57 protein-coding genes and 1 tRNA gene (1 of these 58 running past the window's edge) are annotated in these 57,395 nt (G+C 65.1%); 45 read left to right on the top strand and 13 right to left on the bottom strand.

Translation table 11 applies throughout. The annotated features are described in order from the left end of the window. The 3 genes in view from ACSBQT_RS14675 to rsmD are tightly spaced (at most 10 nt apart) and all read left to right on the top strand, a layout consistent with a single transcriptional unit that may run on beyond the window. A protein-coding gene (locus ACSBQT_RS14675) for a DAK2 domain-containing protein (RefSeq protein ID WP_410711195.1) crosses the window boundary here: on the top strand, positions 1-418 show its final stretch. It extends 1,214 nt beyond the left edge of the window; 418 of the gene's 1,632 nt are visible here — the last part of the coding sequence; its start codon lies off the left edge, out of view; its stop codon occupies positions 416-418. Next, positions 415-2,562, top strand: coding sequence for an ATP-dependent DNA helicase RecG (locus ACSBQT_RS14670; protein WP_410711196.1), 2,148 nt, complete (start codon positions 415-417; stop codon positions 2,560-2,562). Before ACSBQT_RS14675 ends, ACSBQT_RS14670 begins: the two co-directional genes overlap by 4 nt. A 10-nt stretch (positions 2,563-2,572) precedes the next feature. Further along, complete coding sequence (gene rsmD / locus ACSBQT_RS14665) at positions 2,573-3,172, top strand: 16S rRNA (guanine(966)-N(2))-methyltransferase RsmD (RefSeq protein ID WP_370034620.1); 600 nt, start codon at positions 2,573-2,575, stop codon at positions 3,170-3,172. On the opposite strand, the gene ehuA is transcribed toward rsmD, so the two are convergent. From ehuA to ACSBQT_RS14645, 4 genes are read right to left on the bottom strand one after another with little or no spacing between them, the layout of a single operon-like run. Then, the gene (gene ehuA / locus ACSBQT_RS14660) at positions 3,169-3,981 is read right to left on the bottom strand and encodes an ectoine/hydroxyectoine ABC transporter ATP-binding protein EhuA (protein WP_435001948.1); all 813 of its coding nucleotides are present in this window, start codon (positions 3,979-3,981) and stop codon (positions 3,169-3,171) included. The two genes, rsmD and ehuA, sit on opposite strands and share 4 nt — an antisense overlap. Next, positions 3,968-4,624: an ectoine/hydroxyectoine ABC transporter permease subunit EhuD gene (ehuD, locus tag ACSBQT_RS14655; protein ID WP_173155948.1), complete on the bottom strand. Its 657-nt coding sequence runs from the start codon at positions 4,622-4,624 to the stop codon at positions 3,968-3,970. The genes ehuA and ehuD overlap by 14 nt, the downstream gene beginning before the upstream one ends. Continuing rightward, on the bottom strand, positions 4,624-5,436 hold the full coding sequence (gene ehuC, locus ACSBQT_RS14650) for an ectoine/hydroxyectoine ABC transporter permease subunit EhuC (RefSeq protein ID WP_410711199.1): 813 nt from the start codon (positions 5,434-5,436) through the stop codon (positions 4,624-4,626). Before ehuC ends, ehuD begins: the two co-directional genes overlap by 1 nt. Before the next feature lie 20 nt (positions 5,437-5,456). Then, positions 5,457-6,335 carry a transporter substrate-binding domain-containing protein gene (locus ACSBQT_RS14645; protein WP_410711200.1) on the bottom strand — a complete coding sequence of 293 codons (879 nt, stop codon included), beginning with the start codon at positions 6,333-6,335 and terminating at the stop codon, positions 5,457-5,459. A 119-nt stretch (positions 6,336-6,454) separates the two neighbouring features. Here ACSBQT_RS14645 and ACSBQT_RS14640 point away from each other — a divergent pair, with 119 nt between their 5' ends. The 8 genes from ACSBQT_RS14640 (at position 6,455) to ACSBQT_RS14605 (ending at position 12,242) form a co-directional block, all read left to right on the top strand. Next, positions 6,455-7,216, top strand: coding sequence for a GntR family transcriptional regulator (locus tag ACSBQT_RS14640; RefSeq protein WP_410711201.1), 762 nt, complete (start codon positions 6,455-6,457; stop codon positions 7,214-7,216). 71 nt (positions 7,217-7,287) lie between these two features. Then, on the top strand, positions 7,288-7,806 hold the full coding sequence (gene coaD, locus ACSBQT_RS14635; protein ID WP_410711202.1) for a pantetheine-phosphate adenylyltransferase: 519 nt from the start codon (positions 7,288-7,290) through the stop codon (positions 7,804-7,806). 3 nt (positions 7,807-7,809) lie between these two features. Beyond that, positions 7,810-9,000 (top strand): MFS transporter, encoded by a 1,191-nt coding sequence (locus ACSBQT_RS14630; RefSeq protein ID WP_435001947.1) that lies wholly within the window; start codon positions 7,810-7,812, stop codon positions 8,998-9,000. Between the two features lie 74 nt (positions 9,001-9,074). Beyond that, positions 9,075-9,638: a YceD family protein gene (locus tag ACSBQT_RS14625; RefSeq protein WP_435001946.1), complete on the top strand. Its 564-nt coding sequence runs from the start codon at positions 9,075-9,077 to the stop codon at positions 9,636-9,638. A gap of 2 nt (positions 9,639-9,640) precedes the next feature. Beyond that, positions 9,641-9,844, top strand: coding sequence for a 50S ribosomal protein L32 (gene rpmF / locus ACSBQT_RS14620; protein WP_025777330.1), 204 nt, complete (start codon positions 9,641-9,643; stop codon positions 9,842-9,844). Positions 9,845-9,848: 4 nt separating this feature from the next. Continuing rightward, complete coding sequence (gene rnc, locus ACSBQT_RS14615; RefSeq protein ID WP_025777329.1) at positions 9,849-10,553, top strand: ribonuclease III; 705 nt, start codon at positions 9,849-9,851, stop codon at positions 10,551-10,553. A gap of 61 nt (positions 10,554-10,614) precedes the next feature. Beyond that, positions 10,615-11,538, top strand: a complete 924-nt coding sequence (mutM, locus tag ACSBQT_RS14610) for a bifunctional DNA-formamidopyrimidine glycosylase/DNA-(apurinic or apyrimidinic site) lyase (protein WP_435001945.1) — start codon at positions 10,615-10,617, stop codon at positions 11,536-11,538. 308 nt (positions 11,539-11,846) lie between these two features. Further along, on the top strand, positions 11,847-12,242 hold the full coding sequence (locus tag ACSBQT_RS14605; protein WP_410711205.1) for a DoxX family protein: 396 nt from the start codon (positions 11,847-11,849) through the stop codon (positions 12,240-12,242). 21 nt (positions 12,243-12,263) lie between these two features. On the opposite strand, the gene ACSBQT_RS14600 is transcribed toward ACSBQT_RS14605, so the two are convergent. The 4 genes from ACSBQT_RS14600 to ACSBQT_RS14585 form a co-directional block, all read right to left on the bottom strand. Next, positions 12,264-13,124 (bottom strand): CorA family divalent cation transporter, encoded by an 861-nt coding sequence (locus ACSBQT_RS14600; protein WP_410711206.1) that lies wholly within the window; start codon positions 13,122-13,124, stop codon positions 12,264-12,266. 66 nt (positions 13,125-13,190) lie between these two features. Next, positions 13,191-13,670 (bottom strand): DUF3784 domain-containing protein, encoded by a 480-nt coding sequence (locus tag ACSBQT_RS14595; protein WP_435001944.1) that lies wholly within the window; start codon positions 13,668-13,670, stop codon positions 13,191-13,193. An 89-nt stretch (positions 13,671-13,759) separates the two neighbouring features. Then, positions 13,760-15,571, bottom strand: coding sequence for a BCCT family transporter (locus tag ACSBQT_RS14590; RefSeq protein WP_410711208.1), 1,812 nt, complete (start codon positions 15,569-15,571; stop codon positions 13,760-13,762). 139 nt (positions 15,572-15,710) lie between these two features. Then, positions 15,711-15,783: transfer RNA gene (locus tag ACSBQT_RS14585), tRNA-Asn, on the bottom strand. A gap of 87 nt (positions 15,784-15,870) precedes the next feature. On the opposite strand from ACSBQT_RS14585, the gene smc reads away from it, so the two are divergent. From smc to ACSBQT_RS14495, 18 genes are all read left to right on the top strand, one after another. Then, positions 15,871-19,419 (top strand): chromosome segregation protein SMC, encoded by a 3,549-nt coding sequence (smc, locus tag ACSBQT_RS14580; protein WP_410711209.1) that lies wholly within the window; start codon positions 15,871-15,873, stop codon positions 19,417-19,419. Positions 19,420-19,657: 238 nt separating this feature from the next. Further along, positions 19,658-20,059, top strand: a complete 402-nt coding sequence (locus ACSBQT_RS14575; protein ID WP_039210980.1) for a hypothetical protein — start codon at positions 19,658-19,660, stop codon at positions 20,057-20,059. Positions 20,060-20,219: 160 nt separating this feature from the next. Continuing rightward, a complete protein-coding gene (ftsY, locus tag ACSBQT_RS14570) occupies positions 20,220-21,362 on the top strand; it encodes a signal recognition particle-docking protein FtsY (protein ID WP_101544616.1) in 1,143 nt (380 codons plus the stop codon). A gap of 209 nt (positions 21,363-21,571) precedes the next feature. Then, positions 21,572-22,792 carry an ammonium transporter gene (locus ACSBQT_RS14565; protein WP_025777323.1) on the top strand — a complete coding sequence of 407 codons (1,221 nt, stop codon included), beginning with the start codon at positions 21,572-21,574 and terminating at the stop codon, positions 22,790-22,792. 308 nt (positions 22,793-23,100) lie between these two features. Next, a complete protein-coding gene (ffh, locus tag ACSBQT_RS14560) occupies positions 23,101-24,711 on the top strand; it encodes a signal recognition particle protein (RefSeq protein WP_410711210.1) in 1,611 nt (536 codons plus the stop codon). A 157-nt stretch (positions 24,712-24,868) separates the two neighbouring features. After that, positions 24,869-25,312: a 30S ribosomal protein S16 gene (rpsP, locus tag ACSBQT_RS14555; RefSeq protein ID WP_410711211.1), complete on the top strand. Its 444-nt coding sequence runs from the start codon at positions 24,869-24,871 to the stop codon at positions 25,310-25,312. 1 nt (position 25,313) lies between these two features. After that, positions 25,314-25,544 carry an RNA-binding protein gene (locus tag ACSBQT_RS14550; RefSeq protein WP_039210974.1) on the top strand — a complete coding sequence of 77 codons (231 nt, stop codon included), beginning with the start codon at positions 25,314-25,316 and terminating at the stop codon, positions 25,542-25,544. A 180-nt stretch (positions 25,545-25,724) separates the two neighbouring features. After that, entirely contained in the window at positions 25,725-26,225 is a 501-nt protein-coding gene (gene rimM, locus ACSBQT_RS14545; protein WP_181272020.1) for a ribosome maturation factor RimM, read from the top strand. 101 nt (positions 26,226-26,326) lie between these two features. Then, positions 26,327-27,145 carry a tRNA (guanosine(37)-N1)-methyltransferase TrmD gene (trmD, locus tag ACSBQT_RS14540; protein ID WP_410711352.1) on the top strand — a complete coding sequence of 273 codons (819 nt, stop codon included), beginning with the start codon at positions 26,327-26,329 and terminating at the stop codon, positions 27,143-27,145. Positions 27,146-27,318: 173 nt separating this feature from the next. Beyond that, a complete protein-coding gene (rplS, locus tag ACSBQT_RS14535; RefSeq protein ID WP_025777317.1) occupies positions 27,319-27,660 on the top strand; it encodes a 50S ribosomal protein L19 in 342 nt (113 codons plus the stop codon). A 31-nt stretch (positions 27,661-27,691) separates the two neighbouring features. Further along, a complete protein-coding gene (gene lepB / locus ACSBQT_RS14530) occupies positions 27,692-28,315 on the top strand; it encodes a signal peptidase I (protein WP_410711212.1) in 624 nt (207 codons plus the stop codon). 105 nt (positions 28,316-28,420) lie between these two features. Further along, entirely contained in the window at positions 28,421-29,128 is a 708-nt protein-coding gene (lepB, locus tag ACSBQT_RS14525; RefSeq protein ID WP_410711213.1) for a signal peptidase I, read from the top strand. Continuing rightward, complete coding sequence (locus tag ACSBQT_RS14520; RefSeq protein ID WP_410711214.1) at positions 29,128-29,940, top strand: ribonuclease HII; 813 nt, start codon at positions 29,128-29,130, stop codon at positions 29,938-29,940. Before lepB (ACSBQT_RS14525) ends, ACSBQT_RS14520 begins: the two co-directional genes overlap by 1 nt. Next, positions 29,937-30,254 carry a DUF2469 domain-containing protein gene (locus ACSBQT_RS14515; RefSeq protein WP_025777313.1) on the top strand — a complete coding sequence of 106 codons (318 nt, stop codon included), beginning with the start codon at positions 29,937-29,939 and terminating at the stop codon, positions 30,252-30,254. The genes ACSBQT_RS14520 and ACSBQT_RS14515 overlap by 4 nt, the downstream gene beginning before the upstream one ends. A 169-nt stretch (positions 30,255-30,423) precedes the next feature. Continuing rightward, positions 30,424-30,843 carry a YraN family protein gene (locus tag ACSBQT_RS14510; protein ID WP_410711215.1) on the top strand — a complete coding sequence of 140 codons (420 nt, stop codon included), beginning with the start codon at positions 30,424-30,426 and terminating at the stop codon, positions 30,841-30,843. Beyond that, complete coding sequence (locus ACSBQT_RS14505; RefSeq protein WP_410711216.1) at positions 30,840-32,486, top strand: YifB family Mg chelatase-like AAA ATPase; 1,647 nt, start codon at positions 30,840-30,842, stop codon at positions 32,484-32,486. Before ACSBQT_RS14510 ends, ACSBQT_RS14505 begins: the two co-directional genes overlap by 4 nt. 2 nt (positions 32,487-32,488) lie before the next feature. After that, on the top strand, positions 32,489-33,712 hold the full coding sequence (gene dprA / locus ACSBQT_RS14500; protein ID WP_410711217.1) for a DNA-processing protein DprA: 1,224 nt from the start codon (positions 32,489-32,491) through the stop codon (positions 33,710-33,712). A gap of 93 nt (positions 33,713-33,805) precedes the next feature. Continuing rightward, a complete protein-coding gene (locus ACSBQT_RS14495) occupies positions 33,806-34,876 on the top strand; it encodes a tyrosine recombinase XerC (RefSeq protein WP_435001943.1) in 1,071 nt (356 codons plus the stop codon). Positions 34,877-34,911: 35 nt separating this feature from the next. On the opposite strand, the gene ACSBQT_RS14490 is transcribed toward ACSBQT_RS14495, so the two are convergent. Next, the gene (locus ACSBQT_RS14490; RefSeq protein ID WP_410711219.1) at positions 34,912-35,982 is read right to left on the bottom strand and encodes a D-alanyl-D-alanine carboxypeptidase family protein; all 1,071 of its coding nucleotides are present in this window, start codon (positions 35,980-35,982) and stop codon (positions 34,912-34,914) included. A 551-nt stretch (positions 35,983-36,533) separates the two neighbouring features. Here ACSBQT_RS14490 and rpsB point away from each other — a divergent pair. The 9 genes from rpsB to ACSBQT_RS14445 all read left to right on the top strand — a co-directional run bounded on the left by rpsB (position 36,534) and on the right by ACSBQT_RS14445 (position 44,736). Beyond that, positions 36,534-37,451, top strand: coding sequence for a 30S ribosomal protein S2 (gene rpsB, locus ACSBQT_RS14485; protein WP_410711220.1), 918 nt, complete (start codon positions 36,534-36,536; stop codon positions 37,449-37,451). 33 nt (positions 37,452-37,484) lie between these two features. Next, positions 37,485-38,312: a translation elongation factor Ts gene (tsf, locus tag ACSBQT_RS14480; protein ID WP_101544635.1), complete on the top strand. Its 828-nt coding sequence runs from the start codon at positions 37,485-37,487 to the stop codon at positions 38,310-38,312. A 184-nt stretch (positions 38,313-38,496) separates the two neighbouring features. Continuing rightward, positions 38,497-39,249, top strand: a complete 753-nt coding sequence (pyrH, locus tag ACSBQT_RS14475; RefSeq protein WP_410711221.1) for a UMP kinase — start codon at positions 38,497-38,499, stop codon at positions 39,247-39,249. A 193-nt stretch (positions 39,250-39,442) separates the two neighbouring features. Next, the gene (frr, locus tag ACSBQT_RS14470; RefSeq protein ID WP_101544639.1) at positions 39,443-40,000 is read left to right on the top strand and encodes a ribosome recycling factor; all 558 of its coding nucleotides are present in this window, start codon (positions 39,443-39,445) and stop codon (positions 39,998-40,000) included. Beyond that, positions 40,000-41,022: a phosphatidate cytidylyltransferase gene (locus ACSBQT_RS14465; protein ID WP_410711222.1), complete on the top strand. Its 1,023-nt coding sequence runs from the start codon at positions 40,000-40,002 to the stop codon at positions 41,020-41,022. Before frr ends, ACSBQT_RS14465 begins: the two co-directional genes overlap by 1 nt. A gap of 186 nt (positions 41,023-41,208) precedes the next feature. After that, positions 41,209-42,438, top strand: a complete 1,230-nt coding sequence (rlmN, locus tag ACSBQT_RS14460; protein WP_410711353.1) for a 23S rRNA (adenine(2503)-C(2))-methyltransferase RlmN — start codon at positions 41,209-41,211, stop codon at positions 42,436-42,438. Positions 42,439-42,538: 100 nt separating this feature from the next. Continuing rightward, complete coding sequence (locus ACSBQT_RS14455) at positions 42,539-43,099, top strand: DivIVA domain-containing protein (protein WP_025777300.1); 561 nt, start codon at positions 42,539-42,541, stop codon at positions 43,097-43,099. Next, positions 43,092-43,766 (top strand): hypothetical protein, encoded by a 675-nt coding sequence (locus tag ACSBQT_RS14450; RefSeq protein WP_139908439.1) that lies wholly within the window; start codon positions 43,092-43,094, stop codon positions 43,764-43,766. The genes ACSBQT_RS14455 and ACSBQT_RS14450 overlap by 8 nt, the downstream gene beginning before the upstream one ends. 94 nt (positions 43,767-43,860) lie before the next feature. Then, positions 43,861-44,736 carry a N5-glutamine methyltransferase family protein gene (locus ACSBQT_RS14445; protein WP_435001942.1) on the top strand — a complete coding sequence of 292 codons (876 nt, stop codon included), beginning with the start codon at positions 43,861-43,863 and terminating at the stop codon, positions 44,734-44,736. Between the two features lie 200 nt (positions 44,737-44,936). On the opposite strand, the gene ACSBQT_RS14440 is transcribed toward ACSBQT_RS14445, so the two are convergent. Continuing rightward, positions 44,937-46,136, bottom strand: coding sequence for an acyl-CoA dehydrogenase family protein (locus tag ACSBQT_RS14440; RefSeq protein ID WP_062244374.1), 1,200 nt, complete (start codon positions 46,134-46,136; stop codon positions 44,937-44,939). Positions 46,137-46,294: 158 nt separating this feature from the next. On the opposite strand from ACSBQT_RS14440, the gene dxr reads away from it, so the two are divergent. From dxr to ACSBQT_RS14425, 3 genes are all read left to right on the top strand, one after another. Continuing rightward, positions 46,295-47,515, top strand: coding sequence for a 1-deoxy-D-xylulose-5-phosphate reductoisomerase (gene dxr, locus ACSBQT_RS14435; RefSeq protein WP_410711224.1), 1,221 nt, complete (start codon positions 46,295-46,297; stop codon positions 47,513-47,515). After that, the gene (locus tag ACSBQT_RS14430) at positions 47,512-49,062 is read left to right on the top strand and encodes a M50 family metallopeptidase (RefSeq protein WP_410711225.1); all 1,551 of its coding nucleotides are present in this window, start codon (positions 47,512-47,514) and stop codon (positions 49,060-49,062) included. Before dxr ends, ACSBQT_RS14430 begins: the two co-directional genes overlap by 4 nt. An 88-nt stretch (positions 49,063-49,150) precedes the next feature. Next, the gene (locus ACSBQT_RS14425; protein WP_139468796.1) at positions 49,151-49,417 is read left to right on the top strand and encodes a hypothetical protein; all 267 of its coding nucleotides are present in this window, start codon (positions 49,151-49,153) and stop codon (positions 49,415-49,417) included. Positions 49,418-49,471: 54 nt separating this feature from the next. Here the strand turns inward: ACSBQT_RS14425 and ACSBQT_RS14420 are convergent, their stop codons facing one another. After that, positions 49,472-50,872, bottom strand: coding sequence for a serine hydrolase domain-containing protein (locus tag ACSBQT_RS14420; protein WP_410711226.1), 1,401 nt, complete (start codon positions 50,870-50,872; stop codon positions 49,472-49,474). 199 nt (positions 50,873-51,071) lie between these two features. Between ACSBQT_RS14420 and ispG the strand changes: the two genes are divergently transcribed. Together ispG and ACSBQT_RS14410 are read left to right on the top strand one after the other, a co-directional pair. Then, a complete protein-coding gene (ispG, locus tag ACSBQT_RS14415) occupies positions 51,072-52,235 on the top strand; it encodes a flavodoxin-dependent (E)-4-hydroxy-3-methylbut-2-enyl-diphosphate synthase (RefSeq protein WP_435001941.1) in 1,164 nt (387 codons plus the stop codon). A gap of 81 nt (positions 52,236-52,316) precedes the next feature. Next, a complete protein-coding gene (locus ACSBQT_RS14410; RefSeq protein WP_172171337.1) occupies positions 52,317-53,198 on the top strand; it encodes a GNAT family N-acetyltransferase in 882 nt (293 codons plus the stop codon). Positions 53,199-53,210: 12 nt separating this feature from the next. On the opposite strand, the gene ACSBQT_RS14405 is transcribed toward ACSBQT_RS14410, so the two are convergent. Together ACSBQT_RS14405 and ACSBQT_RS14400 are read right to left on the bottom strand one after the other, a co-directional pair. Further along, a complete protein-coding gene (locus ACSBQT_RS14405) occupies positions 53,211-53,627 on the bottom strand; it encodes an RNA-binding S4 domain-containing protein (RefSeq protein WP_410711228.1) in 417 nt (138 codons plus the stop codon). Continuing rightward, positions 53,627-54,487, bottom strand: a complete 861-nt coding sequence (locus ACSBQT_RS14400) for an NUDIX hydrolase (RefSeq protein WP_410711229.1) — start codon at positions 54,485-54,487, stop codon at positions 53,627-53,629. Before ACSBQT_RS14400 ends, ACSBQT_RS14405 begins: the two co-directional genes overlap by 1 nt. Before the next feature lie 216 nt (positions 54,488-54,703). Between ACSBQT_RS14400 and ACSBQT_RS14395 the strand changes: the two genes are divergently transcribed. Next, a complete protein-coding gene (locus ACSBQT_RS14395; protein WP_410711230.1) occupies positions 54,704-56,551 on the top strand; it encodes a proline--tRNA ligase in 1,848 nt (615 codons plus the stop codon). A 51-nt stretch (positions 56,552-56,602) separates the two neighbouring features. Then, positions 56,603-57,370, top strand: coding sequence for a TSUP family transporter (locus ACSBQT_RS14390; protein ID WP_435001949.1), 768 nt, complete (start codon positions 56,603-56,605; stop codon positions 57,368-57,370). Positions 57,371-57,395: the final 25 nt, after the last annotated feature.

Here is a 57,395-nt window from a genome sequence, read left to right as displayed (position 1 = left end):
GACAAGGGTGGGCACGATCTATTCGGCCGATCAGCTCGCCACCGACCCGCCGACGGGGATGCTGCCGGTGATCAGCGAGGACGAAGGATCGACTGCGGGCGGCGTTGCGGGTGCGGCCACGGATCATCGTCCGAGTGGGGGCACGGCAGTGGCGGCTCATCCCGCGCAGTTCTACCGGGTCTTCATCGAAGGCCGCGCGAAGACCCAGAGCACGGAGCTGCGGACGTTGGTCGAGAAGCTCGCCGATCGGCTGCTCGGGGCCGGGGGAGAGCTGCTCACCGTCGTCCACGGACCCGACTGCGCACCGGAGGTGCTCGACCACCTGCGGGACTGGATCCAGAAGTCGCATGAGACCGTCCACTTCCAGGACATCGATGCCAGAGACTCCGGAGTGCTCGTGATCATGGGGGTCGAATGACGACCCGGCTCGAAGACAACTTCCGGCCGGCCGATCGGAAGAACCTCGCCAAGCGCGGGGTGCATTCGGTCACTGACCTGCTCCGCTTCTTCCCGCGCCGCTACCTCGTGCCCGGGGAGCGCACGGAACTCGGCGGCCTGCCGCTGGGGGAGACCGCGATCATCCAGGCCGAAGTCATCAAGGTGGAGACGCGGCGGATGAAGCAGCGGAAAGGCACGATCACCGAGGTCATCGTCCACGACGGGAAGCAGTCGATGAAGATCGCGTTCTTCAACCAGCACTGGTTGGAGAAGGCGCTGAAGCCGGGACTGACCGTCGTCTTCGGCGGCAAGGTGGAATCGTTCCGCGGGCAGCTGACCCTGGCGTCTCCGGTGTGGCTCAACCGCACCGAGGATGACCACGAGTGGACGCCCGAGGACCTCAACTCGCCGTTCCCCATCTACCCGGCCGTGAAGAAGATCGCGCAGTCCCGGCTGTGGAGTTCGATCAAGACCCTGCTCACCGTCGCAGGTGACGAGGAGTTCGAGGATCCGCTGCCGAAAGGGCTGCGCGACGCTCATGAACTGCCGGATCTGCGCACGGCGCTGGAGGACATGCACCGGCCGCGGAAGATCGAGGACGTCGAACGGGCCCGGCTGAGGTGGAAGTGGGAAGAGGCGCTCGCCCTGCAGACCGAGTTCGCTGCCCGCAAAGCGACTCTGGCCGCGGAGAAGGCGACGCCGCTGCTCACACAGGGGACGAAGAGCCGCCGCTTCGATGAGGAGCTGCCCTTCACCCTCACCGCATCCCAGGTCAGGGTCGGTGAGGAGATCGCCGAGGACATGGCCGCAGACCGGCCGATGCACCGGCTCCTGCACGGTGACGTCGGTTCCGGTAAGACACTTGTGGCCCTGCGAGCCATGCTCACCGCGGTCGACTCCGGTGCCCAGGCCGCCATGCTCGCCCCCACCGAGGTGCTCGCCACTCAGCATTTCCATTCGATCCAGACATTCCTCGACGAGCAGATGGCGTTGTCGCCGCTGCTGGCCGACGACGACCAGGTGACAGTGGCGCTGATGACCGGGTCGATGCCGGCGAAGGAGCGTCGCGAACTCGCGCTCGATCTCGTCGCCGGCAACATCGACATCGTCGTCGGCACGCATGCGCTGCTGTCGGCGTCGACGATGTTCTCCGATCTCGGTCTCATCGTCGTCGACGAACAGCACCGCTTCGGTGTCGAACAGCGGGAAGCGCTGCGCGCGAAGGGCGGGGACACGACCCCGCATACTCTCGTGATGTCGGCGACCCCGATCCCGCGCACCGTGGCGATGACGGTCTTCGCCGACCTCGATATCTCGACCTTGAAGGAGATGCCGGCCGGGCCGAAGGACGTCGCCACCCATGTGGTGCCGATCGTCGACCAACCTGCCTGGTACGTCCGGGTTCGGGAGCTCATGCGGCAGACCGTCGAGGCTGAGAAGGGGGTCTTCGTCGTCTTCCCGCGAATCGAACCGACGGATATCGAAGATCCGGAGTCCGGGGACGTAGTCGGACAGAAGCAGGGCATCGAAGACATCACACGGAAGCTGTCTGAGACCCCGGAACTGGCTGGTCTGAAGTTCGGTCTGCTGCATGGGCGGATGTCGACGGCGGAGAAGGACCGGGTGCTCGCGGACTTCGTCAAAGGCGACATCGAGATCCTCGTCTCGACGACGGTCATCGAGGTCGGCGTCGACGTGGCGAGGGCGACGATGATGGTCATCATCGAAGCCGAGAACTTCGGTGTCGCACAGCTGCACCAGCTGCGCGGACGCGTCGGACGTGACGGCAGCTCGGCCCTGTGCTTCCTGCTCACCGAGATGAGTGCCGAGGAAGAGAGCTATGGACGACTGCAGGCCGTCGCCGAGACGCTCGACGGTTTCGCCCTGGCCGAGTACGATCTCGACGCCCGAGGCGAAGGCGATGTGCTCAGCGGCTCCCAGTGGGGCGGATCCTCGCTGAGGCATCTGTCCATCCTCCGCGACTCCGAGATGGTCGCCGAAGCGAAGACGGTCGCAGAGCAGATCGTCGCCATCGACCCCACCCTCGAGGCGGTGCCCGCGCTCAAGGCCTTCATCAGGCGCGTCCTGCCCGAGGACGACGCCCACTTCATCGAGGCAGGCTGAGGGAGCAGATATGAGAATCATCGCCGGCGCGCACAAAGGTGCCAAACTGACGTCCCCATCGGGGGCGAACACCCGGCCGACGTCCGACCGCGTCAAGGAATCCCTGTTCTCCATGCTCGACGGCTACGGGGTGCTGCCTGCAGCGAACGTCCTCGACCTCTTCGCCGGTTCCGGTGGGCTCGGCTTCGAGGCGATGTCGCGGGGTGCAGCACAAGTCGACTTCGTCGACTCATCCCTGGCGGCGACCCGTGCTCTGGAATCCAATGCGGACAAGCTCGGTCTCGACCATTCGGCCGAAGTCCACACCGGGGACGTGCTCCACTTTCTCGGCGGACTGCCGGGACCGGAGAACCCGGAGTCACGAGTCTTCGACCTCGTGTTCATGGACCCGCCGTACCCGCTGGGGGAGGACGCGGTCACGCAGATCCTCAGACGGCTGAGCACACACCTGGACATGGAGTCCATCGTCGTGGTCGAACGTGCCGCGCGTTCGCCGGAGCCGACGATGCCCGACGGGCTCGAAGTGTTTCGGGCGAAGACCTTCGGCGAGACCGCGATCCACTTCGTCCAGCTCGCTGGCGAGGACGAAGCGAGCGCCGCAGAGGACTAGAGCACGCTGGAGAGGAACTTGCGCGTGCGCTCGTGCTGCGGGTTGTTGAAGATCTGGTCCGGAGGACCCTCTTCGAGCACCTGACCGCCGTCGAACATCATCACGCGGTGAGAGACGTCGCGGGCGAACTGCATCTCGTGTGTGACCAGCAGCATCGTGATGTCCGTGGTCTCGGCGATATCGCGCAGCACTCCGAGCACGTCCCCGACGAGTTCGGGGTCAAGGGCGGAGGTGACCTCGTCGAGGAGGAGGATCTCCGGGTTCATCGCCAGTGCCCGGGCGATCGCCACGCGCTGCTGCTGGCCGCCGGAGAGACGGGTCGGGTGAGCGTCGGCCTTGTCGGCCAAGCCCACGCGTTCGAGCAGTTCCTTGGCTTCCTTGGTCGCGTCTGCCTTGGACTTGCCGAGCACATGGACGGGAGCTTCGATGATGTTCTCGAGCACGGTCATGTTCGGGAACAGGTTGAACTGCTGGAAGACCATGCCGATGCGCGTGGTCATCTCACGCGTGCGCTTCTTCGGCAGTTCCACGCGTTTGCCGCCGCGGTCCTCGTGAGTCAGCGGCTGACCGTCGACGAAGATATATCCGCCGGTGAGCTCCTCGAGCGTCATCACAAGGCGCAGGATCGTCGTCTTGCCCGAACCGCTGGGCCCGATGAGTGTGACGCGCTCGCCTGGAGCCACTGTGAAGTTGAGGTCCTTGAGCACGGTGGTCGGGCCGAAGCTCTTCTCCACGTCCTTGAACTCGATCGCCGGTGTGCCTGCGCCGGGAGTGGAGGAATTGGCTGGGGTGTTCTCAGTAGGTAGCAAGGCGTCGGTCCAATCTCTGAATGAGCAGTGAGGTCGGGTAACTGGCGGCGAGGAAGATGATGCCCGCCAGAGTGAAGGCTTCCGTGTAGGCGAAGGTCGAACCGCCGAATTCCTTAGCAGCCGTGACGAGCTCGACGACGGAGATTGCGAACAGGAACGGGGTGTCCTTGAACATGGCGACTGCGTAGTTGCCCAGCGACGGGATGGTCGCCCGCAGCGCCTGTGGCAACACGATCGCGGTGAAGGTGCGGACCGGCGGCAGCGAGAGGGCAGTGGCGGCCTCGAACTGGCCCGGCGGGACGGCATCGATGCCTGCACGGTAGCTTTCGGACATATACGTTGAATAGTGGATGCCGATGACGATGAAGCCGATGACCAGAGCGGGCACATCGACGAGTCCTGGAATATCGGAGAACGCATAGTAGACGAACAGCAGCTGGACGACCAGAGGGGTGTTGCGGATGAACGCGACGATGAGTCGGACCAGCCAGTTGATCCAGCGCGGCAGACCGCGGATGGCCACGGCAAGGATGAGCCCGAGGACGACGGCGATGGCGGTGCCGACGACGGTGGCGATCAAGGTGTTGACGAAACCGCGGAGCAGAATCGGCAGGGCTTCGGCGGCGAATTCCCAGTTCCACATCAGAGGCCACCTCCCTGTCCTGGGAACGGACCTTTGGAGCGGTCAGCACCTTCACCAGCGGCAACGTGTGACTTGAGACGGTCTTGGCGCGCGGCATCGGCACGGGCTGCACGCCTGGCCTCACGACGATCGGTGCGAGAGTTCGGGCGACGACGGCCGAGGGCCTTCGTCGCTCTGCGTTCGAGGAAGTTCATGAATTCCTGGAGCAGCCATGCCAGTGCGAAGTAGATGAGGAGGCTGATCGAGTAGGCGAACATCGTGTCGCCGGTCGACTGGCGCAGCTGTTCGGTCTTGTCGGTGAGGTCGGAGAGCGTGATGAAGGAGACGACCGCCGTGCCCTTGAGCAGCTGGATGAGCAGGGTCGCCAGCGATGGGATCATGAGCGCCCAGGCCTGAGGGAAGATCACGCGGATCATCCGGCGGGTGGGGGAGAGGCTCAGCGCGATGGCTGCTTCCCACTGACCGGGGGCCACGGTCTTGATCGAGGACCGGACCACCTCGGCGGAATAGGCTCCGTAGTTGAGTGCCAGAGCGGCGACTCCGCAGGCCATAGGGTCGAAATCGACGCCGAGGAGCGGGAGCACGTAGAACAGCCAGAACAGCTGCACGAGCAGAGAAGTGCCGCGGAAGAACTCGACGACGATGCGGGCCGGGATGCGCAGCCAGGCGCTCGGCGAGGTCATCGTCAGACCGAGGACGAGTGCGATGAGGACGGCGCCGATGCTGCCGGCCACCGTGAGGATGATGGTTGTCTGAACTCCCTCCCACAGCTGTGGGAGGAAGTTCAGCAACGTGGAGACATTGTCATTCATGGTGCGTGAGAGGAACCGACTCAGGAGTCAGCGGTGGGAAGTTCGCCCTTGCACAGCTGATCGGTCGTGATCGAACCGTCGGGGCGCTCTTCGGCCGTGAAGCCGTAGTCGCCGACGGCGTCGAGGTAGGACTTCTCATCGGAGACGATCTTCTCCAGGCCCTTGTTCCATTCGTCGCGCAGTTCCTTGTCATCGCTGCGGAAGACCGTGGCACCGGCACCGACCTGTGGGACGCCGTCGATCTCCTGGACGAAGGAATCGCTGACTTCGACACCGGAATCTTCGGTGTTCTTCTCCATCCAGTTGAGCGAGATGGCGGTGAGCGCGAAGACATCGGCGCGGCCGGTGGTCACGGCGTCCATGCCGTCCTGCGGGGTACCGACCTGCTGAGTCTTGATACCGAGGTCCTTGGCGTAGTCGGATTCAATGGCACCGGTCATGGTGGCGAGCTTGACGCCCTTCTTCTTCACGTCATCGAGGTTCTTCATCCCGTCGAGCTTGCCCTCCTTAGTCATCAGGGCAGTGGTGTACATGAACTCGGGATCACCGAAGGACGCCTGTTCGCAGCGGTCGGGCAGGATCGACATGCCTGCCGAGATCGCATCGAAGCGATCGGCATTAAGACCAGGGATGAGCGAACCGAATTCGGTGTTGACGCCCTCGACGTCGTCGACGCCGAGCTCTTTGAACACGGCCTTGGCCAGTGCCACCGACGCTCCCTGGAGTTCGCCGCCCTCTTCGAAGCTGTATGGTGCCTCACCAGCGAAGCCGACAGTGATCTTTCCTTCGTCGACGGCCTTCTGCAGTGCGGACTCGTCGGAGTCGCTTCCGCCGCAGGCACCGAGAGTGAGCGTCAGCGCGAGAATCGATGTCGCGGCGGCCAGTCCTTTGAGTTTCATTTGCTGTTCCTTCCTTGAACGTCGACACATCAACGTGACGTGCGTCTCTGGAACAGTATTCAATACTTATGTTGTCCGAATGTCACACTGTCTGACAACGTTATATGATCGTGACCGTGATGAATCCTCCGACTTCCGAGCTGCCGGTGCTGCGCAAAGTGGTCCGCTCTTCGACGATCGACCTCATCGTCGACCAGATCCGCAACGCCATCTATTCCGGCTCGCTCGAGCCCGGTCAGTCGATCAACGAAGTGCGCACGGCCGAGCTGCTCGAGGTGTCGCGGCCGTCTCTGCGGGAGGCTCTGCAGCGCCTCATCAGCGAAGGTGTGATGACGCATGCTCCAGGACGAGGTGTGCATGTGAGACGGATGCGCACGGCCGATATCGACGACGTCTATGCCGTGCGGGAGGCGATCGAATCGCAGGCGGTCAAGCTCGTTGTCCGGGGCGGAAATTCGACGGCGCGGATCAGCCGCGCGCTGAGGGAGCTCGAGCGTGCGATCGAGGAGAATGTCGCGCGTACGATCGGCGACGCCGACCTCAACTTCCATCACTCGATCGTCGCGTGCTCCGGATCAGCGCGGCTGACCGACCTCATGAAGGTCTCGATGGTTCACACCCGCCTGCTGTCGCTGTCGGACAAGCGCGGATATGAGGTCCGGTGCGATGTCCTGGACAGTCACAGGAATCTCGCCGAGGCGGTCGCCGCCGGTGACGAACCCCGTTCCCTTGCCATCGTCGCCCGGGTGATGGCCGAGGCGGCCTCCCGCCTGCACGGAACGGTGGATGATTTCGACGGTCAAGTGGTCAAAGGCACCGACGCTGAGACACCCGCCGACGATCAGTGGCTGCGGCTGCGGCTGCGGGAACAGGCACACTGACGGTTGCGACCTCACGTGTCCGTGACACGGATCTGCCCGCCTCTGATCGGGGCAGACGATACGATGAGGGCATGAAGGTCGTCTGTCCCGGTTCCTATGACCCGATCACCATGGGTCATCTCGATATCATCGCCCGCAGCTCTCGGATGTTCGAAGAGGTCGTCGTGGCAGTGGTCCACAATCCTTCGAAGTCCGGTCGCTTCGACCCGGAGATCCGTGCCGACCTCATTCGCCAGTCCCTGGCCGAGGATCAACGCACTCAGAATGCGCAGAACATCACGATCGACCTCGTCTCCGGGGGCCTCCTCGTCGACTACTGCACGAGAATCGGCGCTCCCGCCGTCGTCAAGGGACTGCGGTCGGGCACCGACTTCGCCTACGAACTGCCGATGGCGCTGATGAACAAACACCTGTCCGAGCTCGAGACGATCTTCGTCCCCGGTGATCCGAAGTTCGAACACGTCTCCTCCTCACTCATCAAGGAAGTCCACGCGGGCGGCGGAAACATCGAAGGCCTCGTCCCCACCTCGGTGCTGGAGGCATTGGGCGGCCGCGGACCCGCGGCCGCGAACGACGACAGCGTCGTCTGAGGGATGAGCGCAGCCGCCGATCCTGCCAATAGGGCCTGGTTCACGGGCCTCGTCGTCCACACCGTCATCGCGCACGCGACGTACAACGGCGTCCGCGTCCTCATCTCCTACCGCACCCTGGAACTCGGCGGATCAGGAGTCGTCCTCGGTCTGATGACCGCGGTGTACTCACTCGTCCCGCTGCTCACCGCGCTCTTCGTCGGCCGCCTCGTCGACCGCGGATACGCCACAGCGGTGCTGTGGGTCGGCACCGCTCTGTCGATCCTGCCCGTCGCGCTCGCGGCCACCGCCCCCAACCTCGGCGTGCTGCTGGTCGCCACGATGAGCCTGGGCTTCGGGCAGCTGCTCACCACGGTCGCCTCCCAAGCGCTCATCCCGCAGAGCTTCCCCGCTTCGAAGCTCACCGCGAAGTTCGGCCACCTCACCCTCGGGGTCTCGATCGGACAGACCATCGGCCTGCCCCTGGCCGGCATGGTCGCCGACGCCACCTCGGGTGATACCGCGATCACGAACGCGCTGTGGTTCATGACCGCACTGTCGGCGCTCACCCTCATCGCCGCCGTCATCGTCATGCTCCGCGGTCGGACCCCTCACGTCTCCCGCGCCGAGGCGGCCGAAGGTGCCATCGCCCCGATGGCTCTGCTGTCGGTGCGGGGGATGAAGCCCGCGATCTTCGCGTCCATGGCCACGCTCGCCGCCGTGGATCTGATGACCGCCTACCTGCCGCTCATCGGTCAGCAGAACGGACTGACGGTGACAACGGTGACGTGGCTGCTTGCGGCACGGACCTTCGCCTCGGTGATCTCCCGGCTCTTCATCGGCTTCCTCACACGGAAGTGGCGGAATCTCTCCCTGCTGTGGACCGCCTCGGCGGCCGCTGGGCTCTGCGTGGTCCTCATCCCCGTGCTCAGCCAACCGTGGACGCTGGCGATCCTGCTCACGATCGCAGGCTTCTGCTTCGGTCTCACCCAGCCGCTGACGATGACCTGGGTGTCGACGCTCTCAGATCCGGCGAACCGGGCCGCGGTGCTGTCGATCCGCTTGGCGGGCAACCGACTCAGCCAGGTCGCGATCCCCTCGGCCGCCTCGGCGCTCACCGTCATCGCCGGTTCCGGGATAGTGTTCACGATCTCCGGCGCACTGCTCCTTCTGGCCGGCGGCGTCACCTTGCGCAACCAGCACGAGAAATGGTGAGCAGGAACACCTGCGCGGCGGGACGGACCCGATTGGTAATGGCCGCTGACAATGATTAGAATGGTGAGTCGCGTGTGAACGCAGGAGCGACATCCTCAAACGCACCAGGAGGACAGGGCATGAAGAACAGATCTGAATTCGTCTATGATCTCAGATCCATGGGATTGCTCGGTCATCCGGGTGAGTGGGAACGGGTGAACACCACCTTGTCGGCTCCAGCGGATCTCAAGATCGAAGTGATCGGGGTTGCGGAAGGTTCACCACTGACGCTCGAGCTGATGTTCGAGAGCGTGTCGGAGGGGATCTACGTGTCGGGAACAGTCTCGGCGACGGCCCGCGGCGAAGACGCGAGGACGCTCGAACCCATCGAGCTGCCTATAGATGTGGACATCCAGGAGATGTACGTCTATGAGCAGGCCGAAGGGGATGAGGACTCCTACGTCATCGACCGGGATCAGCTCGACCTCGAGCCCGCGATCAGAGACGCCGTCTTGATGGCTCTGCCGTTCAATCCCTCGCGGGATGAGAGCGAGGAGTTCAGCTACACCCTGGGGGAGGACCTCGAGGTGGACGAGGACGAATCCGAATCGCCGTTCGCATCATTGAAGAATCTGTTGGAAGAGAAGAAAGAGAGCTAGACGTGGCTGTTCCGAAGCGTAAATTGTCGCGCAGCAACACCCGCCACCGTCGTTCGCAGTGGAAGGCCAAGGCTCCGAACCTGGTCAAGACTGTGGAGAACGGTCGCGTTGTGTACTCGCGCCCCCACCAGGCCAAGGTCGTCGAAGACGCAGCCGGCACCCCGCTGTACCTCGAGTACAAGGGCCGCAAGGTCGCTGACGTCTGAGACTGTGGACACTGATACCACAGCAGCACTGAAGAAGAGTCTCGGGATCGATATTGATCCCGAGACTTTTCGTCTCGCGCTCACGCACCGCTCCTTCGCCTTCGAGGCCGGTGGGATCCCCACCAACGAGCGCCTCGAGTTCCTCGGCGACTCCGTTCTGGGCCTCGTCGCCACCGAATCGCTGTTCTACGACAACCCGGATCTGCCCGAAGGCCAGCTGGCCAAGATGCGTTCGGCCGTCGTCAACACGCGTGCCCTCGCGTCGATCGCCCGCCGACACGGCATCGGCGAGCACATCCTACTGGGCAAGGGTGAGGAACTGACCGGAGGCCGGAACAAGGACTCGATCCTCGCCGACACGGTCGAGGCCCTCATCGGCGCGACATTCGTCTCCCGCGGACGCGAAGAGGCCTTCGCCTTCGTCCACCGCCTCATCGACGGAATGCTCGACGACGCGGTCAACCTCGGGGCCGGGATGGACTTCAAGACCACCCTGCAGGAGGCCGCGGCGGACCTCGACCTCGGCGCCGTGAGCTACGAGATCACCTCGGCGGGTCCCGACCATGCGATGGTCTTCACCGCTACCGCGATGCTTGGGGCGAACAACTGGGGCGCCGGTGACGGTTCCTCGAAGAAGGCCGCCGAAGCCGCGGCCGCCGAGGTGGCCGTCAAAGCCATCCGCACCATCTACCCGGACTATCGGCGCTGAGCCTCACCGTGGTCTCCTTGTGCGCTCACGGGCGCATGCCTGATCGAATCGAGGGTCACTGATGCCTGAGCTTCCCGAGGTCGAAAGCGTCCGTCGCGGCGTCGACGAATGGACGGCCGGGACCACGATCACCGGCGCCGAGGTGGCCGACCCCCGAATTCTGGGCACGACGTCCCAGCGGCGCATCGATCCGTCTGCGGTCTCCGGGTTCGTTTCGGCCGTGACCGGGCAGCGGATTCTGCGTGCCGAGCGCCGTGGGAAGTTCATGTGGCTGAGCCTGGGGGAGGGGGCTGTGTCGTCCTCGGTCTCGGTCGCTTCATCTGTGCCGAGGCCCGAACTCGGCATCCTCGTGCATCTGGGCATGAGCGGACAGCTGCGCATCCACTCGCCCGACGAGGAGATCCACCGGCATACTCGTGCGGTTCTGCACCTCGACGGCGACCGCGAACTGCGTTTCGTCGACCAAAGGATCTTCGGCCATATCGGCGTCCAACCCCTCGTCCACGGGTACGGTCGACTCGTCCCCGCCTCGGCGGTGCACATCGCGGCCGATCCGCTCGAGCCCGCATTCGATCCGGAGGCCGTTGTCGGTGAACTGGCGAAGAAGCGCACCGCGATCAAGGCCGCGCTGCTCGACCAGACGCTCGTCAGCGGAATCGGCAACATCTATGCCGACGAGGCACTGTTCCGGGCGGGAGTCCACCCCTTGGCGGTGCCGGCACGGACACGCAAGAGCCGCCTCGTGGCGGTGCTCGAATCCGCGACGAAAGTGATGAGCGATGCCCTGGCCGTGGGCGGGACGAGCTTCGACGCTCTCTACGTCAATGTCAACGGCGAATCCGGATACTTCGATCGCGCGCTGCTCGTCTACGGGCGCGGGGGACAGGACTGCGTGCGCTGCGGGACCGAGATCGCCAAGATCACCGTCGGCGGGCGGGGCACTCACTTCTGTCCTGAGTGTCAGAAGGCCCCGCGGTACAGGTAGGCGGAGCAACCTGCTGGTGGCGTCGCAGCTGTTTGGCTTCGTTGCCGAGCCTCAGGCGCGGTGCACCCCAGCGGCCAAGAGCATCCCGCCCCTTTGCTCGCAGTCCCTCGCCTTCGCCGCAAGTCCTACAGTCAACGGTCCATCGGTCACCGGCAACGGCATGATGCACCGCTGCAGCGCGGTGAAATGAAACTCAGGGTGAAGGATGCCGGGCAGGAGAGGCTGTCGAGACCTCTGGCCTCAACGCAGTGAAGCGTAGACTCGGGCGAGAGGTCGCCACCTCGGCGCTCAGGCGGAGAGGAATGCTCATGTTCACGGTTCCAACGATCGCTGCAGGGATCGTGCTCCTGCTCGTCAGGGCAGTTCTGACGGTGGCCTTCGTCCGCGAGTTCATGGTCAAGGCCAAGGACATTCCGCGGTTCGCCAAAGCGGATGGGCTCAATGTTCCGACCGCATGGTTCGTCGCCATCGCCGAGCTTGCCGCCGCAGTCTCATTCGCCACCGGCGTCCTCGCGCAATGGGCCGGTCTCGGCGTCGTCGTGCTCATGCTCATCACGACGAGCCTGCACGTCTTCAAATGGCACTCGAAGTACTGGGCCTCGGCGGGAGGTCCCGAATACGACATACTCCTGCTGGTGCTGGCCGCGGTCATCACCGCATTCGGTGCCGGCCCGATCGCCATTCCGGCTCTGTTCGGGATGTAGTTGCGTCTGGGTTCGTCCGGCTCACGACGAACGAGTCAGCCGGCGGATGAAGACGAGGGTCGCCACCGTGAGCAGGCCGGGAATGACGAGGCCGAAGATGATGAACCCCGGCAGGCTGCCCAGACGATCGAGCATCCACTGGAAGTTCATCCCGAAGAACCCCGTCGCCAGAGTCAGCGGCAGAAAGATCGTCGCCACCAGAGTCAGCCGTTCGGACACGACGGAATCCTGTTCGTTGAGGATGTCGCCGAGCATCGCATAGAGACGCGTGGTCATCGACTGATTCGCCCCGAACGCCGCTGAAGCACGGGCGAGCAGCCGCTGATGGTCCTCGCCGAGGCTCTGCGCGAGCTCTTCCTCGTTCGACAGCAGCCTCTGCTGTGCGGCCTGGGTCTCACCGATCCGGAAGAGCTCGGCTCGCAGTCTCCCCATCGTCCGCCGCCGCGGTGAAGACGCGTAGCCCACGGACTGTGCTTCGAGCTCCTGGCACCGATCATCGATCTCGTCGAGTGCCTCTTCGCAGCGGCGCGCCACATTGAGAATGAGCTCGACGAGCACGGTCCACGTATCGCCGGCATCGGCAGGAAGCTTTCCCGCGATGGAGTCCAGGGCCTTCTTCTCACCGATGACGAGCAGGCCGCGCTCTCGGGCGTGGAGCTGCAGCGCGTGGTGGGCACGATCCTCGTCGAGGACCTGCAGCACGAGGCTGATCTGGTCGTCGACGACCGCAGCCATCGGCCGCCTCGGCGGAGGATGTGCGCTGTGCACCGTCAGGTCGAGGCTATTGGCCGCCTCATCCGTCAGCTCTCGGTCTTCGGGGGTGGCGAGAACGCAAGGAGTGCCGGCAGTGTGCTCACGCAGCGCCTCGATGCTGTCGATCACGATCATCAGTCTCGCCCTCCGTCTCTCGTCATCAGCGGTGCCGCATGCGAACACAGTACCAAGACGTCAGTGCCGGAATGCCCTCGCAAGATACGCTTTGTGGCCGTCGATGAGCGCGCGTTGCGCCTCGGTGTGGTCAGGCGGGGAGAGAAGGTTCGCGGGGTTCGTCGGAGACAACCACAGTGAGTCGATTTCGACGATCCGACCGTCTCGCAGGCGCGCTGCCGCAGCCAGCCGATAGCGCGAACCGGGAGCCGGTAGGAGGATGCGGTCGAGATCCCGCCAGGCGATCCGATGAGGTCTGCCGGTGAAGCCGCACCAGATGAACTCCTCGGGAGTGATCTCCAACCGCGCCCGGGCTCCTAAGTGGAAATTCACCCACGCGCCGATGAGCGCGATGACCGGTGCGAAGAGGAAGATGAGAAAGAAGGGTTCGGCGAAGATCGCCAGGATGATCACCGTGATGAACGCGAGAATCGCCATGAGGACGAGCATCCAGCCGATGAACTTCGAAATGTTCCCCTCGCGTCTGATGACTCTGTTCATCTATCGACTTCCTTTCCTTCAAACCACCTGACGGCGGCCCAGCAACCTCGCGCGAGGTAGCTGGGCCGCCGTCAGGTAGCAATTGGGGGTTAGTCCTTTGTTGAGGTGTCCTTGTCCGTGGTCTTGGCGGCATCCTCCGAAGACTCGGCCGGCTCGTCCTCGATCTGGAGTTCCGAGGTCTCGAGGCCGAAGATCTCGCCGTCGTACTCGTCGACCGCGGTGGCCACCGAGGTCTCGAGCACGTGTGCGGCCAGCTGCTCCTGGATGATGAGCGGATCCTTCGACAGGTCCTTCCACACCGCCACGCACAGCAGCAGCATGACGATGACGAACGGCAGGGCGGAGACGATCGTGATGTTCTTCAGCCCGTCGAGCGCCTCGGCGGGATCGGAACCGCCCGCCAAGAGCATCACCGCAGCCACGGCACCGGTCGCGGTGCCCCAGAAGATCACGAGGCCCTTGCCAGGTTCCTGCATGCCGTTGGCCGACAGGGTGCCCATGACGATCGACGCGGAATCCGCGCCGGTGACGAAGAAGATCGCGATGAGGACGACCGTGACGATCATCAGGATGATCGCAATGAGGTTCGGCAGCGGCAGAGCGCCGAGGAGGTCGAACAGGATCGTGTCCATGTTGATGTCCGGTTCGCCGTCGACGACCTTCGCCAGCGCCTTGACCGTGCCCTCGCCGCGCTCGGCGCGCTCCTGGATGCCGATGGCACCGCCGCCGAAGATCGCGAACCAGATGGTCGAGACGACGGAGGGGACGATGAGCACACCGGTGACGAACTGACGGACGGTGCGACCGCGCGAGATGCGCGCGATGAACAGTCCGACGAAGGGCGACCATGACACCCACCATGCCCAGTAGAAGACCGTCCACGACGACAGCCACTCATTGACACCCTGACCGTCGGCAGCCGTTCGGGACGCCAGCTGCGGCAGGTCCTGGATGAACGTACCCACCGAGGAGGGGATGACGTTGAGGATGAACAGCGTCGGTCCGCCGATGAAGACGATGAGGGCGACGATGACCGCGAGCACCATGTTGATGTTCGACAGCCACTGGATGCCCTTCTCCACACCCGAGACCGCGGAGGCGACGAATGCGGCCGTGAGGATCGCGATGATGATGACGAGCACCGGTGAGGTGACCTCGGACATGATGCCCGCGGACTCGATGCCGCCGCCGATCTGGATGGCGCCCAAACCCAGCGAGCAGGCCGAACCGAACAGAGTCGCGAGGATCGCAAGGATGTTGATGACCTTGCCGCCGATTCCGTTGACGGCGCGTTCGCCGAACACCGGGGTGAACATCGACGAGAACAGCTGCGAGCGTCCCAGACGGAACGAACCGTAGGCCACGCCGAGACCGACGATGGCGTACATCGCCCACGGGTAGAGCGTCCAATGGAACAGAGTCGTTCCCATGGACGTGCCCATCGCCTGGGGCGTGGAGCCGTCGACCGTGTTCGGGGGAGGCGACATGTAGAAGAAGAGAGGCTCGCCGACCGCGGAGAACACGAGTCCGATGCCCATGCCCGTGGCGAACATCATCGCGATCCACGAGGAGGTCTTGAACTCCGGCTTCTCATCGTCCTTGCCCAGAGGGATCCGACCGAACTTGCTGACGGCGACGACGATGACGAAGATCGTGAAGATCGTGGCGGCGATGACGAAGAGCCACCCGAAGTTGTCCATCACTCCGGTCAGCAGCGTACCCGCCACCGAACCGAGAGTCTCGGGGGAGACGAAGCCCCAGACGACGAACGCAACGGCGAGGATGCCGGCCGCGAAGAAGACCACCTTGTCCAGACCCTCACGTTTGAAGGGCCGGAGCGCGGTCGTCGGATGCTTCAGGTGCTCGATGAGCTCCTGAGTCTTGGTATGTTCACTGCTCATAGCGATCGGGCCGATCGGGGGCGGGTCCTCGGAGACGCGAATGAGAACGGGCTGCCGGCTCGGCGTTCCTTCCTTGTTGACTGCATCGGACGGTTGGCACAAGCAGGGGCCCTGCCGCGCACGACAGGGCCCCTCCCAGCTCCCCCGGCTGGGCTCGAACCAGCGACCCTTCGATTAACAGTCGAATGCTCTGCCAACTGAGCTACGGAGGAAAACGGCGCAGTCGCCTGCGCACGAGGAGAAACTCTACCAAAAGATTCGGGATCTCGCCGCCGCCTGCGGATATGCTGGTGCCCAATATGCATCTCAAAAGCCTGACACTGCGGGGATTCAAGTCCTTCGCCTCGGCGACGACCCTCCGATTCGAGCCGGGAATCACCTGCGTCGTCGGACCCAACGGCTCGGGCAAGTCCAACGTCGTCGACGCCCTGTCCTGGGTGATGGGCGAACAGGGTGCGAAGAATCTGCGCGGCGGAAAGATGGATGACGTCATCTTCGCCGGAACTTCGAAACGTCAGGCCCTGGGCCGCGCCGAGGTGACCCTGACCATCGACAACACCGACGGAGCCATCCCCGTCGATTACACCGAGGTGACCATCTCGCGGACCCTGTTCCGCACCGGCGGATCCGAATACGCCGTCAACGGGGCACCGGCGAGGCTGCTCGACATCCAAGAGCTGCTCAACGACTCCGGCCTGGGCAAGGAGATGCACGTCATCGTCGGACAAGGCCGCCTCGACGCGATCCTCCATGCCGATCCGCTGGAGAGGCGCAGCTTCATCGAAGAGGCCGCCGGGGTGCTCAAGCACCGACGCCGCAAGGACAAAGCGGTCCGCAAACTCACCGGACTGCAGACGAACCTCGACCGGCTCACCGATCTGCGCACCGAACTCAACCGGCAGCTGGGGCCCTTGGGGCGGCAGGCCGAGGCCGCTGCGAAGGCAGCGACCGTCCAGGCGACTCTGCGCGACGCCACCGCCAGACTGCTCGCCGACGATGCCGTGCGGATGCAGTCCTCCCTGGCCTCGACGAGCGAGGGCGAAGACCACAGCGACCGCATCGCCGAACTCGACCATCGCCGCACCCGCACCGAGGCGCGTCTGTCGGAGATCGAAGCGCGGCTGTCCGAACTCGACAGCGAGCTCGAAGTCCAGCGCACCGCCGAATCGCGGACTCAGACACAAGTCGTGCGTGCACAGGGGCTGAGCCAACGCGCCGCGGACAAGCGCTCCCACCTGCTCTCGGAGGTCACGAGCCTGGGGCAGAGGGAATCGAAGTCACCCGAAGAGCTGCGCGCTCAGGCCGAACGCAACCGCTCCGAACTCACCGACGCCGAGGCGGTCGTGACCGAGAAGACGACCGCACTCGAGGCCAGCCAACAGCGGAAGGAAGAGCTCACCCGAGCCCTGCGCACCGCCGAAGACGAGGTCAAGGCCGCACAGATCGCCATCACCGAGGCGGTGAAGAACCGCTCGGCGCTGCAGTCGAAGCAGACGCAGGCGGCTGAGCGGATCACCGACCTCAAGTCCCGGATCGAAGCCAACCGCGCAGAGATCGAAACCGTCACCGCCCGCATCGCCGAGCGCAGCAGGGAACTCGAATCGGCCGAGACCGGGGTCGAGGACGTCGAAGCCGGTGAGACCGAGCTCGACTCCGCGTATGAGGCGGCACAGGAGCGCCTCGAGAAATTGGAGGCCGAACGCACTGGCCTGCAGGAGCAGCGGGCACAGGTCGCGTCCGAACTGTCCTCGGCGAAGGCCCGCGCGGAAGCCCTGGCCTTGGGCACCGCCCTGGAAGCCGATCTCGAGGACATCGTCAATGCGGATCTGCCGGGAGTGCGCACAGCCGTGACCGAACGGCTGAGCGTCGACCACGGGTTCGAGATGGCCGCGGCCGCGGCTCTGTCGACGACGGTCTCCGGCGTCATTGTCGACGACAGCGAAGTGGCGCTGGCAGTGCTCGACCACCTCGGCGAGGACACGAACGTGTCCCTGACGATCCCAGCCGGTGCCGAACCTGCGGAAGGGAAGGGCGGCAGGAGTGCCCCTGAGGCCCTGCCGGAACTGCCGGAGCTGCCTGCGCTGGAAGGCCTGCGATGGCTCTCCGATGTCGTCGACAGCGACGTCCCCGAACTGCGTGCTCTGCTGGCCCGGGCTCTGCACGGTGTCGTCTGCGTCCCCGATGCGCGCACCGGAATCGAGCTGACCGAGGCCCGGCCCGAACTCACCGCTGTCACCGTCCACGGTGAAGTGCTTACCGCGACCCGCATCAGCCGGGCCCGGACCGCCTCGGGCACACGCCTGGCCTCGCAGACCGCTATCGAGGACACTCATTCCCTCATCGCCGATCTCGAAGACCGGGAGGGGAAGCTCGACGCCTCCGTGAGGGAACTCGAACCGCGCCTGACCGCGGCACGTGAGGAATCGGCCGCAGCCCTCGATGCTCTCCACTCCTCGGATGCGAAGATCATGGCCGCGGCCGAGGAGGTCTCGCGCATCACCGGTGAGATCGGTGTGGCTCGCACTCGCCTGCAGCGCGCGCAGGAGAACGCGACCGAACTCGAATCCCGCCTCGCCGTCGCCGAACGCGACTCTCAGTCGGCTGCGGCGGCACTGGCCGGTGCCGCCGAGGTCGACGAAGTCGTCGATACCGCCGCTCGGGATGAACTCAGCGCACAGGTCGCCCAAGCTTCGGAAGACCTCGTCGAAGCCCGTATCAGTCACCGGTCGGCTGCCGACCGGGCCCGGTTCTTAGGCGACCGAGTGGAATCCCTCCTGCGGGCTGCGAAGGCCGAAGAAGTGGCGCGGGAGCAGACGCAGCGCACGATCGCGAAGAAGAAGCGCGCGGCCGCCTCGGTGCAGCTCATCGCCGAAACCGCGGCCGAAGCCGCGGAGCTGGCCACCTCCACGGTGGCCGAGCTCGGTGAGGCGATCCAGGTCCTCGTCGACGAACGCGGCGGTCTGCGCGAAGAGAAGGGCCGCCTCGGCGAGGAATTGGGGTCGACCCGAACCCAGCTGCAGAAGCTCAAAGACGCCGCCGCCGAAGCCGAACTCGCGAAGGAGCGTTTCCGGCTGAAGCTGGAGGAGATCGCGCACCGATCGGAGGAGGAGACGGGGTTGGGAATCGACCGCCTCATCGACGAATTCGGGCCGCATCTGCCCGTTCCGTCGTTCGAAGAGGACGTCGAGGACCGGCCGTATGTGCGCGCCGAGGTGGAGAAGCGGCAGAAGCAGGCGGCGTCGCAGCTCAAGCGCATCGGCACGGTCAATCCGCTCGCGCTCGAGGAGTACGAGGCGCTGAAGGAACGGCATCAGTTCCTCGAGAAGCAGATCGCGGACATCGAATCCTCCCGCAAGGACCTCATGCAGCTCGTCGAGGAGGTCGATCGGCACGTCGAACGCGTCTTCGCGGAAGCCTATGCCGATACGGCGCGGGAGTTCGAGGACATCTTCTCGCGTCTGTTCCCCGGCGGTGAAGGCGCACTGAGCCTGACCGATCCGAACGATATGCTCACCACCGGCGTCGACGTGCACGCTCGCCCGGCCGGCAAGAAGGTCAAGCGTCTGTCTCTGCTCTCCGGAGGGGAGCGGTCGCTGGTGGCTGTGGCCATGCTGGTCGCGATCTTCAAAGCTCGGCCGAGCCCGTTCTACGTCATGGACGAGGTTGAGGCGGCCCTCGACGATCTCAACCTCTCGCGCCTGCTCACGGTGTTCAAGGAGCTGCAGGATTCCTCGCAGCTCATCGTCATCACCCACCAGAAGCGGACGATGGAGATCGCCGATGCCCTCTACGGAGTGACGATGCACGGCGATGGGGTGTCGAAAGTCATATCGCAGCGGATCCCGTGATCGGCAGTCCGCTCTTCGGCCGGCGCGCCCGAGGTGGCAGGCCCGCCGCTGGGGCACAAGGCCGTTTGACGGTGATGCCCAGGACAGTCCCAGGGAATTTTGCAACTGCCGCACGGCGGGCGAGCACAATAGTCGTGTCCGGGGACTATAGACTTGGGCCGAGACACAGGTATTCGAAGAACGTGAGGAGCGGGACGTCCATGGCCGAGGCTGCTGTACTGCGAGGTGGCTCGAGGGCATGAATTCGGTACTTGTCATCATCGTCGGACTCGCGATCTCCTTCGCCCTGGCACTCGTCGTCGTCCTTCTCGTGGCTCTGCCCGGCCTGCGCGCCGAAGGACGCCTGCGATACTCCTCCGACGTGCAGCGATTCCGTCTGCCGCCCGAGTGGACCGGCTACGACGACGAAGTCCACGAATTCTTCGGCCATGATGACGGCACCTCGCACCTGGCGACCAGGGAACAGGCGGCGGTGACCGCGATCCGCGATCACTCCTATGTGCTCCGGCCGCAGCCCCGACGCCATGCCGCGCCCTCGCTCATCACGGTCCGCCCGCGCACCCGCCACTGGAAGATCCCCGAGTCGGGAACAGGGTGGAAGACCACCGCCGGGCTGCTCTTCGGCAGCCGCGGATCCTGACCTGAGACCCATGCGGCCTCGAGTGGTCGAGGCCCGCGACAATGGAGACCGCGCCGACTGATTCCGGCGCGCTCACCGACACACTGACACCACCGGAAGAGTCCGGGAACTCGAGTGCGGGCGGCCCGAACGGCGGCACTCAAAGGAGGACGGAAGAACCATGGATCAGCCGATCATCTTGCTCATCGTCGCGGCGATCGTGTTCGCTCTCGTCGTCGGCGTGGGCATCTCGCTGCGCGTCAACGCGCGCAAGAAGGGCCTCGATGACAGACGCGGCATCGATGCGGAGGTCACCGGTGAGCTGAGCATCGATGACGTCGCCGAGGCGGTCGAGAAGGACAAAGCCGAAGCGCGCGGTTCCGAGGTCCCCACCGAACCGGCCAGCCGCCTCGTCCGCCTGCGTGAGCGCCTGGCGAAGTCGAACAGCGGGCTCGGGCGCGGACTGCTCAACCTCCTCTCCCGTGACAATCTCGACGAGTCCGCCTGGGAGGAGATCGAGGATACGCTCATCCTCGCCGACGTCGGCGTCGAACCGACGACCGAGCTCGTCGACCGCCTGCGCGAACGCGTCAAGGTGCTCGGCACCCGGGATCCCGAAGAGGTCCGCGGGCTGCTGCGCGAAGAGCTCATCAAACTCGTCGATCCGACGATGGACCGCTCGCTCGCCGATACCGGCAAGGACGGCGACCCCTCGGTCATCCTCGTCGTCGGGGTCAACGGTGCCGGGAAGACGACGACGGTGGGCAAAATCGCCCGCGTGCTCGTCGCTGAGGACAAGTCCGTGCTGCTCGGCGCCGCGGACACCTTCCGCGCCGCCGCGGCCGAACAGCTGTCCACATGGGGTGAACGTGTCGGCGTCGAAACCGTGCGCAAGGAAGAAGGCGCCGATCCCGCCTCGGTGGCCTACTCAGCCGTCGAGAAGGGACAGGCCGACGGTTCCGACGTCGTCCTCATCGACACCGCCGGACGTCTGCAGAACAAACGCGGACTCATGGACGAACTCGGCAAGGTCAAACGAGTGGCCACCCGACCGCTGGGGGAGGGCCACGAGATCGACGAGGTGCTCCTCGTCCTCGATGCGACCACCGGTCAGAACGGCATGCAGCAGGCGAAGGTCTTCGCCGAGGCGGTCGACATCACCGGGATCGTGCTCACCAAGCTCGACGGCACAGCGAAGGGCGGAATCGTCGTTGCCGTCCAGCGTGAACTCGGGGTGCCGGTCAAACTCATCGGCCTCGGCGAAGGCGCGGACGACCTGGCGCCATTCACCGCCGAAGGGTTCGTCGACGCCCTGCTCGACTGAGGGCTGATTGAACGCTCAGCAGTCCCGACTGCATTGTCGCGCAACTGATCCCGCGCATTCTTCGAGCCTGGTCTCACCCGCATATTCGCAGGGTGAGACCAGGCTCGTCACATTCCGGAAACATTGACGACTCACCACTGTGACATGTGTCATGCAGACTGTGTCTGCCCGGTTCGATTCGGAACCGGCCGAGACACGAAAGAGACGACATGGAACTCGATGCAGTGAATGTATGGATGATGGTCGCCGCGGGGTTGGTGCTGCTCATGACCCCCGGGGTGGCGTTCTTCTACGGAGGAATGACGCGGATCACCTCGGCGATCAATATGATGATGATGGTCTTCTCCGCGATGGCCGTCGGTGGACTCGTCTGGGTCCTCTTCGGCTACGGACTGAGCTCCGGTGACTCGATCGCCGGAATCGTCGGCAATCCGCTGTCCGAACTCGGACTCACCGGCTCGGTCGCGAACGACCCGGCCTCGCTGATCTCCATCGGCTACGGTTCGACGTTCGCGATGATCGCGATCGCCCTCATCGCCGGCGCGGTCGCCGACCGGGCGAAGTTCTCCACCTGGCTGGTCTTCTCCGCCGCGTGGGTGACCCTCGTGTACTGCCCCCTGGCGTTCATGGTCTGGGGAGACGGACTGCTCAGCGAATCCGGTGCGATCGGCAGTCTGTTCGGGCCGGCCATCGACTTCGCCGGAGGCACGGTCGTCCACATCAATGCCGGCATCTCCGCCCTCGTGCTCGTCGTCGTCATGGGTCGTCGTGCCCGCTTCTCGACCCCGCACAAGCCGCACAACATCCCGATCACCGTGCTTGGTGCGGCCCTGCTGTGGTTCGGCTGGTTCGGCTTCAACGGCGGTGCCGCCACCACCATCGAACAGGGCGGACTCATCTGGATCAACACGCTGGCAGCACCTGCCGCCGGCATGATCACCTGGATCATGATCGAACGACTGCGGGCCTCGCGACCGAGCAGCATCGGCAGCGTCTCGGGAGCGATCGCCGGCCTCGTCGCGATCACCCCGGCGTGTGCGAACGTCGATCCCTATGCGGCCATCCTCATCGGAATCGCGGCAGGCGCCGGTGCGATCTTCGCCGTCGAAGCGAAGAACCGTCTGCGCTATGACGATGCGCTCGATGTCGTGGCCGTCCACCTCGTCGCCGGAATCATTGGCACCGTGATGATCGGGTTCTTCGCCTTCCCCAACGAAGACGGACCGGCCGGTCTCTTCTACGGAGGCGGACTCGAACTCCTCGTTGCACAGGTGCTCGCCTGTCTCGTGGCCATCGTCTTCGCCGGTCTCGTCACGCTCGCGATCTCCCTGGTCCTGCGCTCGACGATGGGGCTGCGGATCGACCCGCGGGAGGAACTCGAGGGAATCGACACCTTCGAACACGCCGAGCAGGCCTACTCGTTCCGGTGACCCCAACAGACGCCCGTCCAGGCGGCCGGTGGGTCTCGCCGGCCGCGTGAACGGGGGAGAGTGCGACGTCGTGCTCATTGATCGCCTCGGCAGGGTGGAAGCAGACCACCCCGCCGAGGCGATCGGCCGTTCCACGCGCAGGTGAAGCATTTGTGCCGCCTCGGCGTTCGGCAATTGACGAATACGGGAAGGCCAGCGCCACCTCGGCGAGGGGTCACGGGGCAGTGTCAGCACTCTTGGTTTCAGCCCGGCACGGGGGAGTTGCTAGTCTAGAGAGTCGACCACACCATCGTGAAGAAGGCTTGTACGTGTTTAACTCTCTGTCCGACAGGCTCACCGCGACTTTCAAGAATCTGCGCGGGAAAGGCCGGCTGTCCGAAGCCGACGTCGATGCCACCATCCGTGAGATCAGACGTGCCCTGCTCGACGCCGACGTCGCCCTGCCTGTCGTGCGTGCCTTCACCGGCCGAATCCGGGAACGCGCCCTGTCCGAGGAGGTCTCGGGCGCACTCAACCCCGGCCAGCAGGTCGTCAAGATCGTCAACGACGAACTCGTCGGCATCCTCGGCGGGCAGACCCGTCGACTCAACTTCGCCAAGCGGCCGCCGACGGTCATCATGCTCGCCGGTCTCCAGGGTGCCGGTAAGACCACCCTGGCAGGAAAGCTCGCACACTGGCTGAAGTCCGAGGGACACCGGCCGATGCTCGTCGCGGCCGACCTGCAGCGTCCCAATGCCGTCAACCAGCTCCAGATCGTCGGCGAACGTGCCGGTGCCGTGGTCTTCGCCCCGGAACCGGGCAACGGCGTCGGCGATCCGATCCAGGTCGCCACCGACTCGATCGAGGTCGCGAAGTCCAAGCTCCACGACGTCGTCATCGTCGATACGGCCGGTCGCCTCGGCATCGACGAGGAGCTCATGCAGCAGGCCGCGGACATCCGCAGCGCGGTCAACCCCGACGAAGTCCTCTTCGTCATCGACGCGATGATCGGTCAGGACGCGGTGAAGACCGCCGAGGCGTTCCTCGACGGCGTCGACTTCACCGGTGTCGTGCTCTCGAAGCTCGACGGTGACTCCCGTGGTGGTGCCGCGCTGTCCGTCGCCGAGGTGACCGGAAAGCCGATCATGTTCGCCTCCACGGGCGAATCGATGAAGGACTTCGAGCAGTTCCATCCGGACCGGATGGCCGACCGGATCCTCGACATGGGCGACATCATGACGCTCATCGAGCAGGCCGAGAAGAACTTCGACGAAAAAGAGACCGAGAAGCTCAAGAAGAAGGTCGAATCCGGCGAGGACTTCGACCTCAACGACTTCCTCACGCAGATGGCGGGCCTGAAGAAGATGGGCTCGATGAAGAAGATGCTGGGCATGATGCCCGGTATGGGCCAGTACAAGGAGCAGCTGGCGAACTTCGACGAGCGCGAGGTCGACCGGGTCGAAGCGATTGTGAGATCGATGACACCCCAGGAGCGCTCCAACCCGAAGATCCTCAACGGCTCCCGCCGTGCCCGCATCGCCAAGGGCGCCGGCACCACGGTCACCGCGGTCAACCAGCTCATGGAGCGCTTCACCCAAGCGCAGAAGATGATGCGGTCGATGACCCGCGGCGGCGGAATGCCCGGAATGCCCGGCGGCGGAGGTATGCCGCAGATGCCCGGAATGGGCGGAATGCCTGGTGCCGCGGGTGGCAAGAAGAAGAAACCCGCAGGGAAGAAGAAGGGCCGCAAGGGCGGTCAGTCGGGCAACCCGGCCAAGCGTGCGCAGGAGGCGCAGGCGCTGGCTGACAAGAAGGCGGGCAAGACCCAGGACCCGGTCGGCTCGGCCTTCGGCGGAGTCGATCTGGGCAAGGACGAGGAATTCGATCCGGCGAACCTGCCCAAGGGCTTCGGCGGAATCTTCCCAGGTGGCAAGAAGTAGAGCCTTCTGGCACAATTGACTCTTGTACTTTTGCTCTCGGTCCGGGCCCTCTCATCCGCGCCGAAGTGATAGTCCGAGCCGCGGCTTCCAGCAGATCAACCCCACGATTCTTCTGGTACAGCTGTGCACACAGAACACAAAAGGAGACACCACTAAAGTGGCAGTCAAAATTCGTCTGACCCGCATGGGCAAGATCCGTGCACCCTTCTACCGCGTCGTCGTCGCTGACTCGAAGACCCGTCGTGACGGTAAGGCCATCGAACAGATCGGCATCTACCACCCGACCCGTGAGCCTTCGGTCATCGAGATCGACTCCGAGCGCGCACAGTACTGGCTCGGCGTCGGCGCACAGCCGAGCGACCAGGTCAAGGCTCTGCTCAAGCTCACCGGTGACTGGCAGAAGTTCACCGGCGAAGGCGAAGCGGTCAACACCGTGAAGCCGCAGCCGGAGAAGGAAGCCTACGTGGCCCCCAACGCCGAATCGGTGATCAAGGAAGCCATCACGCAGAAGGGCGGCAAGTCCGCTGAAACTGCCGAGGCTCCGGGCGAGGAAGCAGCCGAAGCCGCACCTGAGGCCGCTGAAGAAAGCGCTGAAGCCTGAGATGTTGCCTGATTCGCTCGAACATCTGGTCCGCGGAATCGTCGATCATCCCGACGACGTCTCCGTTCGTTCGCGTTCTTCGCAGCGCGGCACCACCCTCGAGGTCCGGGTTCACCCCGAAGACCTCGGCCGGGTCATCGGCCGTGCAGGCAGGACCGCCAAGGCCCTGCGCACCGTGATGAACTCGCTGGCCGGCCGTGAGTCGGTGCGAGTGGACCTCATCGAGGCGTAAATCCAACATCCGAGAGGGGATGCAGTGCACATGCGCTGCATCCCCTCTCATGCATTCACCTAACCGTCGCCGACTACACTGGTGCCAGAACACGGCGGCCCGCCGTCAGATCGCAGAAACGCAGTCACCCGGGCGCAGGGCCGGCCGGACAGACAGCGACAGCAGACTTCGAGGAGCAGTATGGACACGGTGATCGCCCGGCTGGGCAAGCCGCACGGAATCAAGGGCGAGTTCACCGTCGAGGTGCGCACCGACCGACCCGAGGACCGGCTCAATCCAGGGGCGACCTTCGCCACCGATCCCGATATCGGAGAGCTGACGCTGAAGTCGGCGAGGTGGCATCGCAACCGCCTGCTCCTGGCCTTCGACGAGGTCCCCGACCGCAACCGCGCCGAGGAGATCCGCAACACCCTCATCCTCGCCGAAGCGGATGAGGACGAAGACGAAACCGACGCCTGGTACCTCGACGACCTCATCGGCCTCAAGGTCTACGAGAACGACGCCCTCGTCGGCGAGATCGTCGACGTCACGAACGGCACCGCCCAGGATCTGCTCCACATGAAGCACACCGCCGGACACGTTGTGCTCATCCCCTTCGTCACCGAGATCGTGCCCGACGTCGACATCGAATCGGGACGCGTCACCGTCACCCCGCCCGCCGGCCTCTTCGACGCCGAATGAGCGGACCGTTTCCGATGAATGGCAGCGCCACTCCCACCGAGGCTATCGCAACGGACTTGGTGACCCAGGGTGCGACCCCCGCCGCGGCGGGCGGACCGCAGATGTCGATCGATATCGTGTCGATCTTCCCCGAATATCTCGCCGGACTGCAGCTCTCGCTCATCGGCAAGGCCGTCGATCGTGGTCAGCTGAGCCTCGGCGTCCACGACCTGCGGGACTTCACCTTCGACCGGCACAACACCGTCGATGACTCGCCCTATGGCGGGGGAGCGGGAATGGTCATGAAGGCCGAACCCTGGGCGCTGGCTCTCGAGCACATCCTCGCGGAACGCGGCAGCGCTGCGGTGGGAGAAGGTGCGGACGGGGCTCGGACCGCCGGTCCGGCAGCCGGAGGCAAGCCGACGCTCATCGTGCCGAGCCCCGCCGGGCAGGTGTTCGACCAGCGCATCGCCGAGGATCTCGCCGCCCGCGACCACCTCGTCTTCGCCTGCGGACGCTACGAAGGAATCGACCAGCGCGTCATCGATTGGGCCGGGGAGCACTTCGACCTGCTGCCCATGAGCATCGGCGACTATGTCCTCAACGGCGGTGAAGTCGCCTCGATGGTGATGATCGAAGCGGTCAGCCGCCTCATCCCCGGCGTCATCGGAAACCCCGCATCGCTGACCGAGGAGAGCCACGAAGACGGACTGCTCGAATACCCGATCTATACGAAGCCGGCGTCCTGGCGCGGACGCGAAGTGCCCGAGATCCTGCTCAGCGGCAACCACGCCGCGATCGCCAGGTGGCGACGTGACCGACGTCTCGAACGCACCGCGGATGTCAGACCGGATCTGCTCGAGAAGCTCGATGACCTGAGCAAAGACGACCTGGCGGCGCTCGAGCGGTTTGAGTCTGAGCGCTCAACCGTGACAGAATAGAGCGTCGCGTTTGTTGGCACTCACCTGCTTCAGGGGGATGAGTGCCCACGGTGGCCCGTCGCATCGAATCGGCGGGTCGACGGGGAGAGATCCCGACAGACGATCCAGTTACCGGAACACCGGTCCGATATGCGTGTCCTCGACCTGAAGCAGAGGCCACAGGAGATACCACAATGCAGAAGCTCGATGTTGTAGATGCAGCCTCGCTGAAGTCTGACGTTCCCGAATTCCGTCCGGGCGACACCCTCAACGTTCACGTCAAGGTGATCGAAGGTTCCCGCTCGCGTATCCAGGTCTTCAAGGGAATCGTCATCCGTCGCCAGGGCGACGGCGTTCGCGAGACCTTCACCGTCCGTAAGATCAGCTTCGGCGTCGGTGTGGAGCGTACCTTCCCGGTGCACTCGCCCAACGTCGACAAGATCGAGGTCCTCACCCGCGGCGCCGTGCGCCGTGCGAAGCTGTACTACCTGCGCGAACTGCGCGGCAAGGCTGCTCGCATCCGCGAAAAGGCCTGATTTGCCCGGCACTGTGGGCGGTGATCACACGGTGCCGAACAGACATGAAGACGCGACCTTCGGGTCGCGTCTTCTGTCTTCGGCACGGTTCTGGAAGGCGATCGTGGCGATCGTCGTCGTCATCATCGTGCTCGGCGGATCGGTCCGCGGATTCGTCATCCAGCGCTTCACCATTCCGAGTGCCTCGATGGAGCCTACGCTCAAGGTCGATGATTCGATCACGGTGTGGCGCCCGGACGCCCTGAGCGGAGATCTCCAACGCGGAGACATCGTCGTCTTCGACGGCCGCGGATCGTTCGTCGACGATGCGCTGCCCACTCCTCTGCAGAAGATCGGTTCCTGGGTCGGACTCGGCCCTCGGGACGTCTACTACGTCAAACGCGTCATCGCCGTCGGCGGTGACAGCCTCGAATGCTGCGACGCGAAGGGCCGTCTGCTGCTCAACGGCAAGCCTCTGAGCGAAGACTATGCGCCGACCCCCGCCTCGGCGGTGGAATTCTCCATCGAAGTCCCCGAGGGCACCATGTGGGTGATGGGCGACAACCGCAACGACTCCGCCGACTCCCGGTCGCTGCTGGGTCGGCCCGGTGGGGGATTCATCCCCACCGATCGGATCATCGGCCCTGTGATCGGGCACGGGTCCTCGATCGACTGAGTGTTCGCACGGAACTGCGCTGCGGCTGAGTGTGGGGCGAGAGTCGTGCTGATACGCTCGGTTCAGTCCACAGCCGCACTCCTGGTCCGATGTGAAAGCGAACGAATGACAAGCGAATCCGAAGCTTCCCCGCCGCCCGCCTCGAAACGGTTCGCGCGCGGTCTGCTGGAGACCCTGGCGATCATCGTCGTCGCCCTGCTCATCTCGACGGCACTGAAGACGTGGGTCGTCCGTTCTTTCTACATCCCGTCCGAATCCATGATGACGACCTTGCAGGTCGATGACCGGGTGCTCGTCAACCAGCTGGCTCACCGCTTCGGACCCGCAGACCGTGGCGACATCATCGTCTTCGATGACCCGGACCATTGGCTCTCGGCCGCTGAGACCGCCGAATACACGCCCAACCCGGTCCTCGAATTCATCGGCCTGGCCCCCGCGGACTCGGGAAACCAGCTGATCAAACGCGTCATCGGCGTCGGCGGCGACACGATCAAATGCTGCGATGCCGAAGGACGCCTGCTGGTCAACGGCGAACCGATCGACGAAACCTATCTCGATGAGGGCACCGCCCCCTCGGAGGTCGAATTCGAAGTCACAGTGCCCGAAGGCCATTACTGGGTGATGGGCGACAACCGCAGCAACTCCGCCGACTCCCGGTACCACACAGACACCGACCCCTTCGTGGACGAAGACGACGTCGTCGGCACCGTGTTCCTCATCAACTGGCCGTTCAAGCACTTCAGCTGGGTCTCCACACCCGACAAGGTCTTCGCGGACGTACCGGACACCGCCGAGGGACTCAGCGGGAACTGATGGCCGCACGTGGACTGACCGACCTCAGCGTCGAACGGGAACTGCTGAGCGAGGGATTCGACTACGTCATCGGCGTCGACGAGGTGGGCCGTGGCGCCCTGGCCGGGCCCGTCAGCGTCGGTGTCGCCCTGTTCGATCTGCGCACCCTCACCGCCGCCGAAGTGCCCGTCGGCATCCATGATTCGAAGCAGCTGAGCGCGCAGTCGAGGCAGGAGGCCACCGAACGTGTGCGATTGTGGGCGACTGCCGCGGCAGTGGGGTCGACGACGCCGGCCGAACTCGACGAGGTGGGGATGACGATGGCGCTCAACCTCGCCGGACGTCGCGCCATAATCTCGATGCTGCGCGAATGGGCGGGCGCACGTTCCGACGGGCACGGTTCGGGCGGTTCCGAAAGGAACGGTTCGGGAGGTGCCGATGTCAACGGAACGGCCGCCCCGGCGAGGGAATTCCCGGACCGGACGATGGTGCTCCTCGACGGTCGACACGATTGGCTCTCGGCCCCACTCACCCTCGACTGCCTGGGGACATTCGGTGACTGTGCCGACCTCGAACTGCCGCCTGTGCGCACCGTGATCAAGGGGGACGGCTCCGTTCCGGCTATCGCGGCGGCGAGCATCGTGGCGAAAGTGGCACGCGACGAGACGATGATCGCACTCGCCGAGGCCCATCCGCACTATGGTTGGGAATCGAACGTGGGATACGGGACGGTGAAGCACCGACAGGGCATCACCGAACTCGGACCCAGCATCCACCACCGGAGAAGCTTCCGCCTGACCGCGGACTCAGGAGCGAAGGAGGGCCTGTCATGAGCGCCGATGATCTTGACGACTACGAAGCACAACTCGAGCTTGCGCTGTACAAGGAATACCGGGACGTCGTCGGTCTCTTCGCCTATGTCGTCGAGACCGAGCGCCGGTTCTACCTCGCCAACCACGTCGACCTCAAGGCTCACAACGACGCCGGCGACGTGTACTTCGAACTCACCCTGCGCGACGCGTGGGTGTGGGACAGCTACCGGTCGGCACGGTTCATCAAGACCGTGCACGTGCTGACGTTCAAGGACGTCAACATCGAAGAGATCGCGAAGTCCGATCTCGAACCGCCGACGGCGATCCGCGGCTGAGGCCGTTTTTTCAACTCGCAGACGAATCCCGGGCTCACGCACTCCTGCACCGATCGCTGTGGACGCGGCACTGACTCGAACGTAGAACTCCTGTGGATGAGTCGGCCTCTTCCACAGGACCCTTTTCTGCTCTTCCCCGAGGCAAGGCCAGCATGGTCATCTGACCAGCATGGGACGGATACGAACACCCGGTCGGACACGAACGTCGAAGACCACACGGACCGTGAAGGGCCTGCGCAAGCAGGCGCTCGGCAGCAGGGGAGAGGACCTTGCCGCTGCGTTTCTCGAAGACGCTGGACTCGTCATTCTCGAACGCAACTTCCGGTGCGCACGAGGAGAGCTCGACATCATCGCCCGCGACGGTGACACCGCGGTCTTCGTCGAGGTCAAGACGCGCCGCACCGCGATGCTCGGATCACCGCTGGAGGCAGTGACCCGAACCAAGCTCGCCCGCATCCGCACATTGGCAGGGATCTGGCTGAGCGGGCAAGACGCATACTTTCCGGCCACACGCATCGACGCGCTCGGGATCATCATGGAACCGCGCGTGCAGTACTTCCACTGCCCGAACATCCAGGTCGACTCGTGAGCGAGGAGACCCTGGGACGGGAGGAACCGCCGGTCGAATCACCAGAGCCGGTCGAGCCGCCGGAGCTGGTCGAGTCAGCCGGGGCCGACGAAGTCGAACCGACATCCTCGGCGCACATCATCGGTAGGGCCTCTGCCGTGGCCCTGTGGGGGCTGACCGGGAAGATCGTGTCGATCGAAGCCAGCGTCAGCGCCGGTCTGCCGGGAATCGACATCGTCGGACTGCCGGATGCCTCGGTGAGCGAATCACGCAAACGCCTCCGTGCGGCCCTGGCCTACCTCGGCAAACCCGTCGCCACCGAACACCTGACCATCAACCTCACCCCGGGAACGGTGCCGAAGATCGGCACCGGATTCGACCTCGGCATCGCCGTCGCCGTGCTCAGAGCACTCTCGTTGATCACCAACGACGACACCGGCAGCGTCATCCACTGTGGTGAGATCGGGCTCGACGGCAGAATCCGTCCCGTCACCGGGGTGCTCCCGTCCCTGCACACCGCGCTGCAAGCTGGGTTCGACCGCTTCGTCGTCCCCATCGGCAATGCCGACGAAGCGAGGCTGATCGGACGGGCAAGAGTCCTTCCGGTCGCCTCGCTGGCCGAGGTCGTCAATGCCTATGGTGGATCGATGGCCGTCCCCGCACTGCCGGCGGTCCTCGAGATGGATCGGCCCGTCCCCGTGAGCCCGGAACTCCATGACCTCTCCGAGGTCCAAGGACAGGCCGAAGGGCGATTCGGTCTCGAGGTTGCCGCGGCAGGTGGCCACAACCTGCTCATGCGCGGCACACCCGGAGCGGGTAAGACCCTGCTGGCCCAATGCCTGCCCGGAATCCTGCCGCCGCTCAACGACGGCGAAGCCGTCGAAGTCGCCACCGTCCGTTCCCTGCGCGGAGAACTCGACGGCAGCGACGGACTCGATCACCGCCCGCCGTTCGAGGCACCCCACCACCGCAGCACCGCCTCGGCGCTCATCGGCGGACGCCGCCCCGGAACGGTCGGAGTCCTCAGCCGCGCCCACCGCGGGGTGCTGTTCATGGATGAGGCACCCGAATTCTCACGCGATGTGCTCGAAGCCCTGCGACAGCCGATGGAATCCCGTCGCGTCCACATCCACCGTGCCTGGGGATCGATGGTGCTTCCGGCATCCTTCCAGCTCATCATGGCCGCAAACCCCTGCCCCTGCGGAGTCGGGATGGCCGGCGCCGGCGGGGACTGTCGGTGCACCCCTTTGGACAAACGCCGCTATCGCAATCGGCTCTCCGGACCGCTGCTCGACCGCGTCGACCTGCAACTCGAGCTCTTCCCCGTCTCTCCCGCCGACATCCGGCTCGGCGGGGACCAGGAGACCAGCACCACGGTGGCCGCCCGCGTGCTCGACGCGCGGAAGCGACAGTCGCAACGCTTCGCCGGCTGCGACTGGAGGCTCAACGCCGAAGCGCCCGGAACCTGGCTGCGCGAACACTTCGCACTCACACCGACTGACCTGACGGACCTGGACCGGGCACTCGATACGGGTCGGATCACCATGCGCGGCTATGACAGGGTGCTGCGGGTCGCATCCACTCTGGCCGACCTGGCGGGAAAGCAGGGTCCCGACCCCGACACGATGAGAATGGCGCTCGCCTTGCGGACACAGGAGTCCTGACCGTGAACACACATGAGGACGTACGCATGGCCATCGCCTCACTGCTGCGCATCGGTGAGCCAGGCGACGGACTGCTCAAACGGCTCGTCGACGGAATCGGCCCGGTCGCCGCGCTGGCGATCATCACCGCCGTCGGTCGCGGTGAGACCACCGCTCACAATGCTGTCCAAGGTCTGGCTGACACCGGCACCGAGGCGGCCGAACACGGTCAGATGTCAGCGACCATCGACCGGTGGGCCGTGCGAGCCGGGGAAGCCGACGCGGTCGGGAACGATCTGGACAAGATCGCGAGAATCGGCGGCCGACTGGTCATTCCCGACGACGATGAGTGGCCACGAATGCTCGACGATCTCGGCCCTGCCGCGCCACTGGGTCTATGGGTGAGAGGGTCGGCGTCCCTCAGGGCCGCATTGAATCGTGCCGTTGCCGTTGTCGGGGCCAGAGCCGCCAGCAACTACGGAACCAAATGCGCCTCTGACCTCGCGTGGGATCTTGCGGCTCGAGGAATAACCGTCGTATCCGGCGGTGCGTTCGGCATCGACGCGGCCGCCCACCGTGCCGCCATTGCCCGGGAAGCACCGACGGTGGCAATCATGGCCGGGGGAGTCGACCGCTTCTACCCGGCGGCGAACGCCGACCTGTTCGAACAGATCCTCGCCACCGGTGCCATCGTGTCCGAGACCGCACCCGGAATGACGCCGATGCGCCACCGGTTCCTGCTGCGCAACCGACTCATCGCAGCCTCGGCGCAGGTGAGCGTCATCGTCGAAGCCGGGTGGCGCAGCGGGGCACTCAACACCGCCCGGCATGCCCTCGAACTCTCCCGCCAGGTCGCGGCCTTCCCCGGGTCCGTGTACTCGGCGTCCTCGACCGGAGCACACAAGCTCCTGCGCGAACACGAAGCGGAACTCGTCACCTGCAGCGACGATGTCATCGCGCTCATGGACGATGACACCCCGGCACTCTTCGACACGGCCGTGCTCAGTGCTGCTGCGGGGAGTGGAGAACGCCCGCCGTCTCTCGATCCCCGCGAAGGGCTCGACGAGCGGGAGAAGATCTGTCTGAATGCGCTGACCGTGTCGAAGCCGCTCGACGTCGGCACCATCGCCTCCCGGGCAGGGCTGACGATCGCGGATGCGCTCAACTCTCTCACTGCGCTCGACCTGGCCGGATTGGCCGCACGCCGTGACACCGGATGGGTGAAGCTGCGGAAACCGGGTGGCTGAACACTGCGCCAACCGATCGGCCTGTCCGGCGATGTACGCGCGGCTGCACTCCGGCTCCATGATTGTGCACATCCACCCGCGTATCCTGGGGACGTGAGCACATCATCGACCGTCACCGAGGTGGTGTCCGGCTATGCCGACCACCTGTGGTCTCGTGACGTCTCCGAACACACCGCCCGAGCCTACGTCTCCGACGTTTCCGACTTCCTCGATCACGCCGTGCACTCGACGAAGCTCCGACTGGGGAGCGGAGACGGACAGTCCGCGAAGTCATCCGGCGCACGGATCGACATCGCTGCTGTCGAACTCGATGATCTGCGGTCCTGGCTCATCGCCCTCGACGATGCCGGTGCCGCGAAATCGACGGTGGCTCGCAAGATCGCTGCCGTGCGCTCCTTCTTCGCCTACGGTGTGAGCAATCTGGGACTGCCGAACAACCCGGCCGCCCGTCTGCGGACTCCGAAGAAGGACTCCCGCCTACCCACGGTGCTCAAACCTCAGCAAGCCGCCGACCTCATCTCCGCTGCCGAAAGATCCCGCGGTGCTCAACGCGACACCAGGTCTTCACAGTCGGATGGGTCCGCCCCCACCGACACGGATACAGGCGACTCCACGACGGGTGATTCCGCACAGCACGGCAAGAACGATCCCCTCGATGCGGCCAAACGCATTCGCGATGCCGCAATCCTCGAAATGCTCTACGCCACCGCGGTCCGCGTCTCGGAGCTGACCGGACTCGACCGCAGCGACATCGACCACCGCGCATCGATGATCACCGTGCTCGGCAAAGGCAACAAAGAACGTCGCGTCCCGTTCGGCACTCCAGCTCGCCAAGCCCTTGAGGACTGGCTGGCCGCCCGTGAACTGCTCGCCGGTCCCCGAAGCGGCGACGCACTGTTCCTCGGCGTCCGAGGAGGACGCATCGGCGCGCGGCAGGTGCGCGAACTCGTTCACCGCTACGGCTCCGACGACCCCAGCTCCCCGGACATCGGACCGCACGGACTGCGACACTCGGCTGCCACGCACATGCTCGACCGCGGTGCCGACCTGCGACAGATCCAAGAGCTGCTCGGCCACTCCACAATGAGCAGCACGCAGATCTACACGCAGGTCTCCATGCAGCGGCTGCAGGACACCTACCGCCGAGCGCACCCGCGGGCCTGAGACTCTCGGTTCGTCGTCCAGCTGACCGCGGCTGCCTACTTGCGGAACTCCCAATGCCAGGGCTCGGGCAGGGATCCAGTCTGTCGCGCCCACCCGGGATGGATCCACCCGAACTTCGGCGCATTCGCCCGCATCCACTGATGCTGCGCGGTGCCGAAGGAATTGATCCCGCTGCCGAGGTCGACTGCCAGCGCCCACCCGTGATTCGACGTTCCCGGTGTCGCCGCCATCCGCCCCTTTCGCCGTTTGAGGATCACCTGCGTGGCGTAGTCCCGGTAAGCATCGGTGACCGAGATCGGGACGCCGAACCGAGCCTCGAACGCCGTCGAGAGCCGATCGAAAGCCGCTTGAGCATCGCAGCGCAGCATCTGCCCGGGGGCGGACTCCAACTGACACATCGCCGAGGCGGGAATACGCCCGTTGCTGTGACCGCCCCACGCTCCGGCGCCGGAGGTGGCCGAATCTCCGCCGCCTTTCGGCTCCTTCGCAGGTTTCCGTGACAGCGGCAGAAGTGCCGACTGCTCCTGGCCGAAGAACTTGCCCGGATCGACGTACCTCTGATCGCTCGCGGCCGGCCATGCTCCGATATGCAGGCACGAACGCTGACAGTGGCCACCGCTTCCCACCGTGCCGATCTTCTCGCCGGCAGCAAATCCCTTACCCTTCTTCAACGACGTCGCGGCCGGCTGAAACGTGAGCACATGATCGGACTCGGTGAGGATGCTGACGGTCGCAGTCCCCGCCACCGTGCCGGCAAAGCGGATCATCCCTTCCGTCGGTGCCCGCAGCGGTTCGCCCTCGACTGCGAGCACGTCGATTCCGCGATGCCCCTTGAGCCACGGCTTGTCCGGAGGGTCGAAGGCTTCGATGATCTCCATCGCCGGCACCGGGGTGACCCAGTTCGTCGTTGCGCTCCTCTGAAGGCTGACCTGTTTCCGTGTCGACGCAGCCCCGGGGGTGGCGCTCGCCGTCGGGGGAGTGCCCGTGAGCACAAGGGCTGCTGCGATGATCACGGCAAGGAGCAGTGACTGTGGTGAGCCGAGGCCTGATCGCCTCGTTCGGAGATGGAACAGCTGGCGGAGCCGGTCGAACGCGAAGTGAGTCATGGGAGCATGCAACCCCCTGGGGCACGACCGGGTCACCCGTAAGAATCAGTACTGTGGACGGGCCGCGTCTATCCACAAGTCAACGACGTTCGAGTGCGGCGACCGTCCACAGGAGGCGATGGTCGAGTGCACCGAATCGATGGCGATCCGGCTCCCCACGGCAGACGGCACCGTGCGCTCCGGAGCTCGCCCGCACCCATCGATCCCCACCCGTCGACGCACGAGTCGATGCGACGATACGGCCCGGTGGGCCGCCTCGGCGGTGGATCGATCCCGATTGGAAATGACTTGCCCAGCCGGGATAGACTTAAGCCCAGCAGAAGCGTGTCTTCTGACTACGCGTATCCGAATTCTTCTCCTTCCCATGGTGCAGGCAGCCGTCAGGTATGCCTGTGGGGCGGACGAACCGGGTACCAGGAATCAACCGAAAATGTCATCGACGCATCCCGTCGATCGAATCAGCGCGGACCCTCTAGGGTTCGCTTTGAGAACGATCGACGCGCGCGTGACGTAAAAGCACCCTGAGGGTGCACAGAAAGGAGGGCGTCGGCATGGCCGTCGTCACCATCCGCCAGCTGCTCGACAGCGGCGTTCACTTTGGACACCAGACCCGTCGTTGGAACCCGAAGATGAAGCGCTTCATCTTCACCGAGCGCAACGGCATCTACATCATCGACCTGCAGAAGTCGCTGGGCTACATCGACAACGCCTTCGAATTCGTGAAGGAGACCGTGGCCCACGGCGGCTCGATCCTCTTCGTCGGCACCAAGAAGCAGGCCCAGGAATCCATCGCTGAGCAGGCTCAGCGCGTGGGCCAGCCCTACGTCAACCAGCGTTGGCTCGGCGGTATGCTCACGAACTTCCAGACCATCTCGATGCGTCTGCGCCGCCTCAAGGAACTCGAAGAGATCGACTTCGACGACGTTGCAGGTTCCTCGCACACCAAGAAGGAACTGCTCATCCTGCGTCGCGAGAAGGACAAGCTCGAGAAGACCCTCGGCGGCATCCGCGACATGCAGCGCACCCCGTCGGCCGTCTGGATCGTCGACACCAAGAAGGAACACCTCGCGGTCGACGAAGCCAAGAAGCTGGGCATCCCGGTCATCGGCATCCTCGACACCAACTGCGACCCGGACGACGTCAACTACCCGATCCCGGGCAACGACGACGCCATCCGCTCCGTCTCGCTGCTGACCCGCGTTGTCGCCGACGCCGTGGCCGAGGGCCTCATCGCCCGCCACTCCTCGGACGACGCCAGCGGCGAGAAGAACGTCTCCGCCGTCGAGCCCATGCCCGAGTGGGAGCGCGAGCTCCTCGAAGGCAAGACCGACGAGAACGGCACCGAGGCTGCTGCCCCGGCCGAAGAAGCCGCTCCTGCTGCTGAGGCTGCGCCTGCGGCTGACGCTGAGAACGCTGAAGCTGCTCCGGCCGCTGAAGCCGCCGACTCCACCGAGTCGACCGAGTCCTGATTTCGTTTAACTCCACCATCCTGAGGAGAAGGAATGGCAAACTACACTGCCGCTGATATCAAGGCACTGCGCGAGAAGACCGGCGCCGGAATGATGGACGTCAAGAAGGCTCTCGACGAGTCCGACGGCGACCAGACGAAGGCCATGGAGGCCCTGCGCATCAAGGGCCTCAAGGGCGCCACCAAGCGCGAAGGCCGCTCGACCTCCGACGGTCTGGTCGCGACCTCCGTCGAAGGCGGAGTCGGCACCATGATCGAGCTCAACTCGGAAACCGACTTCGTCGCGAAGTCCGAGCCGTTCGTCAAGCTCTCCGAAGAGGTCCTCGAGCTGGCCGTGGCCAACAAGGCCGATTCGGCCGAGGCACTCCTCGCCGCTGAGACCGACGGCAAGCCCGTCTCCCAGTTCATCACCGAATCCGGTGCCTCGCTGGGCGAGAAGGTCGAACTGCGTCGCGTGGGCCGTGTCGAAGGCTCCAAGATCGCCTCCTACCTGCACCGCACCAACAAGGACCTGCCCCCGCAGGTCGGCGTGCTGCTGGCATTCGAAGGTGACGACGAGACCGTGGCACACGATGTCGCCGTGCACATCGCCGCCATGGCCCCGAAGTACTTCTCCCGCGAAGACGTTCCTGCCGACCTCGTCGAGAACGAGCGTCGCATCGCCGAGGACACCGCGAAGAACGAAGGCAAGCCCGAACAGGCTCTGCCGAAGATCATCGAGGGTCGCGTCAACGGCTTCTTCAAGGAGAACTGCCTGCTCGACCAGGGATTCGCCAAGGATCCCAAGCAGTCCGTGGCCAAGGTGCTCGAGGCTGCCGGCGTCAAGGCCACCGGCTTCCTGCGCTACCGCGTCGGAGCCTGATACACCACTGACCGTGAAGCAGACAGAACTCTGCTTCCCAGGTTCACCGAGTGAGTGAGAACTCACCCGTGGAGCGGGGTCGGACCAATCGGTCCGGCCCCGTTTTTCGCTAAACTGACCCAGACGCCCGATCACAGTGACGATCCCACCGGGTACAGACCTGCCCGCACGGAAGAAGGACTCCATGACTAGCACCCCTGTTCACGAATCCAGCTACGCCAGTCGCGCAGTGCGCACCCATCGGCGCCGCGTTCTGCTCAAGCTCTCCGGCGAGGTCTTCGGCGGCGGAAAGATCGGCGTCGATCCCGACGTCGTTGCCGCTGTCGCCCGCGAGGTCGCCCCCACCACCGAGGATGTCGAGGTCAGCATCGTCGTCGGCGGCGGCAACTTCTTCCGCGGAGCCGAGCTCTCCCAGCGCGGCATGGACCGCACCCGTGCCGACTACATGGGCATGCTCGGCACCGTGATGAATTGCCTGGCGCTGCAGGACTTCCTCGAACAGACGGGTGTCGACACCCGCGTGCAGACCGCGATCCCCATGTCGCAGGTCGCCGAGTCGTATATTCCCCGCCGTGCCATGCGGCACATGGAGAAGAACCGCGTCGTCATCTTCGGCGCCGGTGCCGGACTCCCGTATTTTTCCACCGACACCGTGGCCGCTCAGCGCGCACTCGAAGTCCATGCCGATGAGGTCCTCATCGCCAAGAACGGTGTCGACGGCGTCTACACCGCCGACCCCAAGGTCGACCCGAACGCCGAGAAGATCTCCGAGATCAGCTACCAGGACGCCCTGCAGCGCGGCCTCAAGGTCGTTGACGCGACCGCCTTCAGCCTGTGCATGGACAACAAGCTGCCGATGCACGTCTTCGGCATGGAAGGCGAGGGCAACCTGCGCAAGGCCATCATCGGTGAGAAGATCGGCACGGTCGTCCGCTGAGACCCACCCTCACCGAGGCGGTCCGACGCTGAACTCAGGCGGATCCTCACGGCGGGGGACCGTCTCCACCGAGGCGGTCATCCGCCTGGTATCCACGCAGGTGAGAACACCCCTGCGATGATTCGGTGCGGCATTTTTCAGTGATGGCCCATAGAATGAACCCAAAGCTTTAAGAAGAGGGAAAGAGGCAACCGTGATTGAAGAGACACTGGCCGAAGCCAGAGAGAAGATGGACAAGGCCGTCGAATTCACGCAGGAGGACTTCGCGTCGATCCGCACCGGCCGTGCCAACCCCGCACTGTTCGCCGATATCGAGATCGACTACTACGGTGCACCGACGCCGCTGCAGCAGCTCGCTTCGTTCCAGACGCCCGAGGCGCGCACGATTCTCGTGACCCCCTACGACAAGGGCACGCTGACCGATATCGAGAACGCTCTGCGCAACTCCGACATCGGCGCGAACCCCGCCAACGACGGTAATGTCATCCGCGTCGTCCTCCCGGACCTCACTGAGGAACGTCGCAAGGAATACGTCAAGATCGTCAAGGGCAAGGCCGAAGACGGCAAGGTCTCCATCCGCAACATCCGCCGTCACGCCAAGGAGACTCTCGAGCGCATCAAGAAGGACGGCGAAGCCGGCGAGGACGAGGTCACTCGCAGCATCTCCGAGCTCGACGATCTGACGAAGAGCAAGGTCGAAAACGTCGACAAGCTGCTTGCGCAGAAGGAAGCTGAGCTGCTCGAGGTCTGATGATCGCCGTGACAGGGTCCGACAGCCCCGCAACAGATCCGGCTCCCCTCGGGGAGCCGGATCCGTCAGGCGAGGCCGCACGGGTCGAGACCCCTTTCCCCAAACGTCGAGATCTGCGCAACTCGGACAAGCCGTATTCGCCTGACGACCCGGAGTCGAATCCGACCGCCGAGGCGGCTGCGGCCGATTCCGAACCTGAACCGAAGGATTATGGTCGAGCAGGACGCAACCTGCCGGCCGCGATCGGCATGGGACTGCTCATCGGCGGCGTGGTGCTCGCGTCCCTGATCTTCTTGCCGATCTCGTTCCTCTTCATCGTCCTTGTCGGCATCGTCGCCGCAATGTGGGAGCTCGCGAACGCTCTGTCACGTTCCGGCTCCCTCGTCTCCCGCGTGCCCACCATGGTGTCGGCGGCCTGCATGGTCGTGGCGACTTTCATCGGTGGCCGCGAAGCACTCTGGGTGACCTTCGCCGCCAGTGCGGGGGCAGTCATGCTCTTCACGATGGTCGAGCGCCGGAAGAACGCAGTCAAAGACGTCTCGCTCTCCCTCTTCGCTCTCACCTACGTCGGCCTCATGGCCTGCTTCATCGTTTACATCCTCACCCAGCCGGACGGCAACTTCTACGTCATCATCTTCCTTGCCGCGGTCGTCGCCTCCGACACCGGCGGCTACGTCTTCGGCGTGCTCTGGGGCAAGCACCCCATCGCTCCGAGGATCTCTCCGAAGAAGTCCTGGGAAGGCTACCTCGGCTCGACCGTCTTCGCCGCAGCGGTCGCAACGGTCCTCGCCGTCACCGTCGTCGATGCTCCGTTCTGGACCGGTCTGGTCATCGGTGCCGTCATCCCCGCTTTCGCCACTCTCGGCGACTTCAGCGAATCGATGATCAAACGCGACCTCGAACTCAAGGACATGGGCACCCTGCTGCCCGGCCACGGCGGTGTCATGGATCGACTCGACTCGATCCTGCCGACCGCCCCGGTCGCGCTCGTTCTCTTCTCGGTCCTGCCCGGCTACCTCTGATCGGCCCGCGAGGCCGTTTGCCCGGCTGCCTCTGACCCAGTCCGGTTCGCACCTGCCCGACGTGGCGGCTCACACACGACAGTCGTGCAGCGAACATGAGACAATGGCCGTGTGAGTTCTCAAGCAGGCAGAAGGCAGACCAGGCCCGTCGTCGAACATGCCGACGGCACGACATCGAAGACCCCGATGCGCGATGGCCGTCCCCTTCTCAACTTCAAGTCCGCACGGGTCAAGCAGCCTCCTCAGCATCTGGCCGATATGACGATGGACGAACGCGTCGACGCGGTCAAGGAGATGGGACTGCCCGCTTTCCGGGCCAAGCAGATCTCCACCCACTACTTCAGCCACTATGTCACCGACACCGAGGCGATGACGGACCTGCCCAAGGACAGACGGGCAGAGATCCAGGAACGGTTCTTCCCGCACCTGCTCACCGAAGTGCGCCGCCTGCGCACAGAGAACGGCGACACCATCAAGTTCCTGTGGCGCCTCTTCGACGGAGCTCTCGTCGAATCAGTGCTCATGCGGTACCGCAACCGGGTCACCCTGTGCGTGTCCAGCCAGTGCGGCTGCGGAATGAACTGCCCGTTCTGCGCCACCGGTCAGCAGGGGCTGACCAGGAACATGTCCACGGCCGAGATCGTCGAACAGGTCGTGCGCGCCAACCAGGTCATCGCCGCCGGCGAACTCGCCGAAGCCCCGAAGTCGGATATGCCCGGTGCCGGAGAGACCGCGCTCGGCGCGGAAGCCGACGAAGACGAAGCGGCGGGAGAAGCCGCATTCGACGGGGAGGCCACGGCCGCCTCGGCGAATGGCCCCGAACGGGTCTCGAACATCGTCTTCATGGGCATGGGCGAACCCCTGGCCAACTACAAGCGAGTGATGAACGCGGTGCGCCGGTTCGTCGGACCGAGTCCCGAAGGACTGGGCATGTCGGCCAGGCGGATCACGATCTCCACGGTCGGACTCGTGCCCGGCATCAACAAACTCGCCGCCGAAGACATCCCCGTCACGTTCGCCCTCAGCCTCCACGCACCCGATGACGAACTGCGCGATGAGATGATCCCGGTCAATACGCGCTGGAAGGCCGATGAGGCCATCGACGCCGCTTACAACTACTACCAGGTGACCGGACGGCGGGTGAGCATCGAATACGCGCTCATCAAGGACATGAACGACCACGCGTGGCGTGCGGAACTGCTGGCCAAGAAGCTCAATGCCCGCGGACGCGGCTGGGTCCATGTCAACCCGATCCCGCTCAACCCGACCCCGGGGTCGGTGTGGACGGCCTCGGAACCGGAGGTCGCCGACGAATTCGTCCGCCGCCTCATCGATCAGGGCATTCCGACGACTATCCGCGATACCCGCGGATCCGATATCGACGGCGCCTGCGGACAGCTCGCCGCAGCCGACTGATCGACGCCCGGTTCGGCAACTGCGGACCGCGGCAACGCAATTGCTGCGGCTTCCATCTATTATGGTGGAAACACCACAGCCACTCGCTTCTGGAGGAGACATGGCGGACACGACTTTCCCTCGAATGTCCGGTTGGAAGAACGGATACGACCCCAAGCAGGTCGACAGCTTCTTCAAGCGTGCACGTGAGTCCTTCGAACGGCCGACGCCGCAGCCCGGCGACCTCGACTCCCGGGCGGTGCGCACGGTCGGTTTCGATCTCGTCCGTAAGGGCTACCACGTCGCCGTCGTCGACGCCGCGCTCGATCGTCTCGAAGACGCATTCGCCAAGCAGGCCCGAGACCGCCTCATCGCGCAGTCCGGTCAGGACGCCTGGGTCTCCGAACTCACCCGTGTGGCCGCGTCCCTGCGGGGACGCCTGGTCCGTGAGCCCGGTGAGCGCTTCGACAATCCTCCTCCCGGAGTCATCGGCTACGACATCACTCAGGTCGACGACATGTGCGACAAGGTCAACTCGTACTTCACGCAGGGCGTGGCTATGAGCGTCGACCAGGTCCGCCGCGTGCTGTTCAAGACCGCAAAAGGCAAGAAGGCGTACAACGAGGACCAGGTCGATGCGTTCATCGACCGCGTCGTCGAAGTGATGGCCTCCGTTGACTGATTTCCACTACTTCGCGGTCCCGACCGCGACCGATCCCGGCACGCTCAACCCGGTTTACGAACTCCTCGACTTTCCGATCGCGATGGGCAAGGCCGAAGACATCGTGCTGACCGGACCCGCTCCGGAGAAACCGCTCGTCGACGGCCGGGAAGTCACGGATCCCCGCCTGGTCAAGGCCCTGTCCGTTCCCGTCGAGCTCGACCGCGCCGAGGTGCTCGACCGCAGTTCGAAGCTCGCCGGAGTGCTCCGTGCCATGGGCGTTGTTCCGGAATCCGGTGCCCGGCTCACCTTCGCCGAGGATGTCCCGCCGTTGGCGCGGGCGCTCGGTGTTCTTGCTGCCGCCCGGATCGGGCTAGTCGTGGATCTGCGAGCAGGAGCTCCGTCTGACTCTGCTTCAGACTTAGTGGTTCTCCACGCCATCGAAGACGAACCGGTCGAGCCGGGGCGTGCCTCCGTTCGGGTCACCCGGTCGCGTTTCGAAGGCGTCGGCGTGACGATCGGCTCCGAGACCGCGAACCTCGACCAGGCGATGCGCGACTCCCGCGTCGAATTCGCCGCAGTAGTTCCGCTCGACCCGCAGCGCACTCTGCTGCTCACCGACGACGGTGATCTTGAAGCGGGTACGAGCCTCGACTGGTACCGCACCGAGGTCCTCTCTGCTTCCTGAGCCCCAGAAGCCTGGAGGCTTCGATGCCGATGATGGTGTCGACGTTCCGGCGTCCGCGGACCCGCGGTCGGCCGAACTGCGTTCGGCAGAGACGGTGCCTGCTCTGCGCGCGGCCGGCTGTGTCTTCGCCGAGGACGAGGCGGCGATCCTCATCGAGGCGGCGGCCGGACCTGATGACGACGACTCGGAGCCGAATCTCGATGAACTGGTGGCCCGCCGCGTTTCCGGTGAGCCCCTCGAGCAGATCGTCGGCTGGGTCGACTTCTCAGGGATGCGTTTGAGTGTCCAGCCCGGAGTGTTCGTGCCACGGCAGCGAACGGCTCTGCTCGCCGCGCATGCTGTGTCCGCGGCCCAGCGGATGACGGACTCACGGGGGAACAGGGCGGGGACAGATGCTGACGTCGATGCTGTGCGACCTGTTGTGCTCGAAGCGTTCTGTGGCGTCGGACCGGTAGGCTCGGCGGTGGCCGGCAAGGTGCCGGGCGTCGATCTTCACCTCGGTGATGCGCAGGTGGAAGCGCTGCGATGTGCGGTGGAGAATGTCGAACGTCACATCCAGACCATCCAGCCAGGGGATTCTGCACAGGTTGGGGAGCCAGACACCATCGTGACGGGGCACGTCCTCGACTGTCTCCACGGACTGTCCGATACGTTACGGCAGTCAGTCTCTGTCATCGCTGCCGTGCCGCCGTACGTTCCTGAGACTGCTGCCGATTTTCTGCCGCATGAGGCCCTCGACTTCGAACCGAGCACCGCGCTGTTCGGCGGACGCGACGGGCTCGACCTCGTCCGTCGACTCATCGCGGAGTCACTCGACTGGTTGGCTCCGGACGGTGTGCTGCTCATCGAGCTCGGGCAGGGCCAGGTCGCATCGGCCACCGGGTTCGCCACCGAGCGGGGGCTGGAAGCCCGGAGCCACCTCGGCGAGGATGAGCAGACGGTCGTGCTCGAACTGCGTCGTCGAAACTGACGACGGCCGACTGAAATCGAGTGATTTCAGCCGGCCGGCTGCGTACCGGCTGGTTCAAAGTGCGGGCGCGGGGCGCGAAGTCTGTGCGCCAGCACTTTGAACCAGCCGGTGACTGCAGATGCAGAAAGCCCGCCGAACCTCAACAGGATCGGCGGGCGTTGACTGTGTTCAGCGGAGGGTGGGTGCCCTGCTCACTGGTTTCAGTTCGCGAAGGCGTTGATTCCGGTCATCGTGCGGCCCAGGGTCAGCTGGTGCACCTCGTGAGTGCCTTCGTAGGTGAGCACTGTCTCGAGGTTGACCGCGTGGCGCAGCGGCGGGTACTCGCTCGTGATGCCCGACCCGCCGAACAGGGCGCGCAGGTCACGGCACACGTTCATCGCGGTATCGACGTTGACCATCTTTCCCAGGCTGATCTGCTCGGGACGGACACCCTTCTCGGAGTCCTTGAGCTTGCCCAGGTGAGCGGCGAGCAGAGTGATCTGCGAGTACTGGCCGAAGGCCTTCGCCAGCTTCTGCTGCGTGATCTGGAACGACGCCAGCGGGCGATCGAACTGGACACGGGTGCCGGTGTACTCCAGTGCGGAGAGCAGCGCGTCTCGGGCTGCACCGGTGACACCGAAGACGATGCCGTAGCGGGCCTCGGACAGGCAGGACAGGGGGCCCTTGAGTCCCTTGGCCTTCGGCAGCATCGCATCCTCGGGCAGGCGGACGTTGTCGAGGACGATCTCACCTGTGATCGACGCACGCAGCGAGATCTTGCGGTGGATCTCCGGGGTCTGCACACCCTCGGTGTTCGAGGGGACGACGAAGCCGCGGACGACGTTCTTGCCCTTGTCGTCGACCTCTTCGGTCTTGGCCCACACGACCATGACATCGGAGACCGGGGAGTTCGTGATCCACATCTTCGCGCCGTTGAGGATCCAGTCGGATCCGTCCTTCTTCGCGGTCGTCTTCATCCCCGACGGATCGGAGCCGACATCGGGTTCGGTCAGACCGAAGCAGCCGATGGCCTTACCGGCGGCCATCTTCGGCAGCCATTCTTCCTTCTGTGCTTCCGATCCCCAGTGGTGGATGGCGAACATCGCCAGCGAGCCCTGCACTGAGACGAGGGAGCGCAGACCGGAGTCGACGGCTTCGAGTTCGCGGCAGGCCAGTCCGTACTGAGTCGCCGTCGATCCGCCGCAGCCATAGCCGTCGAGGTGCATGCCCAGCAGGCCGAGCTCGCCGAGTCCTTCGGCCAGTTCTCGGGCGGGGATGGTGGCGTCGAGGAAGTAGTCGCCGATCTTCTCCCGGACGTTCTCGTCCAGCCACTTCTTCACGATCGATGCGAATTCCAGGTCATCGGGTTCGAAGACCGAATCCAGTCCAAGAATGTCGTCAGGGCTCAGCGTCTTGCTCATATCCATCTCTTTCGCCATTGATTCTCTTCATTCACAGTTTTACCGGAACCCAGTGGATGATCGGTGTCCCGAAGCACGACAGATGACCAGGTTCCGCTGGGCGACACACGAGTCCGTGTCGAGTCATTTCCCAGAGAACTTTGGCATCATCGGTTGGCGTGAGTAAACGTGGTTTCATTGTAGTCGGCTCAACCGGTTCGGTCGGCACCCAGGCCCTTGATGTCCTCGCCGAACACCGGGACGAGCACGCGATCCTCGGCTTGGCCGCCGGGTCCCAACTCGATCTTCTGCTCGAGCAGGCCCTCGATTTCCACGTGCCCGTCATCGGGCTCACCACCCCGCCCGCCGGAGGCGAGGCCGAGGTGCGTGCGCGACTGACCGAGCTGGCTGCCCAGCGGGGGACCGCCGATCCTGTCGAAGCCATCCACCTCGGGGACGATGCCGCCGAGGCGGTCGCGGGCTTGGCCGCCGACATGGTCCTCAACGCGATCACCGGTGCCGCCGGTCTCGGCGCGACCCTGGCCGCCCTCGAACGCGGCACGGATGTGGCCCTGGCGAACAAGGAATCCCTCATCATCGGCGGGTCCATCGTCCTCGACGCCGCTCGTGCCTCCGGCGCCCGGCTGGTGCCGGTCGACAGTGAGCACTCCGCCATCGCCCAGGCGCTGCGCGCCGGCACGCACGGGGAGGTCAGCAAACTCATCATCACCGCATCGGGCGGTCCCTTCCGCGGCATGACCCGTGATGCCCTGCGTCGGGTCACCCCCGCCCAGGCGCTCAACCACCCCACCTGGTCGATGGGGTCGATGATCACCATCAACTCGGCGACCCTGGTCAACAAGGGCCTCGAAGTCATCGAAGCTCACCTGCTCTTCGACATCGACTTCGACCACATCGAAGTCGTCGTGCATCCGCAGTCGCAGATCCATTCGATGGTCGAATTCACCGATGCCTCGACGATCGCGCAGATCTCCCCACCGGATATGCGCCTGCCGATCTCCTATGCGCTGGGCACCCAGGACGATGGAACGACGAAGCGACTGACCTCGGGGGCCGTTCCCCACAATTGGGGCCAGCCCATGCACTGGTCGTTCGAACCGGTCAACCATCTCGCCTTTCCCGCGCTCAGTCTGGCCATCGACGCCGGTAAGAAAGGCCGCAGCTACCCGGCCGTGCTCAACGCCGCCAATGAGGAACTCGTCGCCGCCTTCATCGCCGGAGACATCGCCTTCACCGGAATCGACAAAGGCCTCGCCCGAGCGCTGGCCGCCCACGAACCGGCGGCCGAACACACGGTGGAGACGGTGCTGGCCGCCGATGCCTGGGCCAGGGACTTCGCTCGCGCCGACGTCGCCGACCAGAACGGGGGCCGCCGATGACAGTTGTGCTCTACATCGTCGGGATCATCCTGTTCCTTATCGGCATCTCGATCTCGATTGCGCTGCACGAACTCGGCCACCTCACCCCGGCGAAGAAGTTCGGGGTGAAAGTCACGCACTATATGGTCGGCTTCGGACCGACCCTGTTCTCCTTCCGCCGCGGTGAGACAGAGTACGGCATCAAAGCGTTCCCACTCGGTGGGTTCATCGCGATGCCGGGAATGTATCCGCCCGAGGAAGCGACGAAGTCCCGCTATGAGACCGCCGCCGCTGCGCAGAAGGGCGGCACGGCCGCCGGCGTCGACGGCGGGATCGACGGCACGTCGGGCCGCCTCGGCGAACCGGGCGCTGCACTCGACTCGACGGGCAGCGAAACCTCGGGCCGCCCCGGCGAGGGGACGGATGACGGTGATGCCGCTCCGCTGCGCCGGGACCGCAAGAAGCGGAAGGGGCGGCTGTTCGAAGACACGATGGCCGATGCCCGGGAGTTCTCGAACCAGGAGATCGCGCCGGGGGAGGAACACCGGACGTTCTATGCGCTCAGCGTGCCCAAACGCCTCGTCGTCATGTTCTCCGGTCCCTTCGTCAATCTCGTCCTGGGCATCCTCATCATGGGGATCTCGCTGCTGGGCATTGGTGTGGTCACTCCGACGACGACCGTCCAGACTGTCGTCGAATGTGCGGTGCCCGCCTCCGAAGCGCAGCAGCGTCCCGCCTCGGAGCAGAACACCTGCCGTCCCGACGATCAGCTCACCCCTGCCTGGGAGGCTGGGATCAAACCGGGTGACGAGATCACCTCGATCGCCGGCGTCGAGACGAAGGACTGGGACCAGCTGTCCTCGGTCATCAAGGAACATGCAGGCGAACGCGTCGATGTCGACTTCATCCGCGATGGTCAGGCCCAAACGGTGACCGTGCCGATCATCGCCACCGAACGGCCGAAGGTCGACGACACCGGCAAGGCCGTGCTCAACCCGGACGGAACTCCGCAGACCGAGACCCAAGGATTCTTCGGCGTCGGACCAGTTCAGGAACGTCAGTCCCTGCCGCTCGAGGAATTCCCCGGCGCCGTGTGGGACCAAGTCTCCGGAGTCTTCCACGCAATCATCACCCTGCCGGTCAAACTCGTCGATATCGGCGAAGTGGCCGTCGGCACGAAGGACCGCGACGCCGAAGGACTCGTCGGCATGGTCGGCGTCGGCCGCATCGCCGGCGAGATCGTGTCCACCGACCAGATCGACGTCGTCGACAAGGCACAGATGGGACTGGGCATGCTCGGCTCGCTCAACATCTTCCTCTTCGCGTTCAACATGATCCCGCTGCTGCCCCTCGACGGCGGACACATCGCCGTGGGTCTCTACGAAGGTGCGCGCCGCCGCATCAACCGGTGGCGCGGCCGCGGACTGGTCGGCCCCTTCGACACCGCGAAGCTGCTGCCGCTGACGTACGTGTGCATCGGGCTGATGCTGTGCATGACGGCGCTGCTCGTCTACGTCGACCTCGTCAAACCCATCACCCTCGACGCGATCTTCAACTCCGGCGGTTAGGTCGGGTCGTTCCGGTGGATGGGCCGGGCCGGGCTCCGGCAGCTAGACCGGACATGCAGTTTGGGCGATCTCGGCTAGGGTGGTGCGAGTGGAGAATACTGAGACCAAGCCACATGAGCGTTTCTTCTCGCGAACGGAATGGACGTTCATCGGATTCCTTGCGCTCGCCTTCGCGCTGACTCCGCTCTTCTACGGGCTGCCGCTGCTCAGCCCACTGTTCGCAATGGGGACGAGAGTCCGCGGACACAGGGCGAAGATGACCTGGCTGTGGACGGTCGCCTCACTGCTCGTCTTGATGTCGATCGCACCGTTCATTCTCAAGTTCGCAGGGCTGAGTAACTTCGTCGTGGAATGAAGGCGTGAGCCATCTGCGGTTGAGCGCGAACTGTCCGTTCAGTGGCGCACCCGTTCAGGAACTGAGGGTGATCGTCTGCACCTCGCCGAGGTGATTGAGGCCGACCGTGATCGTGGCGTTCTCATCTGTTGTGCCCGGCACTGTGACCACTCCGCGCAACGGGGAGACCATCTCGAGGTCCGCCTCGGTGAGAGGACGGTCGATCTGCTTCTCCGCCCGCCACCGGGCGAAGCGCTCCTGCCTCTCTTCGCGGGGTTCGTCGAGGTCCATGTTCATGGAGAAGATCGCCTCGGCGACGGTGTCGTCGAAGTCGTTGACGAGGTTCGCCGCGGCCATCACGGCATCGATCTGGGGTTGGGCGGCGGGATAACGGGGCACCGGCGCCGAGGTGGCCCGACGTTCCAGCCGGGTGCCCTGTCGTCCCGTGGCCGCCGCCCAACCGAGGTCGAGCGCGTCCTGGACGACGCGCTGCGCCGGGTAATAGGTCGTATTGCCGAGCACGACGAGGCTGAGTCCCAGGTCGGGGAACCAACGCATATGTGAGCCGTATCCTGGGTAGCCGCCGGAATGGCAGACGATGCGGCCGAAACGTGTGTCCAGACGAGTCTCGAGACCGTATCCGTAGCTGAGCGTCTCCGCGTGGTGGTCGCTTGTCTGGATCTCCATGGTCCGTCGTGGCTGCTGGTTGGCGGTCAGTATCCGAGACCAGGATCCGGAAGCATAGGAGTCCATGCGTTCGAGGGCGTCGAGATGCGCGTCCATCCATGTGCCGATGTCGTTCACCGTGGAGATGACCCCGCCGATGGGGGAGAAGACTCCTGGGCCGGTGAGTTCGGCCGGGTGGAGGCCGCCGCCCAGGTCGACGCGGAACCCGGTCGCCAGGTCCGGGAAGTCCGTGTGGTCGAAACCGGTGCGCGTGAGCTTCAGGGGATCGAAGATCTCAGTGGACACGAGTTCGGTGAACGCCCTGCCTGTGACCGCCTCGGCGACCATGCCGAGAAGCGCATAGCCGAGGTTCGAATACTCATAGCCGGTGTCGGCGGGCGCGCAGGCGATGGCGCCGCGGTGCAGCCAGTCGGTGAGCTCGGCCGGAGTCATCGCCTCCATCCGGTCCGCCCACGGGTCGTCCTTGGTGAAACCGGTGCTCATCGTCAATGCCTGTCGGCAGGTGCGGTCGGCGATGGCCGTATCGGCCAGCCCCGGGAGCAGGGCACCGAAGGGAGCGTCGAGATCGAGTCCGTCGGCGGCGAAGAGCCCGATGGCTGCGGCGGTGAAGGACTTCGTCATCGACGCGATCCGGTACGGAACCTCGCCGTTCACGGTTCGGGCGGGGCCGCCTCGGCGAAAGATTCCCCATGCCAGGGAAGCACCCTCGTCGTCGAGCTGCTGTGCTTCGGCTTCGAGAGCCGCGGCCATCGCCTCGACATCGGGTTCGACGAATCCGGGTGTGCTCACAGGGCTGCTCCTTCGTACCGACATCAGGTCGCCTTCACTCTATCGTCAGCCGGTGGACTGTTCGGGGTACGCCCTGCGGACGGAGCGTCCTGTGTCAGTGGGAGGTCCTACAATGGTGATGGTTCGCACAATCCGGGTCCCGCATCGGCGCCGGCCCGGACATTGTGGCTGGTCAACAGCCTGACTGAAGGGATCCTTCGTGACATCGGTCAATCTCGGAATGCCCGCACCGCCGCCTCCCGTGCTCGCTTCGCGGAGGAAGACGAGGCAGATCAATGTCGGAAAAGTGGGGGTCGGATCCGATTCCCCGGTGAGCGTGCAGTCGATGACGACGACGCAGACGACGGACATCAACGGGACCCTGCAGCAGATCGCCGAACTCACCGCCGCCGGCTGCGATATCGTGCGCGTGGCCTGTCCCACCGCCGACGACGCGGCGGCCCTGCCGATCATCGCCGGCAAATCCCAGATCCCCGTCATCGCCGACATCCACTTCCAACCCAAATACGTCTTCGCCGCCATCGACGCCGGCTGTGCGGGAGTGCGCGTCAACCCCGGCAACATCCGCAAGTTCGACGACCAGGTCAAGGAGATCTCGAAGGCCGCCGCCGAGGCGGGCGTGTCCATCCGCATCGGCGTCAACGCCGGATCCCTGGACAAACGGCTGATGGACAAATACGGCAAGGCCACTCCCGAGGCGCTCGTCGAATCCGCGCTGTGGGAGGCGTCCCTGTTCGAAGAGCACGGATTCTATGACTTCAAGATCTCCGTCAAACACCACGACCCGGTGATCATGGTCCGCGCCTATGAGCTGCTCGCCGAGCGCGGCGATTGGCCGCTCCATCTCGGCGTCACCGAGGCGGGGCCCGCCTTCCAGGGCACGATCAAGTCCGCCACCGCCTTCGGACTCCTGTTGGCCGAGGGCATCGGAGACACCATCCGAGTCTCCCTGTCCGCGCCTCCCGCCGAAGAGGTCAAGGTCGGCAACCAGATCCTCGAATCCCTCAACCTGCGGCCCCGAAAGCTCGAGATCGTCTCCTGCCCGTCCTGTGGGCGCGCTCAGGTCGACGTGTACACGCTGGCCGAACGCGTCACCGCCGGGCTCGAAGGCATGGAGGTGCCGCTGCGGGTGGCTGTCATGGGCTGCGTCGTCAACGGCCCCGGTGAGGCCCGCGACGCCGACCTCGGCGTGGCCAGCGGAAACGGCAAGGGCCAGATCTTCGTCAAGGGCGAGGTCATCCGAACCGTGCCCGAATCCGAGATCGTCGAGACGCTCATCCATGAGGCCAACCGCATCGCCGAGGAGGCAGCGGGGCAGCCATCGGGCGCTGCGTCGGGGCCGCCTGAAGTGACCGTCGGCTAGGTGCGATACCTTGTGAGGACGAAGAGTTTCATGGTCCAGTCATTGGCCCATGCTGACGGCTGAGAAAGAGTTCAGGGGCACATGGCGCTGAGGATCGCACGACTGGAACATCAGCACACCCGGTGGCTGACGGACCTGCTTGCGCGCAACCCCTGCGAGAACGTCTACCTCGTCTCCCTGCTCGAAGTCACGGGCACCGCCCGTCTGGGCTCCCCGGCAGGCACGCTGTACGGAATCTTCGACGGTGACCGGCCTGTCGCCGCCTACTGGGTGGGCGGCAATATCATCCCGGTCGCGGCGACCCCGGCGACGAATGAGGTGCTTGCCCGGAAACTCAATGCCGACGGTCGCGTGTCCTGCTCACTCATCGGCAGCCGGTCCGTCATCCTCGACCTGCAGCAGCGACTCAATTGGGGCCGAGCACGTGGCGTGCGTGAACGGCAGCCGCTGTTGGCCATCAGCTCGGATCCGCTGGTCACTCCCGATGAGCATGTGCACCGGGTGACCCTCGATGACCTCGGGGCGGTGTTTCCCGCCAGTGTGGACATGTTCACCAAAGAGGTCGGATTCTCACCGATCGAGGACGGCACCGCCGGGTACCTGGCGCGGGTGCGCGGGATCATCCGCGGCAAGAACTGCTACGCCCGGATCTCCTCCACCCTGCCCCAAGGCGGTGCGGTGCCGCGGTGGCCGGCCGAAGAGCAGGACGAACAGGTGCTGTTCAAGGCCGATATCGGCATCCGCGCCCGCCGCATCGTCCAAGTTCAAGGAGTATGGGTCCATCCCGCAGTGCGCAATCAGGGTCTGGGGGCAGCGGGCATGGCCGCGGTCGTCCAGCGCACCCGTGACAAGGGCCATTCCACGGTGAGCCTGTATGCCAATGACTACAACGAGACGGCGCTGCGCATGTATGCCCGCGTCGGCTTCGAACAGGTCGGCACCTTCGCCACCGTCATGTACTGAGGTCCCGGAGGATCAGTCGCGGCGGTTGCGCGACTGAGGTTTGGCCATATCGCCGAGGAACTTCTCCATCTCCCGGCGGTCCTTCTTCGTCGGACGCCCCAGCCCTTTGTCTCGCCGGGGCACGAATCCGCGCAGCGCAGGATCGGGCGGGGGAGTGAGGTCCTCGTAGCATTGGACGGCGATGGCGGCCTGCATCCTCGTGGGGATGAACCCGGTGATCTTCCAGATGAACTCGGACCCGGCCTTGCGCACGCGCACCTCTTGGCCGATGCTCACCTTCTGCGCGGCCTTGACGCGCTGACCGTCGACCTGCACATGCCCGCCGCGGCAGGCCTGAGTGGCGAGGTTGCGGGTCTTGAACATCCGCGTCGTCCACAGCCACACGTCGACGCGCATGTGCTTTCCGGCATCGCGGTTGATCTCGGTCATCAGCGACGGCCATCCGCGAAATTCGTGCCGGACGAGCGCAGGCCGGTATCGGCGCCATCGGGGTCCTGTATCCGGGAGTCGGCGCGCAGCGCCAGTGCCGAGCGCCGGGTGAACGTCTGCGCGGGACGACCCCGCCCCTGGCTGACGGCCTCCCCGGTGGGATCGAGCAGCGGCAGCATGGTGCGGCGGAACGTATCGGCCTGCAGACTCTCCCCGGCGACGATCTCGTGGAGTTCGCGCAGCTGCCGCAGCGAGAACTCCTTCTCCAGCAGCCCGAAGGGATCCGGAGTGCGTTCGTGGAACGACCGCAGTCGGTGCACGGCCACGCGTACGATCTCCTGATGTTCGGCGCTGAGCTCGCCGACGTCGTGGACGGGCACGAGCTTCCGCCGGTGGACGGGGGAGTCCGGGTGATCGGAATCCGACTCGGCAGGAGCAGGGTCGGCCGCCTCGGGGAGGACCGCCTCGGCGGCGGACGATTCCGTGCTCTGTGCCGGAGCATCCGGCACGGCCGCCTCGGTGGGATCGCCCTCCTCGGCGAGCCCGACATCGGAAGCGGAGAGAACATCGAGATGGGCCACGGAGATCACCCAGCCGCGATCATCGCGGTCGGGTTGGTCGAACACGTGCAGCTGGACGGGGGCGCGGTCGACCAACCGAGCTTTTTCGCGCAGACAGCGGGCGACCGCCTCGGCGAGGCGTTCCTGCGGACGCAGGATCGACCCGGGCAGCTGCCACACCCCGTCCCCGGGATGGGTCATGAGAACATGCAGGCCACGGCCGGGCACGGGGCAGAGGACCGCGGTGTCGACCGCGACCGAGGGCCGCGGGAACTGCGTGAGTTGGCTGGGATCAGGCATGCTCTTCGTATCGTTCGGACTCGTCATTTCAACGGGGACCGGGCGGGGGACCGGACGGCCCCGACCGATGTCGGGCTTCGGTGCTGCAGCCCCCAGTCTAATTCTCTTCCCGCAGGTGACGAATCCGCGCTCGCTCCGATTCCCTCCGATTCCCTCCGGCTCGCCCGCGTGCGATAGTGTTCGATCTGAGTCTTGACAAGTTGAGGAGATTTACCCATGGCCCTGCGCATGTCGTCCCTGTTCGTGCGAACCCAGAAGGAAGACCCGGTCGGCGCCGAGGTGGCCAGCCACAAACTGCTCCACCGTGCCGGATACATCCGCAGGTCAGCACCGGGAATCTACACGTGGCTGCCGCTGGGACTGGCCGTGCTCGGCAAGATCGAAGCCATCGTGCGCGAAGAGATGGCACTCGCCGGCTCCCAGGAGGTCCACTTCCCGGGCCTGCTGCCCGCCGACCCGTACAAGAAGTCCGGCCGTTGGGAGGCCTTCGGGCCCGATCTCTTCCATCTCAAGGACCGCCGCGAGAACGACTACATCCTCGCCCCCACCCATGAGGAGGTCTTCACCCTTCTGGTCAAGGACCTCTACTCCTCGTACAAAGACCTGCCGCTGTCGATCTACCAGATCCAGACCAAATACCGCGACGAGGCTCGCCCCCGCGCCGGACTGCTGCGCGGACGCGAGTTCATCATGAAGGACGCCTACTCCTTCGACATCGACGACGCCGGACTCGACGCCTCCTACGAAGCCATGCGCGAGGCCTACCTGCGGGCTTTCGCTCGCCTCGGCCTGCCGTGCCTGCCGGTCAAGGCGACCCCTGGTGCCATGGGCGGCTCCGGCACCGAGGAGTTCATCTACCCCTCCGAGGTCGGGGAGGACACGTTCGTTCGCTCTCCCGGTGGGTATGCCGCGAACGTCGAGGCCGTGACCTCGATCGTGCCCGAGGCGATTCCCTACTCGCAGTCGCCTGCCGCGCACGTCGAGGACACCCCGGACACTCCGACCATCGAGACTCTCGTGGCCGCCGCGAACGCCCAGCATCCGCGCGACGACCGCGAGTGGACGGCCGCGGACACGCTGAAGAACGTCGTCTGCGCCGTCACCCACCCCGACGGCACCCGCGAGATCATCGTCATCGGCCTGCCCGGCGACCGCGAAGTCGACCTCGACCGGGCCGCCGGCACCGGAATGCTCGGCGACGGTGAGGTCGACCTCGAAGCCGCCACGGCTGAGGATCTCGCCGCCCATCCGGAGCTCGTCAAGGGCTACATCGGGCCCGGCAACTCCCTCGACGCGCCGGTTCTCGGCCTCGAATCGCCCTCGAAGATCCGCTACCTCCTTGACCCCCGCATCGTCGACGGCACCCGCTGGATCACTGGAGCCAATGAGCCCGGACGCCACGTCTTCGACCTCGTCGCCGGACGGGACTTCACTGCCGACGGCACCATCGAAGCCGCCCAGGTCGTCCTCGGCGATCCGGCACCGGACGGCTCCGGTCCGCTGGAGCTGGCCCGCGGTGTCGAGATCGGTCAGATCTTCAAGCTCGGCCGCAAGTACGCCGAGTCCCTCGACCTCAAGGTGCTCGACCAGAACGGCAAGGCGACGACCGTGACCATGGGCTCCTACGGCCTCGGCGTCACCCGCGTCATGGCCTGCATCGCCGAGGAATACCATTCCGAGGACGGCCTCCTGTGGCCGCAGCACCTGGCCCCGGCCGATGTGCACATCATCGTCGCCGGCAAGGGTGAGGAGATCGCTCAAGCCGCCGAGAAGATGACGACCGAACTCGAGGCCGAAGGCGTCAGCGTCCTGCTCGATGACCGCAACAAGGTCTCACCCGGATTCAAGTTCGCCGATGCCGAGCTCATCGGCATTCCCACCGTCATCGTCGCCGGCCGCGGTCTGGCCGACGGCGTCGTCGAGGTCCGCGACCGGTTGGCCGGGGAGAAGTCAGACCAGCCCGTGGCAGAGGTGGTCCCTGCCACCGTGGCACGTGTGCGTGAGGCGTACGCGAAGGCAGCAGCCGCGGCCGATGCGGCGATCAGCGCCGACCAGAACGCCTGAGCCGCCTCGGTGTTCGAAGCCCTCGCCGGTGGCATCGATGTCACCTGGACGATGGTCCTGTGGCTGCTCGCCGCGGGAGTCCTGGCCGGGTGGATCGATGCCGTCGTCGGCGGGGGCGGACTGATCCAGCTGCCCGCGCTGCTGTTCGTGCCGGGGATGAGCCCCGTCCAAGCGGTCGCGACGAACAAGGTCGGGTCGATTGCGGGCACGACCGCCTCGGCGGTCACCTATCTGCGCAAGATCACCCCGGACCGGTCGGCGACGATCCCGGCCGCGGCCTCGGCGTTCTTGGGTGCGGTGCTCGGGGCGAAGCTCGCGACCTTGGTGCCCAGCGACGCGTTCACCCCGATCATTCTGCTCGCGCTCATCGGGGTCGGGATCTTCACCGTGCTCAATCCGAGCCTCGGCGCCGATGCCACGCTGCGGTTCGGGGAGACCTCGAAACGCCACCACGCGCTGTCGTGGCTGATCGGGCTCGTCATCGGCATCTACGACGGAGTGCTCGGGCCGGGGACGGGATCGTTCCTCGTCATCGCCTTCGTCTCGATCATCGGATTCTCGTTCCTGCAGGCCTCGGCCACAGCGAAGGTGATCAACTGGGCGACGAACTTCGGAGCGCTCGTCTACTTCATCCCCGACGGTCAGGTCGTCTGGCTGCTGGGTGTGATCATGGCCGTCGGCAATGTCACCGGCGGGATCTTCGGTGCCCGCACCGCGCTGGCGAAGGGCTCGGGGTTCGTCCGCGTCGTCTTCGTCATCGTCGTCTCCGCGCTGATCCTCAAACTCGGCTTCGACTTCATCTCCACCCTCATCCACTAATTACTACCCGACGGCGGCCCAGCAA

Origin of the sequence: Brevibacterium sp. H602 (genome assembly GCF_051172395.1) — a bacterium.
Classification (GTDB): Bacteria; Actinomycetota; Actinomycetes; order Actinomycetales; family Brevibacteriaceae; genus Brevibacterium.
The sequence above is the reverse complement of the archived record's forward strand: the minus strand, read 5'-3'. Positions and strand labels throughout refer to the sequence as shown.

Coding starts and splice junctions, on each gene's coding strand:
- ACSBQT_RS14670 (WP_410711196.1), top strand. CDS start 415: ATGACGACCCGGCTCGAAGACAACTTCCGGCCGGCCGATCGGAAGAAC.
- rsmD (WP_370034620.1), top strand. CDS start 2,573: ATGAGAATCATCGCCGGCGCGCACAAAGGTGCCAAACTGACGTCCCCA.
- ehuD (WP_173155948.1), bottom strand. CDS start 4,624: ATGTGGAACTGGGAATTCGCCGCCGAAGCCCTGCCGATTCTGCTCCGC.
- ehuC (WP_410711199.1), bottom strand. CDS start 5,436: ATGAATGACAATGTCTCCACGTTGCTGAACTTCCTCCCACAGCTGTGG.
- ACSBQT_RS14645 (WP_410711200.1), bottom strand. CDS start 6,335: ATGAAACTCAAAGGACTGGCCGCCGCGACATCGATTCTCGCGCTGACG.
- ACSBQT_RS14640 (WP_410711201.1), top strand. CDS start 6,455: ATGAATCCTCCGACTTCCGAGCTGCCGGTGCTGCGCAAAGTGGTCCGC.
- coaD (WP_410711202.1), top strand. CDS start 7,288: ATGAAGGTCGTCTGTCCCGGTTCCTATGACCCGATCACCATGGGTCAT.
- ACSBQT_RS14630 (WP_435001947.1), top strand. CDS start 7,810: ATGAGCGCAGCCGCCGATCCTGCCAATAGGGCCTGGTTCACGGGCCTC.
- mutM (WP_435001945.1), top strand. CDS start 10,615: ATGCCTGAGCTTCCCGAGGTCGAAAGCGTCCGTCGCGGCGTCGACGAA.
- ACSBQT_RS14605 (WP_410711205.1), top strand. CDS start 11,847: ATGTTCACGGTTCCAACGATCGCTGCAGGGATCGTGCTCCTGCTCGTC.
- ACSBQT_RS14595 (WP_435001944.1), bottom strand. CDS start 13,670: ATGAACAGAGTCATCAGACGCGAGGGGAACATTTCGAAGTTCATCGGC.
- ACSBQT_RS14590 (WP_410711208.1), bottom strand. CDS start 15,571: ATGAGCAGTGAACATACCAAGACTCAGGAGCTCATCGAGCACCTGAAG.
- smc (WP_410711209.1), top strand. CDS start 15,871: ATGCATCTCAAAAGCCTGACACTGCGGGGATTCAAGTCCTTCGCCTCG.
- ACSBQT_RS14575 (WP_039210980.1), top strand. CDS start 19,658: ATGAATTCGGTACTTGTCATCATCGTCGGACTCGCGATCTCCTTCGCC.
- ftsY (WP_101544616.1), top strand. CDS start 20,220: ATGGATCAGCCGATCATCTTGCTCATCGTCGCGGCGATCGTGTTCGCT.
- ACSBQT_RS14565 (WP_025777323.1), top strand. CDS start 21,572: ATGGAACTCGATGCAGTGAATGTATGGATGATGGTCGCCGCGGGGTTG.
- ACSBQT_RS14550 (WP_039210974.1), top strand. CDS start 25,314: ATGTTGCCTGATTCGCTCGAACATCTGGTCCGCGGAATCGTCGATCAT.
- rimM (WP_181272020.1), top strand. CDS start 25,725: ATGGACACGGTGATCGCCCGGCTGGGCAAGCCGCACGGAATCAAGGGC.
- trmD (WP_410711352.1), top strand. CDS start 26,327: ATGTCGATCGATATCGTGTCGATCTTCCCCGAATATCTCGCCGGACTG.
- rplS (WP_025777317.1), top strand. CDS start 27,319: ATGCAGAAGCTCGATGTTGTAGATGCAGCCTCGCTGAAGTCTGACGTT.
- lepB (WP_410711213.1), top strand. CDS start 28,421: ATGACAAGCGAATCCGAAGCTTCCCCGCCGCCCGCCTCGAAACGGTTC.
- ACSBQT_RS14520 (WP_410711214.1), top strand. CDS start 29,128: ATGGCCGCACGTGGACTGACCGACCTCAGCGTCGAACGGGAACTGCTG.
- ACSBQT_RS14515 (WP_025777313.1), top strand. CDS start 29,937: ATGAGCGCCGATGATCTTGACGACTACGAAGCACAACTCGAGCTTGCG.
- ACSBQT_RS14510 (WP_410711215.1), top strand. CDS start 30,424: ATGGGACGGATACGAACACCCGGTCGGACACGAACGTCGAAGACCACA.
- ACSBQT_RS14490 (WP_410711219.1), bottom strand. CDS start 35,982: ATGACTCACTTCGCGTTCGACCGGCTCCGCCAGCTGTTCCATCTCCGA.
- rpsB (WP_410711220.1), top strand. CDS start 36,534: ATGGCCGTCGTCACCATCCGCCAGCTGCTCGACAGCGGCGTTCACTTT.
- tsf (WP_101544635.1), top strand. CDS start 37,485: ATGGCAAACTACACTGCCGCTGATATCAAGGCACTGCGCGAGAAGACC.
- pyrH (WP_410711221.1), top strand. CDS start 38,497: ATGACTAGCACCCCTGTTCACGAATCCAGCTACGCCAGTCGCGCAGTG.
- ACSBQT_RS14465 (WP_410711222.1), top strand. CDS start 40,000: ATGATCGCCGTGACAGGGTCCGACAGCCCCGCAACAGATCCGGCTCCC.
- rlmN (WP_410711353.1), top strand. CDS start 41,209: ATGCGCGATGGCCGTCCCCTTCTCAACTTCAAGTCCGCACGGGTCAAG.
- ACSBQT_RS14455 (WP_025777300.1), top strand. CDS start 42,539: ATGGCGGACACGACTTTCCCTCGAATGTCCGGTTGGAAGAACGGATAC.
- ACSBQT_RS14440 (WP_062244374.1), bottom strand. CDS start 46,136: ATGAGCAAGACGCTGAGCCCTGACGACATTCTTGGACTGGATTCGGTC.
- ACSBQT_RS14430 (WP_410711225.1), top strand. CDS start 47,512: ATGACAGTTGTGCTCTACATCGTCGGGATCATCCTGTTCCTTATCGGC.
- ACSBQT_RS14410 (WP_172171337.1), top strand. CDS start 52,317: ATGGCGCTGAGGATCGCACGACTGGAACATCAGCACACCCGGTGGCTG.
- ACSBQT_RS14405 (WP_410711228.1), bottom strand. CDS start 53,627: ATGACCGAGATCAACCGCGATGCCGGAAAGCACATGCGCGTCGACGTG.
- ACSBQT_RS14400 (WP_410711229.1), bottom strand. CDS start 54,487: ATGCCTGATCCCAGCCAACTCACGCAGTTCCCGCGGCCCTCGGTCGCG.
- ACSBQT_RS14395 (WP_410711230.1), top strand. CDS start 54,704: ATGGCCCTGCGCATGTCGTCCCTGTTCGTGCGAACCCAGAAGGAAGAC.
- ACSBQT_RS14390 (WP_435001949.1), top strand. CDS start 56,603: ATGGTCCTGTGGCTGCTCGCCGCGGGAGTCCTGGCCGGGTGGATCGAT.